Origin of the sequence: Rhodococcus yunnanensis NBRC 103083 (assembly GCF_001895005.1) — a bacterium.
Classification (GTDB): Bacteria; Actinomycetota; Actinomycetes; order Mycobacteriales; family Mycobacteriaceae; genus Rhodococcoides; species Rhodococcoides yunnanense.
This window is the reverse complement of sequence record NZ_BCXH01000001.1, coordinates 1-57,671: the sequence shown is the minus strand read 5'-3', so window position 1 is coordinate 57,671 and position 57,671 is coordinate 1. Positions and strand designations below refer to the sequence as shown.

57 protein-coding genes and 1 tRNA gene (1 of these 58 running past the window's edge) are annotated in these 57,671 nt (G+C 63.4%); 9 read left to right on the top strand and 49 right to left on the bottom strand.

Going from position 1 to position 57,671, the window contains the following annotated elements; translation table 11 throughout:
- A protein-coding gene (locus RY1_RS00295) for an AraC family transcriptional regulator (RefSeq protein WP_072801541.1) crosses the window boundary here: on the top strand, positions 1–831 show its 3' portion. The gene continues 123 nt to the left of window position 1, outside the view; the window shows 831 of its 954 coding nt (coding positions 124–954); its start codon lies beyond the left edge, outside the window; it ends in the stop codon at positions 829–831.
- A 6-nt stretch (positions 832–837) separates the two neighbouring features.
- On the opposite strand, the gene RY1_RS00290 is transcribed toward RY1_RS00295, so the two are convergent.
- The 9 genes from RY1_RS00290 to RY1_RS00250 all read right to left on the bottom strand — a co-directional run bounded on the left by RY1_RS00290 (position 838) and on the right by RY1_RS00250 (position 10,283).
- A complete protein-coding gene (locus RY1_RS00290; protein WP_174565296.1) occupies positions 838–1,827 on the bottom strand; it encodes a MaoC family dehydratase in 990 nt (329 codons plus the stop codon).
- 17 nt (positions 1,828–1,844) lie between these two features.
- Positions 1,845–2,675: an HpcH/HpaI aldolase/citrate lyase family protein gene (locus RY1_RS00285; RefSeq protein WP_072801539.1), complete on the bottom strand. Its 831-nt coding sequence runs from the start codon at positions 2,673–2,675 to the stop codon at positions 1,845–1,847.
- The gene (locus tag RY1_RS00280; protein WP_072801538.1) at positions 2,672–3,859 is read right to left on the bottom strand and encodes a CoA transferase; all 1,188 of its coding nucleotides are present in this window, start codon (positions 3,857–3,859) and stop codon (positions 2,672–2,674) included. Before RY1_RS00280 ends, RY1_RS00285 begins: the two co-directional genes overlap by 4 nt.
- Positions 3,856–5,094, bottom strand: coding sequence for an acetyl-CoA C-acetyltransferase (locus RY1_RS00275; RefSeq protein WP_072801537.1), 1,239 nt, complete (start codon positions 5,092–5,094; stop codon positions 3,856–3,858). Before RY1_RS00275 ends, RY1_RS00280 begins: the two co-directional genes overlap by 4 nt.
- Positions 5,087–6,751, bottom strand: coding sequence for an AMP-binding protein (locus RY1_RS00270; protein WP_072801536.1), 1,665 nt, complete (start codon positions 6,749–6,751; stop codon positions 5,087–5,089). Before RY1_RS00270 ends, RY1_RS00275 begins: the two co-directional genes overlap by 8 nt.
- Entirely contained in the window at positions 6,748–7,596 is an 849-nt protein-coding gene (locus RY1_RS00265) for an alpha/beta fold hydrolase (RefSeq protein WP_072801535.1), read from the bottom strand. The genes RY1_RS00270 and RY1_RS00265 overlap by 4 nt, the downstream gene beginning before the upstream one ends.
- Positions 7,593–8,369, bottom strand: coding sequence for a hypothetical protein (locus RY1_RS00260; protein ID WP_072801534.1), 777 nt, complete (start codon positions 8,367–8,369; stop codon positions 7,593–7,595). The genes RY1_RS00265 and RY1_RS00260 overlap by 4 nt, the downstream gene beginning before the upstream one ends.
- The gene (locus tag RY1_RS00255; protein WP_072801533.1) at positions 8,366–9,559 is read right to left on the bottom strand and encodes an acyl-CoA dehydrogenase family protein; all 1,194 of its coding nucleotides are present in this window, start codon (positions 9,557–9,559) and stop codon (positions 8,366–8,368) included. The genes RY1_RS00260 and RY1_RS00255 overlap by 4 nt, the downstream gene beginning before the upstream one ends.
- 118 nt (positions 9,560–9,677) lie before the next feature.
- Positions 9,678–10,283 (bottom strand): TetR/AcrR family transcriptional regulator, encoded by a 606-nt coding sequence (locus RY1_RS00250; protein WP_072801532.1) that lies wholly within the window; start codon positions 10,281–10,283, stop codon positions 9,678–9,680.
- A gap of 143 nt (positions 10,284–10,426) precedes the next feature.
- Between RY1_RS00250 and RY1_RS00245 the strand changes: the two genes are divergently transcribed.
- The 3 genes from RY1_RS00245 to RY1_RS00235 are packed head-to-tail and all read left to right on the top strand — an operon-like array spanning position 10,427 to position 12,833.
- Entirely contained in the window at positions 10,427–10,906 is a 480-nt protein-coding gene (locus RY1_RS00245) for a nuclear transport factor 2 family protein (protein WP_072801531.1), read from the top strand.
- Entirely contained in the window at positions 10,903–11,244 is a 342-nt protein-coding gene (locus RY1_RS00240; protein WP_072801530.1) for a DUF485 domain-containing protein, read from the top strand. The genes RY1_RS00245 and RY1_RS00240 overlap by 4 nt, the downstream gene beginning before the upstream one ends.
- The gene (locus RY1_RS00235; protein ID WP_072801529.1) at positions 11,241–12,833 is read left to right on the top strand and encodes a solute symporter family protein; all 1,593 of its coding nucleotides are present in this window, start codon (positions 11,241–11,243) and stop codon (positions 12,831–12,833) included. Before RY1_RS00240 ends, RY1_RS00235 begins: the two co-directional genes overlap by 4 nt.
- A 198-nt stretch (positions 12,834–13,031) precedes the next feature.
- On the opposite strand, the gene RY1_RS00230 is transcribed toward RY1_RS00235, so the two are convergent.
- Positions 13,032–13,595, bottom strand: a complete 564-nt coding sequence (locus tag RY1_RS00230; RefSeq protein WP_245819443.1) for a GIY-YIG nuclease family protein — start codon at positions 13,593–13,595, stop codon at positions 13,032–13,034.
- 286 nt (positions 13,596–13,881) lie between these two features.
- Between RY1_RS00230 and RY1_RS00225 the strand changes: the two genes are divergently transcribed.
- Entirely contained in the window at positions 13,882–14,331 is a 450-nt protein-coding gene (locus RY1_RS00225; RefSeq protein ID WP_371829429.1) for an MFS transporter, read from the top strand.
- On the top strand, positions 14,328–14,570 hold the full coding sequence (locus RY1_RS00220; protein ID WP_072801527.1) for a hypothetical protein: 243 nt from the start codon (positions 14,328–14,330) through the stop codon (positions 14,568–14,570). Before RY1_RS00225 ends, RY1_RS00220 begins: the two co-directional genes overlap by 4 nt.
- A 101-nt stretch (positions 14,571–14,671) precedes the next feature.
- Here RY1_RS00220 and RY1_RS00215 read toward each other — a convergent pair whose 3' ends face one another.
- The 21 genes from RY1_RS00215 to RY1_RS00115 form a co-directional block, all read right to left on the bottom strand.
- On the bottom strand, positions 14,672–15,595 hold the full coding sequence (locus RY1_RS00215; protein WP_084727046.1) for a sugar ABC transporter substrate-binding protein: 924 nt from the start codon (positions 15,593–15,595) through the stop codon (positions 14,672–14,674).
- 18 nt (positions 15,596–15,613) lie between these two features.
- Positions 15,614–15,823: a hypothetical protein gene (locus tag RY1_RS00210; RefSeq protein WP_072801525.1), complete on the bottom strand. Its 210-nt coding sequence runs from the start codon at positions 15,821–15,823 to the stop codon at positions 15,614–15,616.
- 32 nt (positions 15,824–15,855) lie between these two features.
- A complete protein-coding gene (locus tag RY1_RS00205; RefSeq protein WP_072801524.1) occupies positions 15,856–16,941 on the bottom strand; it encodes an ABC transporter permease in 1,086 nt (361 codons plus the stop codon).
- On the bottom strand, positions 16,938–18,506 hold the full coding sequence (locus RY1_RS00200; protein WP_072801523.1) for a sugar ABC transporter ATP-binding protein: 1,569 nt from the start codon (positions 18,504–18,506) through the stop codon (positions 16,938–16,940). Before RY1_RS00200 ends, RY1_RS00205 begins: the two co-directional genes overlap by 4 nt.
- Positions 18,499–19,440: a zinc-binding dehydrogenase gene (locus tag RY1_RS00195; protein ID WP_072801522.1), complete on the bottom strand. Its 942-nt coding sequence runs from the start codon at positions 19,438–19,440 to the stop codon at positions 18,499–18,501. Before RY1_RS00195 ends, RY1_RS00200 begins: the two co-directional genes overlap by 8 nt.
- Positions 19,441–19,728: 288 nt before the next feature.
- On the bottom strand, positions 19,729–20,523 hold the full coding sequence (locus tag RY1_RS00190) for an SDR family NAD(P)-dependent oxidoreductase (RefSeq protein WP_084727044.1): 795 nt from the start codon (positions 20,521–20,523) through the stop codon (positions 19,729–19,731).
- A gap of 35 nt (positions 20,524–20,558) precedes the next feature.
- Positions 20,559–21,395, bottom strand: coding sequence for a mycofactocin-coupled SDR family oxidoreductase (locus RY1_RS00185; protein ID WP_072801520.1), 837 nt, complete (start codon positions 21,393–21,395; stop codon positions 20,559–20,561).
- Positions 21,395–23,029, bottom strand: a complete 1,635-nt coding sequence (locus tag RY1_RS00180) for a flavin-containing monooxygenase (RefSeq protein WP_072801519.1) — start codon at positions 23,027–23,029, stop codon at positions 21,395–21,397. Before RY1_RS00180 ends, RY1_RS00185 begins: the two co-directional genes overlap by 1 nt.
- A gap of 81 nt (positions 23,030–23,110) precedes the next feature.
- Complete coding sequence (locus RY1_RS00175; protein ID WP_072802192.1) at positions 23,111–24,304, bottom strand: acetyl-CoA C-acyltransferase; 1,194 nt, start codon at positions 24,302–24,304, stop codon at positions 23,111–23,113.
- Complete coding sequence (locus tag RY1_RS00170; protein ID WP_072801518.1) at positions 24,297–25,181, bottom strand: acyl-CoA dehydrogenase family protein; 885 nt, start codon at positions 25,179–25,181, stop codon at positions 24,297–24,299. The genes RY1_RS00175 and RY1_RS00170 overlap by 8 nt, the downstream gene beginning before the upstream one ends.
- Positions 25,182–25,204: 23 nt before the next feature.
- Entirely contained in the window at positions 25,205–26,347 is a 1,143-nt protein-coding gene (locus tag RY1_RS00165) for an acyl-CoA dehydrogenase family protein (RefSeq protein WP_072801517.1), read from the bottom strand.
- Between the two features lie 62 nt (positions 26,348–26,409).
- Positions 26,410–27,324 (bottom strand): cyclase family protein, encoded by a 915-nt coding sequence (locus tag RY1_RS00160; RefSeq protein ID WP_139279683.1) that lies wholly within the window; start codon positions 27,322–27,324, stop codon positions 26,410–26,412.
- Positions 27,321–28,175, bottom strand: coding sequence for an enoyl-CoA hydratase-related protein (locus RY1_RS00155; protein WP_072801516.1), 855 nt, complete (start codon positions 28,173–28,175; stop codon positions 27,321–27,323). The genes RY1_RS00160 and RY1_RS00155 overlap by 4 nt, the downstream gene beginning before the upstream one ends.
- Positions 28,172–29,635, bottom strand: coding sequence for a hydroxymethylglutaryl-CoA lyase-like TIM-barrel protein (locus RY1_RS00150; RefSeq protein WP_072801515.1), 1,464 nt, complete (start codon positions 29,633–29,635; stop codon positions 28,172–28,174). The genes RY1_RS00155 and RY1_RS00150 overlap by 4 nt, the downstream gene beginning before the upstream one ends.
- 17 nt (positions 29,636–29,652) lie before the next feature.
- Positions 29,653–31,059, bottom strand: a complete 1,407-nt coding sequence (locus tag RY1_RS00145) for an acetyl-CoA carboxylase biotin carboxylase subunit (protein WP_072801514.1) — start codon at positions 31,057–31,059, stop codon at positions 29,653–29,655.
- Positions 31,060–31,061: 2 nt separating this feature from the next.
- A complete protein-coding gene (locus tag RY1_RS00140; protein WP_072801513.1) occupies positions 31,062–31,586 on the bottom strand; it encodes an acetyl-CoA carboxylase biotin carboxyl carrier protein in 525 nt (174 codons plus the stop codon).
- A 72-nt stretch (positions 31,587–31,658) separates the two neighbouring features.
- Positions 31,659–32,525, bottom strand: coding sequence for a cyclase family protein (locus tag RY1_RS00135; protein WP_084727042.1), 867 nt, complete (start codon positions 32,523–32,525; stop codon positions 31,659–31,661).
- A complete protein-coding gene (locus RY1_RS00130; RefSeq protein ID WP_072801512.1) occupies positions 32,522–34,522 on the bottom strand; it encodes a 3-hydroxyacyl-CoA dehydrogenase NAD-binding domain-containing protein in 2,001 nt (666 codons plus the stop codon). The genes RY1_RS00135 and RY1_RS00130 overlap by 4 nt, the downstream gene beginning before the upstream one ends.
- Before the next feature lie 153 nt (positions 34,523–34,675).
- Entirely contained in the window at positions 34,676–35,329 is a 654-nt protein-coding gene (locus tag RY1_RS00125) for a 3-oxoacid CoA-transferase subunit B (protein ID WP_072801511.1), read from the bottom strand.
- On the bottom strand, positions 35,326–36,027 hold the full coding sequence (locus tag RY1_RS00120; RefSeq protein ID WP_072801510.1) for a 3-oxoacid CoA-transferase subunit A: 702 nt from the start codon (positions 36,025–36,027) through the stop codon (positions 35,326–35,328). The genes RY1_RS00125 and RY1_RS00120 overlap by 4 nt, the downstream gene beginning before the upstream one ends.
- A gap of 175 nt (positions 36,028–36,202) precedes the next feature.
- Complete coding sequence (locus RY1_RS00115; RefSeq protein ID WP_169914528.1) at positions 36,203–36,766, bottom strand: TetR/AcrR family transcriptional regulator; 564 nt, start codon at positions 36,764–36,766, stop codon at positions 36,203–36,205.
- Between the two features lie 509 nt (positions 36,767–37,275).
- On the opposite strand from RY1_RS00115, the gene RY1_RS00105 reads away from it, so the two are divergent.
- The 3 genes from RY1_RS00105 (at position 37,276) to RY1_RS00095 (ending at position 39,707) form a co-directional block, all read left to right on the top strand.
- Positions 37,276–38,432 (top strand): IS3 family transposase gene (locus tag RY1_RS00105; protein WP_371829440.1). Its coding sequence is split into 2 segments (ribosomal slippage): positions 37,276–37,543 and positions 37,543–38,432, totalling 1,158 coding nucleotides; the frame shifts between segments, so codons are not numbered across the junction.
- A 325-nt stretch (positions 38,433–38,757) separates the two neighbouring features.
- The gene (locus tag RY1_RS00100) at positions 38,758–39,363 is read left to right on the top strand and encodes a hypothetical protein (RefSeq protein ID WP_072801508.1); all 606 of its coding nucleotides are present in this window, start codon (positions 38,758–38,760) and stop codon (positions 39,361–39,363) included.
- 5 nt (positions 39,364–39,368) lie between these two features.
- On the top strand, positions 39,369–39,707 hold the full coding sequence (locus RY1_RS00095) for an ATP-binding protein (protein WP_072801507.1): 339 nt from the start codon (positions 39,369–39,371) through the stop codon (positions 39,705–39,707).
- A 182-nt stretch (positions 39,708–39,889) separates the two neighbouring features.
- Here the strand turns inward: RY1_RS00095 and RY1_RS00090 are convergent.
- From RY1_RS00090 to RY1_RS00005, 18 genes are all read right to left on the bottom strand, one after another.
- Positions 39,890–39,963, bottom strand: a tRNA-Pro gene (locus RY1_RS00090).
- Positions 39,964–40,048: 85 nt separating this feature from the next.
- A complete protein-coding gene (gene der, locus RY1_RS00085) occupies positions 40,049–41,491 on the bottom strand; it encodes a ribosome biogenesis GTPase Der (protein ID WP_072801506.1) in 1,443 nt (480 codons plus the stop codon).
- A complete protein-coding gene (gene cmk, locus RY1_RS00080; protein WP_072801505.1) occupies positions 41,488–42,186 on the bottom strand; it encodes a (d)CMP kinase in 699 nt (232 codons plus the stop codon). The genes der and cmk overlap by 4 nt, the downstream gene beginning before the upstream one ends.
- A complete protein-coding gene (locus RY1_RS00075; RefSeq protein ID WP_072801504.1) occupies positions 42,186–43,313 on the bottom strand; it encodes a pseudouridine synthase in 1,128 nt (375 codons plus the stop codon). Before RY1_RS00075 ends, cmk begins: the two co-directional genes overlap by 1 nt.
- Positions 43,314–43,324: 11 nt before the next feature.
- On the bottom strand, positions 43,325–44,008 hold the full coding sequence (scpB, locus tag RY1_RS00070) for an SMC-Scp complex subunit ScpB (RefSeq protein WP_139279705.1): 684 nt from the start codon (positions 44,006–44,008) through the stop codon (positions 43,325–43,327).
- Between the two features lie 13 nt (positions 44,009–44,021).
- A complete protein-coding gene (locus RY1_RS00065) occupies positions 44,022–44,855 on the bottom strand; it encodes a segregation and condensation protein A (protein WP_072801502.1) in 834 nt (277 codons plus the stop codon).
- A gap of 3 nt (positions 44,856–44,858) precedes the next feature.
- Positions 44,859–45,758, bottom strand: a complete 900-nt coding sequence (locus RY1_RS00060; RefSeq protein WP_371829439.1) for a ParA family protein — start codon at positions 45,756–45,758, stop codon at positions 44,859–44,861.
- Between the two features lie 278 nt (positions 45,759–46,036).
- Complete coding sequence (gene xerD, locus RY1_RS00055) at positions 46,037–46,936, bottom strand: site-specific tyrosine recombinase XerD (protein WP_072802187.1); 900 nt, start codon at positions 46,934–46,936, stop codon at positions 46,037–46,039.
- 19 nt (positions 46,937–46,955) lie between these two features.
- Positions 46,956–47,594 carry an NUDIX domain-containing protein gene (locus RY1_RS00050; protein ID WP_072801500.1) on the bottom strand — a complete coding sequence of 213 codons (639 nt, stop codon included), beginning with the start codon at positions 47,592–47,594 and terminating at the stop codon, positions 46,956–46,958.
- A complete protein-coding gene (gene pyrG / locus RY1_RS00045; RefSeq protein WP_072801499.1) occupies positions 47,591–49,339 on the bottom strand; it encodes a CTP synthase in 1,749 nt (582 codons plus the stop codon). Before pyrG ends, RY1_RS00050 begins: the two co-directional genes overlap by 4 nt.
- A gap of 188 nt (positions 49,340–49,527) precedes the next feature.
- Positions 49,528–50,472 carry a copper transporter gene (locus RY1_RS00040; RefSeq protein ID WP_139279681.1) on the bottom strand — a complete coding sequence of 315 codons (945 nt, stop codon included), beginning with the start codon at positions 50,470–50,472 and terminating at the stop codon, positions 49,528–49,530.
- Positions 50,469–51,653, bottom strand: coding sequence for a putative cytokinetic ring protein SteA (gene steA / locus RY1_RS00035; protein ID WP_072801497.1), 1,185 nt, complete (start codon positions 51,651–51,653; stop codon positions 50,469–50,471). Before steA ends, RY1_RS00040 begins: the two co-directional genes overlap by 4 nt.
- 99 nt (positions 51,654–51,752) lie before the next feature.
- Complete coding sequence (gene recN / locus RY1_RS00030) at positions 51,753–53,519, bottom strand: DNA repair protein RecN (protein ID WP_174565295.1); 1,767 nt, start codon at positions 53,517–53,519, stop codon at positions 51,753–51,755.
- 2 nt (positions 53,520–53,521) lie between these two features.
- Positions 53,522–54,463 carry an NAD kinase gene (locus tag RY1_RS00025; protein ID WP_072801495.1) on the bottom strand — a complete coding sequence of 314 codons (942 nt, stop codon included), beginning with the start codon at positions 54,461–54,463 and terminating at the stop codon, positions 53,522–53,524.
- 65 nt (positions 54,464–54,528) lie between these two features.
- Positions 54,529–55,356, bottom strand: a complete 828-nt coding sequence (locus tag RY1_RS00020; RefSeq protein ID WP_072801494.1) for a TlyA family RNA methyltransferase — start codon at positions 55,354–55,356, stop codon at positions 54,529–54,531.
- 1 nt (position 55,357) lies between these two features.
- The gene (locus RY1_RS00015) at positions 55,358–55,573 is read right to left on the bottom strand and encodes a hypothetical protein (RefSeq protein WP_072801493.1); all 216 of its coding nucleotides are present in this window, start codon (positions 55,571–55,573) and stop codon (positions 55,358–55,360) included.
- Positions 55,574–55,640: 67 nt separating this feature from the next.
- Positions 55,641–56,630, bottom strand: a complete 990-nt coding sequence (locus RY1_RS00010) for an HAD-IIA family hydrolase (RefSeq protein WP_139279680.1) — start codon at positions 56,628–56,630, stop codon at positions 55,641–55,643.
- Positions 56,627–57,550, bottom strand: coding sequence for a tetratricopeptide repeat protein (locus RY1_RS00005; protein ID WP_072801491.1), 924 nt, complete (start codon positions 57,548–57,550; stop codon positions 56,627–56,629). The genes RY1_RS00010 and RY1_RS00005 overlap by 4 nt, the downstream gene beginning before the upstream one ends.
- Positions 57,551–57,671: the final 121 nt, after the last annotated feature.

Here is a 57,671-nt window from a genome sequence, read left to right as displayed (position 1 = left end):
TCGGTGCTGGAGTCGTCGAGCATGGGTGCTCTTCGGTTCGCCCGTATCGGCTTCGGCGCGGCCGTCTCGATCGAGTCCGACCACCCAGGGGCCTACGGCATCAATATCCCGCTGACCGGCAGCATCGTGTCCGTCACGGACGGCAAGGAGATCACGTCGACGCCCGGGATGGCGACGATCTGCCCGCCGGACACCCCGACCGTCATCACTCAGTGGTCCAGCTCGTGCGAGATCATCGGGTTCAAGGTCGACCGCGACTACCTGCAACGTGAGATGGATCGAATTCTCGGTCGCCCCGGTCAGAGTCTGCCCAGGCAGCTCGACCTGCGCGAAGGCGCTGGCGCGGAGTGGCTCCGACTGGTTCGATCGGTCTCCGACCAGGCATTGAGCGACAGCATTCTGCTGCACAGCGAACACGTGTCACAGCACCTATCGGGCGCTCTCACCACTGCGTTGGTCCTCACCGCGATGCCGGAGGACGACGCGGGTGCGAGTGGGATCAGACCACGCATCGTCAAGCGCGTCATCGATGCGGTCCACGAGGACCCTTCGCGGCCGTGGACTGCGGGCGACATGGCCGAGATCGTCGGCGTCAGCGTCCGACGAATGCAGCAGGGGTTCCGCGAATACGTCGGCATGACGCCCATCGAATACCTGACCGATGTGCGCCTCGCCCGCGTTCATACCGATCTGATCGGCGGTGATACCTCGTCGACGGTGTCCGACGTCGCCGCCCGCTGGGGCCTGATGCACAACGGCCGGTTCGCAGCCGCCTACCGCCGCAAGTACGGGGTCTCCCCGTCGCGCACGCTCCGCCGTGACGAGTACTAGCCGGGGTTACGACATCAGGGCCACGAAGCGCCAGTCGAGAACCTCGACGTCGTCGGCGTCGTCACGCTGCGCACGCACGATCGACCGCAGGTGGACCACGGATCCCCTGGGCCCGCGGTCGACGCTGTCCACCGTCACCTCGCTGACCACGGTATCCCCTTCTCGGACCGGCCCCGTGTGATCACAGGAAATCCAGCCCAGGATCCCGATCATGTCGGGGAATATGCGGTTCGCCTGTGCCAGGGCCAGTCCAATGGTGTGACCACCGTAGACGAGCCGATCTCCTCGTTCCCGCCGATCATGGTGCACTGCAGCGATGTTCATACTGATGCGCGCAAGCTCCGGGGCATTGGAGACCACATCGCCGCTACTCCGGAAGGTGACGCCCGGAACCTCGAACGGTGCACAACCGGTCCTCTCGCGATATGCGTCGAGATCCCAGTCCGACGGTATCTCCCACGCGGAATCCTCCGAGGCTCCGACGGCGGACATGTCGTCGTTGTGCCGCGGCCGATTCGGGTTCGGATCGTCGGACAGTGGCAGCATCGCGCACCGGTGAAAATCGAGCACGAGGTTGCCGTTCTGGTCGATCGTGGTGATCCGCAGTGCCACCAGACCCGTGGGTGCCCGACCCGGTCGCGCCGAGTTCTCCTTCAGCGCCACCACTTCGGTCCTCGTCGTGATGGTGTCACCGATGTGGGGAAATCGATGAAACCGGAGGCCACGGTAGAAGAGGTTGGCAATCACGTGCTGTGTCACAAGCGTCGACTGCCCTATCGCAACATCGCACACCAACGCAGGATGAGCGAGCGGGGTGGACCGTCCGGTCACGAGCGCCGACAGACTTACATCCAGGGGAAGCCGCAACCGGCTCCCGAGAATGGACAGGTGCACTGCGGCCACGCCGTCGGTGAGCGTGACGGCGGGTGCGCGGTCGTAGACGTCGCCGACCGCGAGTTCGTCGAAGTACGGTCCGCCGGTGGATGTGACGTTCACGAGTCCTCCCCTACTGTTCATCGGCGCGACAACACGCGCCGAGCTGCGACTGCGACAGCCTCGTCGAGCATTTTCCCGTCGAGCTGCACCGCTCCGGTCCCATCTGATTCCGCCCTCGATAGTGCATCCAGTACACGACGAGCATGAGCAACCGCGTCGGGCGAGGGTGTGAATGCCGTTGTCACCGAATCGATCTGGCTGGGGTGTATGACCCATTTGCCATCGAAACCGAGATCACCGACATGGCGCGTCCACTCCCGGAAGTCGGAGCTGTCCGCCACGGCCAACCATGGCCCGTCGATGGCCTGGATGCCGGCGATACGAGCCGCAGTCAGGACAGCATCCTGATGAGTCAGCCACAGGCCCGGCCCCGCATCGGGGCTGCGACCCAGCGCCGCCCCCAGATCCGCGTAACCCAACACCAGCGACTCGACGCGGGCACTCGCGCCGGCGATGCTGCGCGCATTGGCTAGGCCCGACGGCGTCTCGATCAGTGCCTGTACGCCGATGTCCGTGGCAACCAACGCCCCACTGATCTCGGCGATCTGCTGAGCGGTTTCGGCTTTCGGCACCACGATGCTGTGCACTCGATTGCCCAGTGTGGCGCAGAGTTCCAGATCCTCGGCTGCCCAGCGTGTGGTCAGCCCGTTGATGCGCACCGACGTCCTACGTCCCGGCTCTGTAGTCAACATTCGGCGCAACACATCACGCGCCGCGGCTTTCGCATCCGGCGCTACCGCATCCTCGAGATCCAGCACCACCTCGTCCGCAGACGAGACGAGCGCTGTCGCCACCATGCGTTCGTTCGACGCAGGCGCAATCAAGACCGATCGCCTACGTCGATTCACGACACGCCGCCGACAATGCCGTCGCGCACCAGCGTCTCGATCCGTTCGGCGTCGAGACCCAAGATGGCGCCGAGGACGTCCGCGGTGTGCTCACCGTGCCGCGGCGCGGATGCGGCGTCGGTGTACTCGCCGTGCCACCGCAACGCCGAACGCGAGGTGAGCATCGAGTTCGCTCCTGGGTGGTCGACGCGTTGGAGTACCGGGCTAGCCTGTGACGCCACCTCTGCGAGATCGCGGTAGACCGACCACAAGACGCGGCTATCCTGAAGCCCGTGCTCGATCTCGGCGAGAGTTCGAGATTCGAACCACGGACGGATGATTGCGGTGATGGCATCCCGGGCTCGATATCGATCGGCGGAGACGGTCAGATCGAGACCACGTTGCTTCTCGAGCGCAGTGAAGATGTCCGAAGTTTCGGTGGCATCGACGAGCGCTCTCCATTGACCGACAGTCAGGCCGACGACCATCACCGATCTTCCGTCCGCCGTCGCGAAATCGGATCCGTAGCTGCCGTACAGAGCATTGCCCTGACGCGGCCGCCCATGTCCGTTCTGCTCGGCTTCGGCCACCCAGCCCATACCTGCGACTGCGGACAATGCGACGTCGGACAATGCCAATTCCATGTACGACCCCACTCCCGTCGTGTCGCGAAGCCGCAGTGCCGAAACGATTCCCAGCGCTGCGTGAACGCCGGAGATCATGTCCCACGCCGGCAGGACATGATTGACCGGCGTCGTGGAATCGACCGGCCCTGTCATGAGAGGCAGGCCCACGCACGCATTGACGGTGTAGTCGATTGCCGGAGTACCGTCCGGATTTCCCTGAATGTGCAGGTGCACGAGATCCGCACGGCGTTCGGTCAATACGTCGTTGGCCAACCATGGTGCGTGCGCGAGATTCTCCACCAACACGCCTGCCTCGGTGACGAGGTCCGCGACGAGCTCGCGGCCTGCGTCGCTCCGAAGATCGACGGCAACGGACTTCTTCGCCTGGTTGAGGCCGGCCCAGTACAGGCTCGTGTCGGACTCGTTCACCGGCCAACGATCGGCATCGATGGCACCGCGCAGCGGATCGATGCGGATGACCTCGGCGCCGAGCTCGGCGAGCATACGTCCCGCGGTCGGACCCGCGACGAACGTGCACATGTCGATCACGCGTACTCCGTCGAGCGGCCTGGAGGTCACGATGTTCGCTCGAAGATTGCGGTGAGTCCCTGTCCCCCACCGATACACATCGTTTCGAGACCGTATCGGGAGCCTCGACGGTCCATCTCCCGCAGCAGTGTCGTGAGGATTCGGACGCCGGTCGCGCCGACGGGGTGGCCCAGCGAGATCCCGGAGCCGTTGACGTTGGTGCGTTCGAAGTCCGCATCCGTGAACTTCCATTCACGGGTAACGGCGAGCGCCTGCGCAGCGAACGCTTCGTTCAGCTCGATCAGGTCGATGTCCGCCAAGGTGAGTCCGGCGCGTTGGAGTGCCTGCTCGGTCGACGGGACCGGACCGATTCCCATGAGCGACGGCTCGACCCCTGCCACAGCCCACGTCACCAATCGCGCGGACGGCCGTAGGCCCAGACTCTCCGCACCTGTCCGAGTGGTGACGAGACATGCTGCGGCGCCGTCGTTCTGACCGCTGGCATTGCCTGCCGTGACCGTCGAATCCGGGTCGGCGTCGATCATTATCGGCCGTAGTCTGCTCAGCGACTCTCGCGTCGTGTCGGCACGCGGATGCTCGTCGCGGTCCACCACCAGAGGCGCACGTCCGCGAACGGGTATGTCGACGGGAACGATCTCCTCGGCGAAGATCCCGGAATCGATGGCAGCGACCGCTCGACGGTGCGACTCGACGGCCAACGCGTCCTGTTCCTCACGGCCGATTCCGTAAGTGCGACGCAGGTTCTCGGCCGTCTCGAGCATGCCTCCGGGTACAGGGTAGTTCCGGCCACCTGCGGTGACGCGCCCGCGGCCGAGGCGATCGTGCATGGTCGACGGTTTCCCCCGGGCACCCCACCGCATGTCGGTGCTGTAGTACTCCGCCTGGCTCATCGACTCGGCGCCGCCGGCGATGACAACCTCGGCAATCCCGGTCTGGATACGCATCGCCGCGTCCAGGACGGCCTGCAGGCCGGAGCCGCAGCGTCGATCGATCTGCTGGCCGGGGACGGTGACGGGCAAGCCTGCATCGAGAGCGACGACGCGACCGATGGCAGGCGCTTCCCCGTTGGGATAACACTGGCCGAAGATGACGTCGTCGATCACCTCCGGAGCGATTCCGGTGCGCGCGAGGAGTTCGGAGACCACCCTGGCACCGAGATCCGTCGCCGCGACGTCTTTGAACTGGCCGCCGTATCGGCCGACGGGGGTGCGAAGCGGCTCGCACACGACGATGTCGTCGGCATGCGCAGGCTGGAAATCAGGCACGGAAATCCCTTTCGTAGTCGGTCCACTGCCGAGCCCACTCACGGAGCTCGACTGCCCGGATCTTGGTGCCGTTGCCACCGACGGTGGTAGGCATGGAATCGATGAAATGCACGGCCGACGGCACCTTGAACGACGCCAGCGCCGAAGCGCACCAGTCCTTCAGACTTAGAGCGTCCACCTCGGAACCCTCGATCGGCACCACGAACGCAACGGCTCGCGTGTATCCGCCGTCGCCGGTGATGCCGACGACCTTCGACAGGGCCACCGCAGGATGCTCCGCAAGCCGCTGTTCGATCTCCGCAGGGTCGACGAGAAAGCCGCGCAGTCTCAGCACGTCGCCCATCCTGCAGACGTAGGAGAATCCGCCGTCGCCGGTCGCCGTACCCAGATCCCCACTGCGGAACCACCCGTCCGTCGTGAATGCAGCGGCTGCGGCCTCTGCGTTGCCGAGATAGGCGTCGACGACATTCGGTCCGCGAACCTGGATCTCGCCCTGCTGACCATCTCGAAGGACCGAGTCGTCGAACGGGTCCGCGATGCGTACCTCGATCGCCGTGGCAACCGGTCGGCCACCACCTGTCCACCGCAACTTCTCGCTGTCGTCCGAGTGCCACAGCAGCATCAAGGAGAATACTTCCGATGATCCGAAGACACCGGTAGTCACTGCACCGAACTCATCACGAGCCCATGTTGCGATTTCGGTTGTGCGGCCGAGGAAGTCGGCGATTCCGAGCAGCTTCAACGAGGACAGGTCACCTCCCGATGTCTGCCACTGGTCGTGCAATCGACCGTAGAGGTCGTCGCCGCCGACGATGTGCGTGACACGCAACGTCTCCATCCGCGCCAGGGTCGCGAATGCGTCGAACACCGGTTCCATGAACAGCGTCGCTCCCCCTGCCAACCCTGCCATCGCGGTGTTGAAGCCGAACACACCCGATACCGGCAGGACGCACAGCACGACGTCTCCGTCCGTGATGTTCGTCGCGGACGCGTCGGCCAGCGCGTGTGCGACGACCGCGCCCTCGCGGTGCGCGGCGAGCTTGGGTGTGCCGGTCGATCCCGAGGTGGTGAATGCCACGGTCAGCGGGTCGCCGCGGTCATGTGCCATCCCGGCGACGGTCAAGGCTGCCATGTCCGGAGTGACCGGAACCCGAACGGAACCCGTATTGCCGCTTTCCGCGTTCCAGGCTCCCCCACCCAGATCGAACTGCACCGGATCGGGGTCGGTCGTCGTGGCGTCAGGACCGCCGACCACTGCCACTGCCGGCGCAGGCCCGGTCAGCGCGGCGGACAATGTCGCGAACAGGTCGAGACCGTGAAACCGCTCGGCCACGGCCACGACGCTCGGAGCAGCGGAGTCCAGGATATGAGCGACCTCGCGTGTGTTGTAGCGGGTGTTGACACCGATGACGTGGGCTCCGAGGGACGCTGCCGCGAACTGCCAGACGATGGTGTCGGACCAGTTGGGCAGCATCACCGCGATGCAGTCGCCTTCGGTGACCCCCACAGTCTTCAATTCCGCGGAAAGCGCGGCAACTCGGTCCGCCAGCTCCCTTCTCGAGGTAGTCACGAGCCGGTCGTCGACGACGTCTACCGTCGCGGCTGCATCCGGATCCGCCTCGACGACGCTGGCCAAGAACTGCGCGAGTGTGGTCATGACGCTGCCCCCACCGATGCGAGATCGAGCAACCAGCCCGTCGCGAGAGCCGCGAAGTCGTCGATCTCCTCCATCGGGTAGTGACCGATTCCCTTCAATACGGTGCACCGAGCGAGTCCTGGATGCACGGTGTTGATCGCGTCGGCGGCCGCCTGCACTGCGGAGACCTCAATCCACGGATCCTCGTCTCCTGCGACCAGGTGGATCGGGCACGTCACGTCTCGCAGCCGATCCCGGACGTCGTGGGTTCCCCACCCGATCAGATCCGTCGACGAGATCTGCGGGTCCTCCCGCTTGTGCATCGCCGCGATGAGGTGCGCGCGTTCGAATCCAACGTCGGTGCCGATCGATGCGAGCGTGCCGAGATACGTCCTGTCAGAGCGGCTGGGTCCGGCGACGTCCTCGAGTTCCCGGCGCAGGCCGTGAACGTTGACGCGGCCAGGGGCCGCCTCGGCTTCCATCGCGACAGCGCCGGCGAGCGGACGGCCAGGTCGGGTTGCGAGTTCGAGCGTCAGTTTTCCGCCGATCGAGCAGCCGATGACGAAGGGCGTGGTGACCTCCAGGAGATCGAGTAGAGTCCCGAGCCAATCCGCGTACCGGACCAGGTCGTCGACGGGCCCACCGGGTGCGGGTTCGGAGCGGCCGTGTCCTGGTAGATCGGGCACGACGACGCGGTAGCCCTGCTCGGCCAACTCTCTGGCGACGTGGCGCCACTGAACCCCACTCTGGCCGGCTGTGTGCAGACACAACACTGTGGGCAGCGCTGTCGTGCTCGGCTTGTCAGGAGTCACGATCTCTACGAAACCGAGTGGTCCATCGATGGACAGATACTTCGCTTCGATCATGCGCGTGTGCCTTTCGCGATGGTCCGGGCGTGCTCGACGATGATGCCGAGCGGCTTGGTCAGCCTCAGATACTCGTAACCGTCTCCGCTGGAATCGAATTCGCCGCGGATCGCCCGCCGCATGAAATCGTTTCGCTCGGCCGTCACCAGGTCGATCCATGCGCGGGCACTCGCGGTGAAGACGAACGTTGCCCCGTGCGGCGTTCGGCGGGTGACGTCGATGATCCGGCCGCGGTATATGCGCAGGTGAATCTCACGCGAGCGAGACGAACCGTCAGTGCACCTCAGCCCGATCGTTCCATCCCAGGTGGACAGTGAATCCGCAAATTCGCTTTCCCGAGCGAGGGATTCGACCAGGGCGTCGGCCCACGGTCCGGTGCAGAAGTCGGTACCTGCATCGACGCGAATCGCTGTGGTGGTCGGTACCGACCACGTCTCGGTGCCTTCTTCTCGAATGTTGCCGAGCGAGTCGACGACTCGTACGTGTCGGTCGAGTTCGGTTCCACGGTCGAGTACCGCAACACGTGTCACCACGGTGTATACGCGCGCGCTGTCGCCAGGCTCCACCGCATCGATGCGTTTCCACTCCATCCCGGTTCGCTCACCGCCCGAGACAGGTGTACTCGACAGCCCCGCGAACACCAGCCCAGCAGTTCCGATCGTTTGCGAGACAACAGGATCGACACCGCTGCGCAACAGGAGATCACCGACTCGAAGGCTTCCCGACGCGGACCTGTCGCCGACATGGACAGCAGTATGGGTCTGCGTGGTCATGACGAGGCCCGTCCGAGAAGTTCGTCCGAGATGATCCGCATCTGGATCTCGCTCGTTCCCTCGAAGATCTTGGTCAATCGTGCATCACGCCAATGTCTTTCGACCTGAAAATCGGTCGTGTAGCCCGCACCGCCGTGTATCTGGACGGCGTCACTGGTGACGCGTTCGGCCATCTCGGTCGCGACGAGCTTGCACATCGACGCTTCGAGGCTGCACCGACGACCCGTATCGATATCGGTGGCGACCGAGTACATGAGCTGACGGGCCGCCTCGATGTCCGCAGCCATCGAAGCGATCTTGAAACGCAGGTGCTGGAAATCCGCGATCGGATGACCGAACTGCCGCCGGGTGTGCATGTAGGCGATGGAATCTTCGAGGGCGGCGCGCGCCAATCCGATGGCACGGGCGGCGGTGTGAGCGCGACCGACCTCGAGTCCACTGACCGCGAGGTAGAAGCCCTTGCCTTCCTCGCCGAGCATGTTCGCCGCCGGTACCCGGAAGTTGTCGAATGCCAGTTCCCATGTGCTCCAACCGAAATAACCGATCTTGCGCACCTTGGTTCCACTGATTCCCTCGGGAAGGACTCCACGCTCCTTGTCGATCAGAAATGCACTGATGCCGCGGTGCGGTTTTGCGGGGTCCTTCTGTGGATCTGTCCGTGCGAAGAGAACGAGGTAGTCGGCTTCGTCGGCGTAGGTGCACCACATCTTGGTTCCGTTGACAACCCATTCGTCACCGCTGCGTGTCGCACGGCAGGAGATGTTGGCGACGTCGGAGCCCGCCTCGGCCTCGGACAGTGCGTACGCGCCGAGGTAGTCGCCGCTGGCAACCCTGGGGAGCAGCGCGGCCTCCTGCTCGGGAGTGAATCCGCCTCCCATTCCGTTGCCTCGGGCGAGCAGTCCGGACACGCTCATCCATGCCCGTGACAGCTCCTCGGCGACCAGGCAGTATTCGAACACTCCGAGGCCGAGTCCGCCGTGCTCCTCGGGAATCATGATGCCGAAGAAGCCGACTTCGGACATCGCCTTCTTCAACGAATCCGGGATGGTGCCCTGCACAGGGTCGAGCTCGTTCGCGACAGGGAGAACCTGCTTCATCGCGAAGTCGCGTGCCAGGTCGCGGATGGCAATCCGGTCGGCGGTGAGATACCGCGGGGAATCGGTGCGCGGCTGGGACGGCCGGTGAGTCATGGGTACTCCTGAAGGGTGGTGCGTCGGCATTGAATGCCACGTCACATTAACGGCTGTTCACCCAGTAGAGCACGTACGCCACCGGACCGTCAACGTCCCACCGTCAACCGACATGGCCTCACGACGGCCTGTATCCGACCAGATTCAGGCCGTATCGGCCGTACGATTCGGCCACCTCCTGCGCCGACAGCGGACCGTCACCTCGGAACCAGAGGGCGATTCCCGAACACATCGTCAGCACCGCCGTCACCGCCTGATGCACGAGGGCGATATCGAAGTCTCCACTGGCCACACCCGCTTCTGCGATGGCGACGAATTGGTGCTCCTGCGCGTCCCGCGAACCGACCACACGCTTGCGATCCACCTCGTCGAGGTAGCGCAGTTCGGTGTTCGCCACCAGACACGCCTGAACGTTGTTCGCTGTGTACAGCGCATGTGCAGCCACGGCCGCCGCCCACTGCGACGGCGGCGTGGGGTCCGCTTTGCGAATTGCATTGCGAGTCGCCGTGAACTGCTCGTCACTGGCCGATCTGAGCAGCTCGACCAGGATCTCGTCCTTGTTCTCGAAGTGGTTGTACACGTTTGCAGCGCTACAGCCTGCACTTTTGGCAATGTTGCGCAGCGTGGCGGCATGAAAGCCGTAGTCGTAGAACTCCTGCACCGAGGTGTCGAGAATCCGCTGCCGGACGGTTCGAGCGTCGCCGACTGTCGATCGTGTGTTCATGAGAAGAACACTAAAGCGGGCCGTAAAGACAGTGCAAGCGCGGTCAAGCCTCTGTTGACGGGACACGGATCAATCGTTTATGGTCCACATCACATGAACGATCGTTAATTAAATGCCGTGGATTCATACAGGAGGAACACACGTTGAGCTCTCTCGACCAGAGAATTGCGCGACTGGAGGACATCGAGGCAATCCGGCACCTGGATGCGCGGTACTGCCGCTACCTCGACGACGGAGGCTGGGATGATCTGATGTCCCTGTTCAGCGAAGACGGCGTATTCGACGGACTCTCTCGCGCCGAGGGCAAGTCCGAGTTGAAGACGTTCTTCGCCGGGCTCGCCGACACCGGGCTGACTGCGTTCTGGCATTTCATCACCAACATGGAGATCGACGTCGACGGCGACAACGCCACCGTCCGATCGTTCTTGTGGCAACCGTGTGTTCTGGACGGCATCCCGTCGATCGCCGCGGGTCGCTACACCGACACGCTGGTCAAAGTCGACGGCCGATGGCTCTACACGGTGAAGCAGGTGCGATTTCACTTCTTCGGCCCGCTCGAGAACGGGTGGGCGGAGAACCAGTTCTCACTGCCCTCCGCCGAGCGTGCGGCGGTGCACGCATGACCACTCGAGCATGGCTGCCCATCCTCGATCTCCCCGAGTTCGTCGAGCTACGCAGGCGTAGGCGCAGGGTCACCACAGTTCTCGGGACGGTCGCGGTCGCACTGTTCGCGAGTTTCCTCATCGCATTCGCCTACTTTCCGGCCGTGCTCGGTGATACCGAAATCGTGGGGATCCCACTCTCGCTGTGGGTTGTGTTCTCGCAGTTCGTCGGGACCTGGGTCTTGGTTTATGCCTATCTCCGCCTTTCCCGCACGTACATCGCCCCGGCCGTCTCCGCCGCAGTGCACGCCATAGATCAGCACGCCCCAGATCAACACGCCGAGGAGTCCGTCTCGTGACCACCGAACCCAATTTCCTGGCGATAGGCGTATGCATCGCCGTCATTTCCCTGACTCTGTGGGTGACGTTCGCAGTGTCCCGTCGCAGCCGGAGCGCCGAGGGATTCTTCGCCGCAGGTCGCTCCATCACCGGATGGCAGAACGGGTTCGCCATCGCCGGCGAATTCATCTCCGCCGGAAGCTTTCTAGGAACAACCGGCCTGATCTTCTACAAGGGTGTCGACGGAGCAGTCATCCTGTGCACGTCCGTCGTCTCGTTCCTTCCCGTGCTGTTCCTGTTGGCCGAGAAGATGCGCAACGTCGGAAAGTTCACGCTCGCCGATGTTCTCGTGTTTCGGACCGGTGCCAGACGCGTGCGCATCGTCGTCGCGTCCAGCACCATCGTCACCGGGGTCTTCGTTCTTCTGGCCCAACTCGTCGCCGCCGGCGTCCTGCTCCAATCGGTATCCGGCATTCCTTTCGGGCTCTCGGTCGTGGTCGCTGGAACGCTCATGGGTGTCTATGTCTTCGTCGGCGGAATGTTGGCCACGACGTGGGTCCAGGTCATCAAGTCGACGATCCTGGCCACCCTCGCCATCGTCGTGGCACTGGGGATTCTGGCCAAATTCGGCTTCAGCCTTCCCGGCATGTTGGCCGGTGCCACATCGAACGCATCTGCGGGCGAGAAGATCTTGTCTCCCGGACTGATCTTCGGTGAGACCAGCGCCCTCAACCTCGTCTCCTATTCGCTCGCATTCGCGCTCGGCACCGCAGGCATGGCGCACATACTCATCCGCTTCTTCACCGTTCCGGAAGCGGGCACCGCGAGAAGGTCCATCGGCTGGACGGTCGCATTGTGCAGCATGTTCTACCTGATCGTCATCGTGATGGGATTCGGTGCGGCAGCGCTCCTCGGGCCGGACGGCGCACAACGCGTCGGCGCCGGCGGCAATCTGGCCGCACCGACTCTGGTCACCGAGCTCGGCGGTGGCACCCGGACCCTCGGTGGATCCGTTGCGCTGGCTCTTGTCGCGGCCGTTGCCTTTGCCAGCATCGTCGCAGTCGTTGCGGGCGTCGTCATCTCCGCCGCGGGAACCTTCGCCCGCGACGTGTGGCCCTCCCTGACGCGGAGCACTGACCGCGACGACGACGCCCGGGACGCCAGGATCGCGCGCTACGCCACCGTCGGGTTCAGCGTCTTCGCGATTGCATTGACCATGCTCATCGGCGACTCGACCAACATCACCTATTTCATGGGCATGGCCTTCATGGTTGCCGGCAGCGCGCACCTACCGAGCCTGCTGCTGTGCCTGAACTGGCGGCGATTCAACAGCACCGGAGCGGTATGGGGTATTTCCGTGGGGCTGGTGTCGACGGTGGTCAGCTTGATGTTCACCGAAGCGCTATGGCTCGGCAGCGGACCTGCACCACTGACACTTCAATTGCCGGTCGTCATCACGATGCCGCTCGGCACAGCTGCGGCCATCATCGGATCTCTGTGGGCCGAACGCCGTGACGGACGCTCCACGGATCGCGACGAGAAGTTCGCCGAGATGCTCGTGCGCGCCGAAACCGGAATCGGCTCCGAGCTGGCCGAGGCCAGGCACTGAGCATGCATCCTCGGGTCCGCCGCAAGCGATTGCCCGTCGCTCCATGATGCAGAGGACCACCATGGCCGAGAAGTCACGAGACCTCCTACTGCCTCCGCCTACCGCCGAGGCATGGGACTGGCAATTGAGAGCGCAGTGCCGCACCATGCCGATGCTTCCCCGACTCTGAAAGTACTGCGTCGCCTCAGGTTCCTCGGTCTACTCCATGAGGTTCCCGACCTGCTGCGCGAGCACGATCCGTACCTGTGACGGTGTCGCGAAGAAGAACTCTCGTCGCAGATTCGCATGGTTGAGGCGACGCTCGGTGAACGCCGCATGCAACGCGGCTTCGAGCGCGACAGCATCGTCGGAGAAATACAGGGCGTGCACATCGAAGGGGAACGGCACCGATGCGCTGCTGAGCTCCTTCACCCGATCCATGGGATCGAGGCGGCGCGTCATCCCGATCTTGACCACGTCCGGACCGAACGCGCCCTGATTGCTGATGACGTAGACGTAACCGGCTCGGATGTTCGCGCGTCGATAGTCGTTCTGCTCGATCGCGGACTCCAACTCGGCCAGCTTGTCCCGGATCCGCCGCGCCTCGTCGTCGACCCGGTCGCCGAGCGAGTCGAGCACGTTCTGATAGTGCGAACTCCCTACTTCCTGCAGCACGATCCTGTCGTCGGTCTCGACAACACCGTCGACCGAGTCCGATTTCACTGCAATGTGATTCGGTCGTACCGATGCCGCACGCACTGCCTCGTCGCGTTCGCTGCTCATCGGCGAGACGATCGCAGCCGTTGTCCACCGGCACCAGATCATGTGGGTTCTTCGACACACCAGCACTCGGATAGTCCAGTGTATCCCGGGCGACGACATTGATGCCGAGGAGCGCCCAGTGTTCCAGATCGGAACAGGTGTGAGCTGGGACATACTCCCAACTTTGACCTACAGCGGCTATGACGGCCGACACCTTCGTTCGATTAAGAGCAGCGCCCTACCCCTATCGATCAGACGTGAACTCGCTGCGTCCGAGAGCCGTTCGTACACAACCGGATGGACCGACATGACACGACCCACATCGCCTCACCCCGCGATGACTCCTCGCCGGGCGGCCATCGCCGCACTGCTCGGCAGCGCTCTCGAGTACTACGACTTCTTCATCTACGGTGCCGCTGCAGCATTGGTGTTCAACGTGCTGTCCTTCCCTACGGGCGATCCGACCGTGGCATTGATCGCCTCGCTCGCTACCTTTGCGGTCGGGTATGTCGCACGCCCGATCGGCGCAGTTGTCATGGGCCACTTCGGAGACCGAGTCGGCCGCAAGCGCGTCATGCTGATCACCGTCGTCATGATGGGTGCCGCATCCTTCGCGATCGGTTGCCTGCCCACCGTGGTTTTCCTTCCAGTTGCGCTACTGCCGGAGGACGTGCTCTACAGCTGGGGCTGGCGAGAATCTGGGCGCTCTCCGCCAGCGGAGACATCACGTCCGACGCCGACATCGGACGCATCATGACCGAACTGAGTGGTTCTCTCGGTGACCCGGACATAGTCGTGGGAACGCTGCCTGACGCAGAACTACTGATGAAACGCGTGGCACGTGAGATGCAGACTGTGGGCGGCGGCGTGGTTGTGGGCTTGGGTGCCTCGAGGAACTTCACGCAGAAATACGACGACGTCGAATTCCGATCGGTACTGGGCGACCCAACCGACTCGGAGAATATCGCAGCTGCGGTCGTCCGCTCCTGCTACTGACGTGCCTGCTCGCGGATATAGCCACAACTCCGTGACAACGCAGAGGGAAGGCTTCCCCAGCATTGTCACGGAGCCGAATTATGGCTGCCTCACAACGAGATTCAGTTGTTCGACGGCCACGCGGCTTCGTAGGCCGACTTGAAGTCGATCGGCGTCGTGTAGCCGTTGCCCGGCTGCTCCGGGAGGTTGTGCGTGGAGTCGACGACGCGGAATCCGACACCCTGTGGGACTGTCGGCTGGCCGCTGAGGGCGCGGTTGACATTGTCGATCGCTGCCCATCCGAGCCACTCTGCGGAGTGCGAGCCGGTGATGGCCGTCACCAAGCCGTCGCGCACCATGTCGATTGCCGTCGACTGTCCCGAGCCACCTGCGGTCACGAGGTTGAGCCCACTCTCGCGGACAGCTTGCGCGCCACCGGCCGACGCAATCTGAACGTCGAACGGGAAGAAGACAGCCGTGGTGGATGGGTTCTTCGCCAGAGTCGCCCTGAACTGCTGGATCCAGGAACCCTCGGGGGCAAGGTCTGGTGTTGTGTAGTCGACGGTGTCGATGATCTCGCAGCCGCTGCATTCCCCGATGGTCTCGACGAAGGAGTCGTTCAGGATCTGCTGCAACGGGTCGGCTCCGACGTTGTTGACCACCTGCGCCTTCCCGTCGGTCGCGGCGATGATGTACTCGGCACTCAGACGCCCCCAGGTTCGGAAGTAGTCGGCACTCGTCGGAGCAGTGTCCGCATAGTTCATCTCGAAGTCGAACAGGTCGTCTCCCCCGGTATCCGAGCAGTCGAGCGCCTCGACGCCCATCACGTGAACTCCCGCCTCGCGTGCCTCGCGAATGGGAGCCTCGACCTCACTGCAGGAGATGCCGTGAATGATGATGGCAGTCGGCTGCGCGGCGAGAGCCGTGCGAACTGCCGCTTCGTTTCCTCCGCCGACGCCCTGCTTGCCGTCGGCTATCGAGAAACGAATTCCGAGCTTCTCCGCAGCCTCTTTTGCAGCGTTCGCGGGAACCGCGCAGTCCGGAATGGCTTGCCCGCACGAAACCTACCACACGTTGGCGCCTGCTGTTGCTGCGGGCGACTCGGACGGCGGCTGGTGTTCGGTGCCCTCATAGAGCGCCGTCAGTGATTCGGTGTCACCTACCGGCCCGGACTGAGCGGTCGATCCCGAGTCCGAACACGCAGTCAGCGCCCCGAATACGAGGAGTGCAGCGGCGGCAGTCACCGAGCTGCGAACGATAGTTGTCGTTTTCATTTTATCTCCAGTCGAGCGGTTCGGTCTGCGATTCATCGACGGGAATCGATGGGCGCGGTATCGGATGTCTGCGTTTCAGTGGCGTGCGAGTTGGTTTCTTGCAGAACTGCTTTCATCTTGTTCTCGTTTCGTCGGCCGACGAGTGTCGAGATAGCCACGGCAGCAACGAGCGCGCCGCCGTTGAACACGTTGTTCACCCAGGCTTCCGCGCCGAGGAACGTGAAGCCGTTGACCGCGACGGAGACGAGGAAGACACCGAACACCGTGCCCCACACGTTGTATCGGCCGGGTCGAATCGCCGTCGCACCCAAGAACACTGCGGCAAGAGCGGGGAACAGGTACGACGAACCACCCGTGGGATTGGCGCCGCCGGTGCGGACCGTCAACAGCACCCCGGCGATACTCGCCAGCGTCGCCGACAGCATGAACGCGATCGCGACCGTGCGCTCGACGCGGATTCCCACGAGTTTGGCTGCTGCCTCGTTGGATCCCAACGCCTCGAAGATGCGTCCGAGCGGTGTGTGCGCCAACAGATACCAGGCCAGGACCGCGACGACCATCAGCAACCAGAACGGGCGTGGGAGTCCGAGGAAGTTCTGAGTTCCCCACGCGCTCAATGCACGAGGGATCCCGTTGGTGATCGTCTGGCCGTTGGTGTACCACTGCAGCGCCCCGCCGAGCAACGTGAACGTACCCAGTGTGGCGATGAATCCGTTCAGTTTCAGACCGGCCACGAGAAATGCGTTGATCGCTCCCGCAACGAGACCGCACAGTAGCCCGGCGAGAATGCCGACCCAGATCGGCTGGCCGTGCGTGCCGATCACGGTGGCCGTGGCGACGTTCGCCAGCCCTGCGACGGCGGCGACGGACAGGTCGAAGTAACCGCACACCAGCGGGATCACCATGGCGAGCGCGATGATTCCCGTCACGGACTGGTTCGCGAGGATGTTGGTGATGTTCGCCGTCGAACGGAAGGCGACGCTGGAGTCCGAGTCGAGACTGAACCACAGCACCAACAGGAGCAGAGCGATGGGCAACCCGGCGTACTCGAGAATACGACCGATCGGGAATCCCACTTTGTTTCGGCCCGCCGCTGCGGAGCCATTGGTGTTAGTCACGACCGGACATTCCCTTCTGACATGCTGAGTTCGGTAAGCGTGTGTGCCGTGATGCGATCCCCGGCGAGTTCGGCGATGATGCGGCCACGCCGCATCACGAGCACTCGGTCGGCGACCTGCGCCAATTCTTCGAAATCGGATGCGACGACGATCGCCGCGGCGCCGTTCGCGGTCGCATCCCGCACCAGTGCGTAGATGTCGGCCCGCGCACCAGCGTCGACTCCCTGGGTGGGCTCGTCGAGAAGAAGCAACGACGGCGTGCGCTGCATCCAGCGCGCCATGATCACCTTTTGCTGGTTGCCGCCGGACAGCGATGTCATCGGAGCACGCACCGACGTCGTCTTGACCTTGAAGGCATCGCTCAACTCGGTTGCTGCCGTGCGCGCTGCTGGGGTTGCCATCCGAAGTCGACGGAAGTACCGACCCATGACGGTGACCGTCATGTTCTCCTCGATGGACAAGCCGGGGAAGTTGGCATCGGAAATTCGGTTCTCCGGCACCATCGCGATGCCCTGCGCCATCGCCTGACTCGGCCGAGAGAACTTGACCGGCTTTCCGCTGATGTGAATTTCACCGGAGTCGGGCCGTTCGAGCCCGAACAGCGTGCGGAGCAGCCGTGACCGGCCCGACCCGTTCAATCCTGCTACCCCGACGATCTCACCGGGATAGACACTGAGATCGAGATCGGTGAGTGGGCCACAGTTCAAGCCGGAGATTCGAACGACGGCGTCCGTTCCGACCGCATGGGACTCGCGCGGAAGCGCAGCCTCGATCGACCGGCCCAACATCGCCTCGACCAACGTCGACTCCGTGTAGTCGGCCGCTGCTCTCGTCTCGACGAGGGCTCCGTCTCGCAGGACACTGATGGAGTCACTCAACGCCAAAACTTCGTCGAGCCTGTGGCTCACGTAGAGAATCGCCTGGCCGGCTGCCGCGAGTCGACGCAAGCTGGCGAGCAGTTGCTTCACCTCACGGATCGGCAAGGCTGCGGTCGGCTCGTCGAGAATCAGGAGCCTGGGCTTTCCTTCACCGGCACGGAGCGCTCGCGCGATGGCAACCTGAGCCCGCTGAGCGAGAGTGAGCTTTCGCAGGAGAGTGTTCGGCGAGGCGTCGATCTCGAACTCGCTGATGAGCTCTTGCGCGAGCGCCCGCTGCTTGCGCCAGGCAATCCGGCCGAACCGGGCCGTCTGGAACCCGACACCGAACCCGAAGTTCTCGGCGACGGTGAGGTCTGGAAACACCGCCAGATCCTGGTGGACGGTGCGAACACCCAGCTCGGTAGCCGACAACGGAGTCATCTCGTGCGCCGGAACCGTCTTCTCGCCGACCGAGATCGTTCCACCCTCGTCTGCCTGATAGACGCCGGAGAGAATCTTGATCAACGTGGACTTGCCGGAACCGTTTCCACCACAGAGAGCGTGAATCTCACCGGGGCGGATATCGAGGTCGACACCATTGAGGGCCTGCGTGCCGGCGAAGGTCTTGACCACACCCCGCAATCGAATGTGCTGCGGCACCTCATCGGGTTGCCCGACGGGCAAGTCGTCGGCCGCGCTGCTACTCATACGACGCCACCAGTCGACCGCGGACTTCGCCGCGGTGCAACCGCTCGATGCCCTCTGCCAACTCCTCGAAGGGAATGGACGTCGCCAGAATCTCCAGGGTGCCGTTCGCCATCAGTTCGTAGACAGCTGCCGTGTCCTCCTTCTTGCCGCCGAGTGATCCGATGAGGGTGAGCTGCTTCGACACGAAAGTCTGTGTCGGCAGCGTCATCTGATCACGCGCCATACCGACCTGAACGATGCGTCCGTGTGGCGCGATGGCCTCGATGGCGGCCGCCGTGGTGACTCCTACACCTGCGAAGTCCACGATGGTGTCCAGCTCGTACTGAGCGAGGTCACGGGTGTCCTCGACTACCTCGAGCACTCCGGCGGCTCGGGCGAGGTCGTGAACGCCTTCGTCGATCTCGGCAGCGTAGACATCCGCGCCCAGTCCGACGGCGATCTTGGCGCCCGTCAATCCGAGCCCGCCGAGTCCAATGATTCCCAACCGGCTTCCCGGTCCGACGCCACCCGCCACCTTGACTGCGTGATACGAGGTCATTCCGGCGTCCGTACCGGCTGCCGCCTGGCCGAACGACACGCTGTCGGGGATGGGCACCAGTTGAACCACCTTGCCGATGCACCGCTCACCGAATCCGCCGTCGAGGACGATTCCCGGGGCATCCAGGCCGTCGCCGGCCACACCCACCCGGTCGCCGACTGCAAATCCTTCGACATCGGGACCGATCGCCGATACGACGCCCGCCACCTCGTGTCCGAGGACGATCGGCATCTGCTCCAGCATCCATGCCATGGATCCGTCCAGGAAGCCGACATCGCTGTGGCACAACCCAGCTGCCTTGACGTCGATGACCACCTGCCCGGGCCCCGGTTCGGGATCCGGGAGCTCCACCAATTTCAACGGCTCCCCGGCCGCGATCATTTGCCACGCACGCACTACGCACCTCACTAGGGATTGGACATCAGTTAGCGACGTCTCGAACCGACGTCGCTGTGTCTGACGTCATACTCAGGAACTGTATTTTTCAAACAACCGTTTGGCAAGAGAGAATTGGCATCAATTTGAATTCCCCCCCGACAACGCAAGAAATTGCGCTGCAATGACTTTCATTCGTCCGGACAGCACAAAGCTCGGATAGCTCCATCCCCTACTGGTGATGGAGCTATCCGAGCACACTGACATTGTCCGGCGCGATGCCCTCACGCACGGCGCCGTCCCTCGTCGTCAGCCCAACGCACGCCTGTCGGCCACGATGGGTGACGCGGAGGCGATTCCGCCGTCCACGGGGATCACATGTCCTGTCATGTAGCGCGATTCGTCGCTCGCGAGAAACGCAACAACACCGGCGATGTCCTGCGGATCGCCCACGTAGGGCGTCAGACTGTTCCTGAGGTAGATGTCCTTGAACTCCGGCGGCATCCACTCGGTGGTATTCCGGGTCATCACGAGCGCGGGAGCAATCGCGTTGCACCGAACACCCGACTTGCCGTACTGCACGGCAACGTCCCGAGTCAGTTGTATGACACCGGCTTTCGAAATCCCGTACGCGGTGAGCGAGGTCTCGCCGAGCATCCCCGACACCGACGCCATGTTCACGATCGAACCACGCCCCGCGTGCACCATGTGCGGTAACACATACTTGCAGCACAGAAACGGACCGACGAGATTTGCACGCAACGTTTCGAGCAGAATGCTCGACTCCAGGGCCATCACGTCCGGATCGTTCGCGGTGAGTTCCAAAGCTGCGGCGTTGTTGTCGAGAAAGTCGATGCGGCCTTCGGTGGCGATCACCTGATCCACCAGATCGCGAACAGCAGGCTCGTCGGTGACATCGACTTGGGCGAAACGAGCACTGCCGCCGCTCTTCTCGATGTCGCCGGCCACTGTAGGCCCTCGTTCACCATCTTTGTCCGCGACGATCACATGCGCGCCTCGCGACGCAAGAGTGATGGCAACGCGTTCGCCCATCCCGTTCGCCGCACCCGTGACGATCGCGACCTGTCCTTCGAGAGCAGTCACTACGATCTACCTACTTTCCTTTCGAACTGATCGAGTCAGTACGACGTCTTGATCGATCCGCCCGCATCCACGGGAAGGCTTGTCCCGGTGATGTATCGCGCGTCGTCGGACGCCAGGAACAACACTGCGTGCGAGACGTCGACCGGTTCCACCCACGGCACGGGTATGGTGTGCAGCCGTTGCGAGACACCGACGATGTCGTCCTTGGTCGGCTTCTCCAGGTCGGGGCGGAACAGACCGAAAAGGCTGTCGTGCATGATCATCGGAGTGTCGACCTGGCTCGGATGCACACTGTTGACACGAATTCCCTCGGGACTCAATTCGTTCGACGCCGAACGCATGAGCCCAACCAACCCATGCTTCGCCGCAGCATAGTGCGCCAGATTGTTCGGCCCACTGAGTCCGGCACCGGAGTTGACGATGACGATGCTGCCACTCTTGCGCTCGAGCATCGCAGGGACGACGGCTTTGATGGTCCGCCAGGTACCGGTGAGGTTGATGTCGATCATTTCGGTCCACTGTGCATCCGAGATCTCGTGGACCGGTGCCCAGCTCACGATGCCGGCGTTGGCCACCGCGATATCGACAGAGCCGAATCGCGACAACCCCGCCGCAACTGCCGAATCGAGATCGGTCTGCACCCTGGTGTCCCCCACCTTCGTGAGGATTCGTCCGCCTTCGGCTTCCACCGCACGCGCAGTTTCGGCGAGATCCTCTTCGGTTCCCAGTGCGTAGTCGGTTGTCGACACATCGCGACACAGGTCAACCGCGACGATGGCGGCGCCTTCCGCGGCCAAGCGCACGGCATGGCTACGGCCCTGGCCGCGCGCCGCGCCAGTCACCAACGCGACCTTGCCGTCGAAACGACCCATCAGCCGACTCGCTCGGCGGTCCGGGCGCGCACGAAGTTCGTGTATCCCGCCGCGGCTTCCTCGTCGCAGCGGTCTGCGTACGCCTTGAAACCGGCGTAGTAGACGTTGTAGACACGAGGCTTGCCCTCGATGTTGGCACCGACCGCCCACGAGTTGGCATCCTTGCCGTAGGCCGTCAGGCCGCCGAGAGCGATCTCCTGGACGTGGTCGTTCCACGCCTCCTGCGCTTCCTGCGCCGGGTGGAACGCCTCGATTCCTTCACTCTCGAAGTGCTTCAGCGCGTTCGTGATCCATTCACCTGCGGCCTGAGCGCCAGGAGGCAGGTTGGAGAACGGACTCTGCGGACCCGCAACCATGAGCATGTTGGGGAACCCGTGTACTCCAAGCCCGAGGAAGGTCTTGGGGCCTTCGGCGTTCCACCGATCCGCCAGACTTTCATCGCCGAGTCCGCGGATGTCCATGCGAGTGAACGCGCCGGTAACGGCGTCGAATCCGGTCGCCAGTACGACGATGTCGAAGTCGAAGCTTTCTTCCGTGGTATCGATTCCGCTTTCCGAGTACCGAGCGATCGGCGTACGGCGCACGTCTACCAGGCGAACGTTCTCGCGGTTGAACATCTCGAGGTATCCGTCGGACGCGGGCGGGCGCTTGGCCCCGTAGGGATGATCCGGGATGAGACTCTCGGCCACTGCCGGATCCTGGACGATCGCCCGGACCTTGCGAGCGGCGAAGTCGCACAGCAGATCATTGGCTTCCTTGACGACATTGACGTCGTCGAACGTCTCGAAAAGCATCGAGAATCCGCCGCGGGTCCAGCATTCCTCGAAGATTCGTTCACGTTCGTCAGGATCCGCGTCGAGCACGTTTCGGCCCGTCGGATTCCACGGCCACCCAGCTGGGTGTTGCCGTACGCGTGACCACAGCCCGTCGAAGTCTTCGACGATGGACACGTGCTCGTCGTCCGACACCGGCCGATGACCGGTCGGGGGGCACCAGTTCGGTGTCCTCTGGAACACAGTCAACTCGGCGACATCGTCGACGATCGCGGGCGCTACCTGCACACCACTCGAGCCGGTTCCGATGACCGCAACCTTCTTACCGACGAAGTCGATTCCCTCCGCCGGCCACCGTGACGTGTGCACGACTCGGCCCGTGAACTTCTCGAAGCCCGGAGTGTTGAGAAACAGCGGGGCCGATACCAACCCGAGACCGGTGACGAAGTACTTGGCGCGCGCCGTTTCACCGGTGTCGGTGGTGAAATTCCAGCGGCCGGCGTCTGCGTCGAAGGCGGCCTGCTCGACCCGCGTATCGAACGAGTACAGGTCACGAAGCGAGAAATGATCGGCGAACGTGTTCAAGTAGTCGAGTACTTCGGGTTGCGTGGGGTGGATGTCGGAGTACCTCCACGAGCTCGCGAAATCGCGGTCGAACGAGAACTGGTACGTCTCGTGGAGCGAATCCGTACGTGCACCCGGGTAGTTGTTCCACGTCCACACTCCGCCGACGCCGTCGGCTGCCTCGAACGCATGCACGGAGTAACCTGCCTGCGCGAGTCGATAAGTGGCATACAAACCGGAGAAACCGGCGCCGATCACAACGACGTCGTATTCGGGTGTTTCCGTAGGTCGGGTCATCTCGGTCCTTTTTCAGTCAAACGTTCGTTTGATATAACAATAAGTGAGGCGCACCACATATGCAACCCGCCAGCTGAGAGGTCACTCGAGCAGCTCGACGACCATCGCCATTCCCTGACCGCCGGCCACACACATCGTCTGCAACCCGTAACGCGCTCCTCTGGAACGCATTCCCCGCAGGAGCGTTCCGGTGATGCGTGCACCGGACATCCCGAACGAGTGTCCGAGAGCCAGAGCTCCGCCGAAGGGATTGACCTTCTCCAGCGGGACACCCAGTTCGCGGTAGGTAGGCACCACCATCGCAGCGAACGCCTCATTGATCTCGACGACGCCGATGTCGTCGATCGACAGCTGCGCGCGGTGCAACGCTCGCCGCGCGGCTCCGACCGTCGCGATACCCATGATCTCGGGCGAGAGAGCATGAACGGCAGTACTGACGATCCGCGCCTTCAACGGAGAGTCGATCTCGGACGCGACCGTCTCGTCGACGATCACGAGGCCAGCGGCACCGTCGTTGAGCGGGCACGAGTTTCCGGCAGTCACACGGCCGTTCTCCCGAAAAGCAGGCTTCAGACCAGCCAGAGCTTCGATCGACGATCCAGCTCTCGGGCCCTCATCCCTGTCGAACGTCGACCCATCGGCTCGCTCGACGGGAACGATCTCGTCGTCCCAGAACCCCGAGTCTCGGGCCGCTATCGCAAGTTCGTGGCTGCGGACGGCGAACTCGTCCATTTCGAGACGGCTTACGGAGTGGAGATCAGCAACGTTCTCCGCGGTCAACCCCATCCCTACGAAGACGTCGGGAACAGCACCGTGCGTGCGCGGGTCGCTCCAGGGCGACGAGGGCACCAGACCACGGAACATCGGGTGACGCTCGTCCTCCACCGGATCCGGCCCACGCGAACCGATTCGACTGACGGCCTCGAGCCCCATCGAGAGATAGACGGCTCCGTCCCCGTTCCTGATCGCGTGGTGCGCCGAGCGGGTGGTCTGCATGCTGGAGGCGCAATACCGGTTGACCGTCGAACCGGGCACACCGTCGAGCCCGAGCATCACCGGAACCACCCTGCCCAGGTTTCCGCCCTGCTCGCCGGATGCAAGGCTGCACCCCAACAGGAACTCGTCGATCCGAGTCGGATCCAGATCGGGAATCGAGCCCAGGAGTGCGCGTGTGACGTCGGCCAACATGTCGTCGGGCCGCGTCGCTACGAGCGAACCCTTGTACGCGCGGCCGATCGCGGTACGACGGCTTCCGAGAATGATCGCCTCAGCCATGATCGTGCTCCAACGACGCGGCGACACGGTGCGCCGAGAGGAGCTTTCGAAACGGGAAGTGCAGACCCGCTTCCCATGTGAATCCGAGGCCACCGTGCACCTGCACGGCGATCTCTGCGGCATCCACGCATCGGTCGGTCGCGAACACCGATGCTCGGAATGCGTTCTCCTGCCGCTGAGACCCCCAGATCAGGGCGGTCTCGGCGGCCTCGACGGCGATGGCCGCGTCGGCGATCTTGTGCTTGACGGCCTGGAACGACCCCACGGGACGTCCGAATTGCGTTCGCTGCTTTGCGAACTCGATCGAATCAGAGAGCAGCCGCTCCGCTCCACCGAGCGCTTCGGCCGCGAACACCAGAGCGACCTCTCGTGCCGCGAGGGTGGTCAACGTGGTGGTCTGCGACGCGGTCGAACGAAGCCCACGTGCGATCAAGTCGAGACCGTCGGGCTCGCCCTCCGATACCGGATGCAGTTCACCGCCGTCGGTTCCCAACTCGGTGACGACGGAGATCGCCTCGATCTGCCCGAACGGCACCAGCGACTTCTCACCCATCGAAAGAGCGAACGTCACAGGTCCGGCCGCCGATCGTGCGACGCGGGACAACCGCTTCGCGAGCAACGTCGGCAGCAGCGGTTGAGGAATGCAACCATATCCCCATTCACGCGCGATCTCGACGAGGTCTCTCGTGGTTGCTCCGTCGCCGTCCTCGACGATTCCTGCCTCGTCCCACCCGGCGTCGGCGATAGCGCTCCACGACACCGGCGGAATGCCCTCCTCGGCGTATGCGGCGATTGGTGCGCGAGAAGTAGCTCGCTGCACGAGATCCCGGATTCCGTCGGCGCCGGTCGAACCGAACTCGGTCGGCAGGGTGGACATTGCGTACTGTGTGCTTGCAGTGCTCATCGAGGTAGGCCCAACACTCGTTCGGACAGGATGTTTCGCTGAATTTCGCTGGAACCGCCGTAGATCGTGACCGCGCGGGACTCCAGGTACTGATACGCCCAATGTTGCTCTTGTCGGCCGGGCGGCACTTCGAGAACGCCGAGGCGGGCGATGTCCTGCCACAGCTCACTCCACATGAGCTTCATGACGCCACCCGCACGCGCGAACCTCTTCTCGTCGCCTGCGGCCTCCAGATCTGCGATCTTCGCCAACTGCCATCGCACCACTTCGGTTCGAATGTCGAGATCACGAATTCGGTCGGCGTACCGGGGGTTGTCGCCGAGGGCTGCTACGAGCGCATCGACATCGGATCGGATCTCGACGTAGCGTGCTGCTGTCTCGATTCCCCCGCGCTCGTCGCCGAGTACGCGCATCGCAACGCCCCATCCGTCCCCGTCGTCGCCGACCCGATCGTCGTCGGAGACGAACACGTTCTCGAACCGCGTTTCGGCGAAGTGGACCGCACCCGATATCTGCCTGATATCACTGATCGACACTCCGGGAGATTTCATGTCCACCAACAGCATCGACAGATTTCGGTATCTACCGGCGTCGGGCTGCGTCTGCGCGAGCACGAAACAACGACGCGCATGCTGCGCGAACGACGTCCATGTCTTCGTGCCGTTGAGCAGGTACCCACCGTCCACGCGACGTGCACGCATCTGAATGTTGGCCATGTCCGAACCTGCTTCCGGCTCCGAGAATCCCTGGCACCAGACGTCCGTGCCGTTCATGATCGACGGGATGTACGCCGCCCTCTGCTGCTCGCTCCCGCTCTTGATCAGCATGGGGGTGACAAGGGACTTTCCGACGCGCGCCAGACCATCGGGAGCCTGCGCGCCACCGGCGAGCACGTGGAAGATGATCTCTTCGGCCAGACCGAGTCCCTGACCGCCGTACTCCTTGGCGATCGACAATCCCGAGTAGCCCCCTTCCCACAGGATGAAATCCCATTCGCGACGTAGTTCGTCCATGTCGTGACCGCTCAGCGAGCCCCGGTTGTTCTTCCACCGCTCGGGAACGGCACCGGCGAGCCACTTTTCGGCCTGGGCCGCGAACTGCTCGATGTCGCGCCCGGTATGAAGTATCTGTGCAGTCATTTTAATTTCACCAAACGTCCGGTTGAATAATGTGGGTACGGCTCGACCCCGCCTATGAGCAACTACAGGATTGCGAGAGCGTTCGCCGGCGAACTGACGCCACCGTGAAGCGGCAGCGGTGCCGCGGTGAACAGGAAGCTCCAGCGTTCGTGATCACTACACGCACTCGCTAGATCGTCGAGATTCAACAACTCCATCAACGACAAACCGAGTGCAGGAAGCAAGCGTCGATGCAGTGATCCTGCCTCACGAGAACCGGGCGAATCCTCGACCGCCGGGTTGTCCGCTCCGAGTAGCGAAACCCCGCGATTCCACAGATACCTCGCTGTATCTTCTCCCGCGTGAAGACCGTTCCAGGTGCGCACCGGCTCAGCCGGTCGCTGGCGAAACGCACTCAGCCAGCCGGTCCGAACGAGGAGAATGTCGCCGCGCTCGACGACCACACCCTGTTCGTTGGCCACCGTATCGAGTTCCGTCGGGGTGATGGGCGTGCCTGCCGTCGGATCGTCGTCGACACCCCGTGCGAGCCTGGACCGGTGAACGTCGAGCAACACGCCTCGTCCGACGATGGCACGCGTGGCCCAGTGATGCATACCGAGTTCTTCCCTCGCTTCTGCAGCGTCGACATGCCCTCCGTAGAAACCGAATTCGCGGGCACGCACATGTGCAAGGCCATCGATCTGTGAGTAGGCCTGCGGATTGAAACTGTCGAGAACATCCTCGAGTTCATTTCGACCAGCCTCGATCACTCTGTGCGACAGAGCATCTCGACCGAACAGAGGATTGCCGAACGTGGTCATCGGCTCGCTGAGCGAGAACGCCGTTCCAAGTGTCACCGATTCAGAGGCGAGCCGCACCTGTTTCGGGCCGATCCGCTCCAGCGTGCCGGTGTGGTGAGGTAGCAACCCCCACGAGTGCCGAACCCCCAGATCACCGAGTTCGGGAAGCTCGTCGTACGTGGGCAGGTCGACGGTCACCTGGCACCCCGAACACTGCCGAACTGCGCCTCGAAATCGGCGTTGAACTCGGCGATAGCGGCCTTGAGCCCGATGTCCTTGATGCGCGATTGCGTGTGCTTGACCTCGGGGGTCATATGCAGCAACGCATCGGTTTCCGCGCCTATCCTCGCGTAGGTGAGCAGCCCGTCCAGCTCCACCGCGCGATTGACCGCCTCCTTCTTGAGTCTCAGGAGCGAGCCTGCCGTTCGCGCGATCGAGTGCGCCGTACGACGGACGTAGTCGTGCAGCTCTGCCGCTGGGACCGCATCGGCGGCCCACCCCCACTCGGCCGCCGTCGAACCGGTGATGCGTCGTCCGGCATCCATCGACATGAGTTTGGCGCGCTGACCGCCGACCCTGTGCACCCAGAGCGGCGAGAGGTATCCTCCGCCGAGTGCGAGAGCGGGCGAAGTCATGATGTTCGCATCCTCGGCCACGATCGTGATGTCGCACAGCGAGGCCAGCTGCGCGCCACCGGCGACGCAGTGCCCGTGCACCGATGCGATGACCGGTTGCGGGTGTCGCCATATTCGCGTGAACAGTTCGATGTTGCCGAGCAACCTGTCCCTGTCCTCGACCGGTGAGCGCTCTGCCGCATAGCCGACCTCGGACGAATCCGGTGCGATGTCGTATCCCGCACAGAAGGCACGACCAGCGCCCCGAATGACGACCACTCGCGCGTCCGTCTTCGCGCTGTCGTCCAGCCTGTCACCCAGTTCGTTCAGAAGCCTGTCGTCGAGTGCGTTCAAACGTTCGGGCCTGTTCAGCGTCAACCAGGTCACCGGACCATCCACCTCGACCTCGACGGCGTTGCCGAGCTCGGACATCATGCACCTCTCGATGTGGCGATGCTGAACTCGGGAGTCGACACCGAGAACGACTTGCTGCCCCGGGAATCGCCGAGCAGCTCGACGACCGACTCGACGACTTTGTTCGTGCTGCGGCGTCGATCCGTCCGCAGTGGGCCTTTTGCCAGCATGGCGTCTACCTCCTCGTCCGACATCATGAAGCGGATGAGCAGTTCCTCGTCGGAGATTCCCGGCGAGAACTGCGCTCGGATCTCGTCGAGCGTCGGTTCCGGCCTGGTCCAATCCTGCAGTTGTTTGGCCCGAGGACTCGACAGGATCTTGTCGAGCACATCGGGTGCGACGGGCGCGGGGACCGGTCCGTAGTGGCCGAGAACGTAGTGCACCACTTCGTCGGACACCATCGAATAGGGATCACCGGTGATGATGTTCAGCACTGCCTGAACACCGACGAACTGCGAGAACGGCGTCGCCATGATCGGCGACCCGAGTTCGACTCGAACCTTCGGGATCGCCTCGAGCACCGCGGGGAACCGATGCCCCAATCCATGGCGCTCGAGCTGATTGATCAGCGTTCCCGTCATTCCACCGGGCAACTGGTGGTCGTACATCCGAGGGTCGTACTCGGCTGGAACGCCCGTCGAGCGGCCGGCGTCGCGTGCAACCTGCTCGAAGTGCGCGGCGACGGGTTCGAAGGTCGACGTGTCGATCGAGTGTGTGAAACCCATATGTTCGATCGCCGTAACCATCGCCTCGGTCGAAGGCAACGATGGTCCGTTGGCCATGGGCCTCGAGGCAGTGTGCAACCGGGTGAAGCCACTCTCCACTCCGACGATGTAGTTGTGCTGCGCAAGATTCGTCGTGTTGTGGCAATGGAGTTCGAGGGGGATGGTTCCGGTCGCCTCACGGATGGCTGGGAGCAACGTCCGCGCGCGCTCCGGCTTCAGCACTCCAGCAGCATCTTCGAAGTAGATCGATTCGACTCCGGTCCACGACGCCATCTCCCGGGCGCGATCGGCGAAGTAGACGTCGTCGTGAACGTCGGTGAGGCCGTACATGATTGCTGGAACGGCCTGGCCACCCGCCTGCGTGACGACGTCGACCATGTGCTTCATCAACGGCATGTCGTACAGGCAGTCGTACAGCCAGAAGCTCGTGACGCCATGCTTGATGAGCGTCTGGATCCACAGGTCCATGATCACCTGCGGCGTCGGGGCGAAGCCGACACAGCTGAGCGTCCGCAGACCCGATCGCAACTCGTTGCCCTTCAAACCTGCAACGAGGAAATCCAGTGTTGCCCATGGGTCGTCGGCGTACTCACGGAGCAACACCGTGAACATGCCCGCGCCGGTGAGGTCGATCGTGCGGTAGCCGGCGTCCTTCAGGTACGGCAGCGCGCCTGCCGCCTCGTAGGCGCGCAAACGCATGCCCCACAGGCTCTGCTGACCGTCGCGAAGACTCTGTTCGACGAAATCGATGTGCATGATTTTCCTTCGATGATCTAGGACGCTGTGCGCCCGGAAGCGGGCAGCGTGGCTGTGTCGGCGTCCCATTCGGGAAGGAAGACGTCCTCCAGCCACTTGGTCGTCACCGGACCTTTCGCGAAGTCCGGGTGGGCGAGGATGGCATCGTGGATCGGTGCAGTCGTCGCTACGCCGCCCACGCGAGTCCTGGCGAGCACAGCTCGCATACGTTCGATCGCTTGATCACGAGTGGCCGCGTGCACGATGATCTTCGCGATCAGCGAGTCGTACCACGGCGAGATGACGGCTCCGGCGTGCACGAAGGTGTCCACGCGGATCCCCTCGCCGCCGGGGACCGTCCACTCGGTGATCGTTCCGGGCGTGGGCGCGAAATTTCGTGTGCTGTCCTCGGCATTGAGGCGGCACTCGATCGCGTGTCCCGTGGTGTGGACGTCGCTCTGCTGGAACGACAAAGGGCGTCCGCTGGCGATACGCAGCTGCTCACGAACGATGTCGATCCCGGTGATCGCCTCGGAGATCGGATGCTCGACCTGCACGCGAGCGTTGACCTCGAGGAACACGAATCGGTTCCGGTCCGCGTCCACGAGAAACTCGACCGTGCCTGCTCCCACGTAGTCGAGCGCCGCGCACAATTTCACTGCCGCAGCACGAATGTCGCCGATGAGGCTGTCCGGCAAACCGACGGCCGGGGCTTCCTCGATGACCTTCTGGTAGCGGCGTTGAGTCGAGCAATCACGCTCACCCAGGTGGCACACGTTTCCGTACGTGTCGGCGAGAATCTGCACCTCGACGTGCCTGGCGCGCTCGACGTAGGGTTCGACGTACACCGTCCCGTCGCCGAATGCCCTCTCTGCTTCCAGGCTCGAACGGACGTAGCCGTCCTTCACCTCGTCCTCGGTCCGCAGAATCGTCATACCCCGGCCGCCTCCGCCCGCAGATGCCTTGAGCAACAGCGGAAATCCCAGGCGTCGAGCCGCCTCGACGGCGTCTTCCACGCTCGCGAGTCCGCCGGAGCCTGCACCGGTGGGAATACCGACCTCGTCGGCAACAGCACGCGCGCCCAGCTTGGAACCCGACCGCCGCATGATGTCGGCAGGCGGTCCGATGTAGACGATGCCGTTCTCCTGGCAGGCGTCGACGAGTTCGGGTCGCTCGGACAGGAATCCGTAACCGGGGTGCAGGGCGTCGCACCCGGTCGCGATCGCGGCTTGTACGACACGCGGAATGTCGAGGTAGCTCTCTGCCGCTGCGGCGGGTCCGATGACGACCACCTTGTCCGCCAACCGGGCGGCAAGTGTTTCGGTATCCGCCGCCGAGCAGGCGAGCACGCTTTCGATGCCCTCGTCGAAGCACGCACGGATGATGCGAACCGCGATCTCACCCCGGTTGGCGACGAGGACTCGGTCTATTGTTCGGCCGTCCACGGCTATGCCTTCGGCTCGATGGTGACCAGCGGGGTTCCGAACTCGACGGCGACAGCGTTCTCGGTATGAATCGCCGTGACGACACCGTCGACTCCGGCTGCGATGTTCGTCATCAACTTCATGACCTCGACGATGCCCACGGTGTCGTCCGCCGCCACCGTCTGCCCGATCTCGACGAACGACGCGGCGCCGGGCGCTGAGGCGCGCCAGAAGACTCCGACGCTGGGTGACTCGACGACGTGCGCGTTCTCGGCGGCCGCAACACCGGTCGCCGGTGACGCTGTCGCAAGCGAAGCGGGCTGTGCAGGCGCAGCGGCGACAACCGCTGCAGGCTGTTCATGCTGCTCGGCGACCACGGCGCGAACGGGTTCCGCCACCGCTGCCACCGGTGCCGCGGCACCGGCCAGCTGCAGTCCGTTGCGTGCGACCGAGATGCGCACGTCGCCGATCACGACCTCGGCCTGGTCGAATTCCGAATCCTGCAGGGTATCGAGAATCAGCTTGATGTCGTTGGGTAAAACGCTCATTTACCGCTCCTTCAAACGTTCGTTTGGTTGAAATAATCGTATGTATGTCCGGGGTCACACGCAACCGGCAACTCAGCTGACGAAAGCCAGCGGACGCAGCGGTGAACCGGTACCACCCTTGATTCGCAGGGCGGCAGCGACGAAATGGAACCCGTCGTATATCCGGTCTTGTGCCAACAGCTCCAATTGCACGGACTCCATGATCGGCGTGCCGTGCTCGACCAGCAGATGAACATGTACGTCGAGAGCCGGAACTGTCCACTCCGGTTTGTGTTCGAAGCTAGCGGTATCCGCACCGACGGCGAGAACGCCTCGATCGGTCAACCACTTCGCACCGGACAGGCTGACTCCTGGAACCCCGACTCCCGTGCCGAGGTAGCGCTCCGAGTCGTCCCAGTGCTTCATCAACCCGGTCCGGAAGAGCACCACGGAACCGCGTTCCGGTGCAGGCCTGTCGGCGAACCATCGATCGAGTTCATCCGCTCCGAATCCGTCGCGGTGCGTCATTTCACGACCGAAGAGAACTTCGCCGTCGACGAGATGTCCGGGACCGACGAGGGGTGGCAATTCTTCGACCGAACCGACATCGACTCCGTCGGTCCAGGTCTGGTGGTCGTCGACGCCGACTCCCCCGAACACCAAGCCATCCTTGGAGATGTGCGCGGGAGCATCCACGTGTGTGCCTCCGTGACCCGGAATCGTCACCAGTTCCATGGCCGACGAGATCCCACCCGGATAGTTGTGGCTTCCGTGCTTCTTCACCAATGTGTAGGAGTACGGAGGGTGCGCGACGTGGTGTGTCATCCCGTGCTCGAGGCGAACTGCCAAGTCGTACACGCGATTCGACATAGTCGGCCAGGTGAAGTCGCCCTCCCAGGTACCGCCGCCCCAATTCTTTCCAGCATTCACGCCGCTGAGCCCTTCCTCGGTGGTTGTCATCGTGTGGCCTCGTCCAGAAGTCGGCGGACGGCCGACGGCACAACACCGTCACCGGACTCCGCCAAGATCGGGTAGCCGTGTGGGTCCGAGGAATGCACTGCCGCCAGCGCTCGGACCTGCTCGGACTCGTTCAGTCGGGAGAACGCCTTGACGGGACCGCCGCGGTGCCTCGGGAATGCGAAACCTTCGGTGAGTGCAACGTCGACATCGGAGGCCCTACGAGCCACACCGCTGGCGAGCACCGCGGCCGCGCCTGCCACCATCGCGCCCAGGATGCGCATCCGTATTTCGTCTGCGTCGATCGCGCGGGGCGTCGATCCTGCTGCGGCACGACATTCATCGATGATCGCGTTCACTGCGGGATCATCGATGCCCCGACCTGCGCCGTCCGGGTACGCATACCAGCCGGCGCCCACCTTCTTGCCCAAACGACCTGCTTCGCACAGCCTGTCCGCGATATGCACATAACGACAATCGGGATCTCGATCAGGGGCAAGTCGCTTGCGCCGCGACCACGCGATGTCGAGGCCCGACATATCTGCGACGGCGAACGGTCCGACGGCCATTCCGAATTCTCCCATGGCCTGATCGACCTGGGCCGGAGTCGCTCCGTCCTCGACCAGAATTTCGGCCTGCGCCCGATAGTCGGCATAGACGCGATTGCCGACGAATCCATCGCCGACGCCGCTGACGATCGCTACCTTGCCCATTGCCGATGCTAGTGAACCGAGAGCGGACCGAGTCCGTTCGTCGGTCTTCGCTGCAGGAATCACTTCGACCAGCGGATTTCGGCGTGCAGGATTGAAGAAGTGCAATCCCGCGAACCGGTTCGGATGCAGCATTCTCTCGGCCATCTCGTCGAGGTCGAGATACGAGGTGTTCGACGCGAGAACAGCGTCGTCGCGGACGGTCTTCTCCAAGTTCTGCAACAGATCCTGCTTGACGGCCATGTCCTCGAACACCGCCTCGATCACCAGGTCGCACTCGGCACAGGCGTCGAGCAAGGTGGATGTCGTAATCGAATCTTCGGTGATTCGTGCCAGAGCATCGGTGTTGCCGTCGACGACGACGACACGATATCCGTGCTCGGCGAACAACGCGGCCAGGCCTGCACCCATCGTGCCTGCGCCGATGACTCCGACTCGTTCGAGGCGGGAGGGACCGGACGAGCCCCTCAGATCCTTCGCCGCAGCCTGGCGAGCGAAGAACAAGTAACGAAGGCTGTTCGATTCGTCGGTGATCCGCAGGTCGTCGAAAGTCTTTCGCTCGACTGCGAGCGCGTCGGTTGCCGACAGCTCGATGCCGTCGACGACCAATTCAGCGGCGATACGCACGTTCGGTCGGTGGCGGCGCGGCAGACCTGCTGTCACCCCGGCACGGTCGGCGAACGGTGCCGACGATGGAACATCGACGAGTCGTCGCCGACTACGCAGGCCCGCGGCCCACGCGACTGCTCGTTCGAGTAGCTCCGAATCGGGCACAACGGCATCGACGAGACCGATCTTCTCCGCTTCAGCTGCGCCGATTCGGCGGCCTGTCGTGACGAGATCCGCCGCCGACTCGACACCGATCAGCCGTGCCGACCGAACGGTGCCGCCGGCGCCGGGAACGATTCCGAATCCGACCTCGGGAAATCCGAGTTCGGTTGTCGGGGTCGAGATTCGCGCGTCGCAACCCAGCGCGAGTTCGAGCCCCCCGCCGAGAACGAGCCCTCGAACAGCCGCGACGACGGGAATCGTCAAGCCATCGAGCGCCGAGATCACTGCCGGAAGTTGAGGTTCGGACAGCGGAAGATCGAATTCACGCAGATCGGAACCGGCGTAGAAGTGTCTACCTGCCGTGGTGATCACGATCGCGGACACGTCGGTTCGGGCGCCGAGAACGGCAATGGCATCGAACAACGCGCTCCGCTGCGCCGAGTTACCGGCATTGACCGGAGGGTTGTCGATGGACAACACCGCGACGTCGCCGACCGTCTCGACCGTCACCAAACTCATGAATTCTCCTCAGAAATGCGGCGCATGCTCACTGCGCCGTGCGGCCGCGGCTGGGCGGCCGCGGCTGGGCGGCGGAATGTGTATCGATTGCGAACGACGAATCCTGCGTGCCACGCGACCTATCCGAAAGGTCTGCAGCACAGTGAATGTCGTCTATGCGTGGACACCGCTGGGGGCGTCGAGACGAACAGAGCAGCGCTCTCGCAGTTCCTCGAGGGTCGCCGCACCGCTGAGTTCGACTACTGCGAACCCGCCATCCTTCGGCTCGAAGATGCCGTAGTCAGTGTAGACACGGTTCACGCATCCACGCCCGGTGAGCGGGTACGCGCAATCCGTGACGAGTTTCGACTCACCGCTCTTGGTGAACAGGTCCATACACACGAAGACGTTCTGGGCACCCGCCGCGAGATCCATGGCGCCGCCGACACCCGGAATCACCTCAGGGGAATTCGTTCGCCAGTTCGCGAGGTCGCCGTCGACAGCGACCTGATAGGCGCCGATAACGCAGTATTCGATGTGGCCACCTCTGATCATCGCGAAAGAGTCTGCGTGATGAAAGTAGGACGAGCCCGATGTCTCTGTTACGTAGAGCTTTCCGGCGTTGATCAAATCCTCGTCGATCTGGTCGCCGACAGCCGCAGGACCCATTCCCAGCATCCCGTTCTCGGTGTGGAACACGAGTTCGCGACCGGCTGGTACATGGTCTGCCACCATCGTCGGCATGCCGATTCCCAAGTTGACGTAGGAACCGTCCGGGATGTCGGCGGCAACACGGGCGGCCAACTCGTCGCGGGTCCACCGACTCATCGAGACTCCTCCTCGGTAGACGTGCTCGAACGCTCGTCGAGCACGAACAGTCGGTCTACGTAGATTCCAGGCGTAACAGTCGTCTCCGGATCCATCACTTCGGGACGGACCAGACGAGACACTTCGGCGACTGTCACATCTGCCGCGGCCGCCATGAGCGGACCGAAGTTTCGGCCCGTCTTGCGATAGGTGAGGTTGCCGTACCGATCTCCGACCTCGGCCCGCACCAGTGCGAAATCGGCGCGAAGGGGCAGTTCGAGGACACAATCGACACCGCCGAACACACGAGTCTCCTTGCCTGCAGCCAATTCCGTTCCGTGCGCGGTCGGCGTGTAGAAGCCCATGATTCCGGCCCCGCCTGCGCGGATTCGCTCGGCCAGGGTTCCCTGCGGCACCAGCTCGAGTTCGATCTCACCCGCGCGATAGAGGTCGTCGAACACGGTCGATCCGATGGCTTTCGGGAACGAACACACGACCTTGCGCACCCGCTTGGCTGCGAAGAGCTCCGAGATCGCACGCCCTCCGGCCCCTGCATTGTTGTTGATTATCGTGAGATTGCTTGCACCGCTGTCGAGTACGGCATCGATGAGCGCTGACGGCTGACCCGGTGGCCCGAAACCGCTGACCATCAACGTTGCCCCATCCGAGATGCCGGCGACCGCATCGTCGAGAGACCCGACGACCTTGTTCACTGCCATTGTGACGCCTTCCGATTTTCCATCAACCGATTGGTAGAATATCGGAGAATGTGATCCGCGTCTAGTGGGCTATTCCAGGGGCGATGACGTCACACACGATCCAAGCCGAGATCCACGAGAAAAGCCCACGCCGTGGAACAGGCGTGGGCTCCGGACAACAAGCAAGATCCCTCCGCTACAGCGCTGGCGCACCGTTCAGCACCACACGTGTCGCGTAATCCACATAGCGTGTTGCAACCTGGGCGGCCGTGAGTGAACCCGTCGAGTGAAACCAGTCCGGCACCGACGACACTGCTGACATGATGAAGTTGCTCATCATCGGAGCGTCGACAGAGGAACCAAGGTCATAGTCCTCCGCCAATTCGACTATCAGCACGCGCAGCGTGTGATCGTAGTAGCGACGCTGCTCGACCATCACAGCGCGCAAGTCGTCTCCGGCGTGCCTCCATTCACGCGCGAAGAGGCTCGCACGGGGAATGTTGTCGAGATACCAGAGCGTGTATTCGTTCAAGAACCCACTGAAGCGGTCCATCGCGGGCGCATCGGACTGCTTGTATTTCTCGGCGATCACCTGGACTTGGTCATGCGAACTCTCGAAGATCCTACGGAGCAGGGTCTCCTTCGTGTCGATGTAGTAGTAAAGGCTGCCCTTCAGCAATCCCAACTCGTCCGCGATGTCCTGCATCGACGTCGAGGCGTAGCCCTTGCTGTAGAAAAGGCGAACTGCTGCAGCGACCACTTCCTTGTCTCGCGACCGTGCTCCGTCGAGGTCCTTTTTCTTGGTCTTGTCACTCGCCGGCGGTCGCCCCCTCCCACGCTTGCCGTCGTTGGTTTTCGTCAACCTTCTCGTACTCCTCCCCATCTCGTCATCCATGGGATCTGCCCGTCGGTTCGATTCGACCCTATTGCACTACACGTCGGCACTAATTCCAAACGACCGTTTGAAATGCGCAGGTCGTTGCAACATGGAGGTCAGCTGTCCAGATCGTCACCACGACCCAAGTCACAACACGAACGTCGCTAGTTACCTTGGCCAGGCATAGTGCAGCCTCACAGCAATTCCAACGACCATCGTGGAACCCCGGAATCCTCGTGAGGTAGGCAGCCTCTATCAAGAGCGCTCGTCACTACAGAATCTAGACACCTAGGTGAACACCGAGATAGCGACTGGCGTGTTCCCGGTGAACGAGGCCATCTTGTTTTAGAGTCTTGTTGCCCGTGAACTGGGCAGACAGGACGATGGAGAATATGGCTGGACGGAAGCGGAATTCCGCGGAGGACATCGTCCGCAAGCTGCGGCGTGCAGACGAGCTCACTGCGATGGGCAAGACTCAGGACGAGGTCGCCGCTGAGCTCGAGGTGTCGTCGGCGACGCTGTACAACGGGCGCCGCCAATACAGCGGGATGGACACGGACGCGGCGAAAGAGCTCAAGGAACTGCGCGAGCAGAACAGCAAACTCAAGCGGTTGCTCGCCGAAGCCGAGCTGGAGAAGGATGCGTTGCGGGAGGTGGCGAAGGGAAAATTTTAGGCCCAGCCGCCAAACGCGCTGCTGTGGACATGCTCGTCACGACGATGAACATGTCGAAACGGCTCGCGTGCAAAGCAGTTGGGCTTGCCCGCTCAACCTACTCCCGCATCCCTATCGCGCAGACCCCTGCCGACCCGGACGCGGCCCTGAGAACGCTTCTGCGTGAGTACGCACGTATGAACCCGCTGCACGGCTTCCGGCGGGCCTGGGCGCACATGAGGCATGACAAAGGCATGCAGGTGAACAAGAAGAAAATCCACCGCCTCTGGAAAGAGGAAGGCCTACAGGTGCGGATCTACCACCCACGCAAACGCGCGGGAATCAGTTCCTGCCCGCAGGTCGAAGCTGATGCTCCGAAGGTGGTGTGGGCTATGGATTTTCAGTTCGACTCCACGATCGACGGGAATGCGATCAAGATCGCGTCGGTGATCGACGAGCACACTCGTGAGTCGCTGCTGAACATCGTCGAGAGGTCGATCACTGCGCAACGGTTGACCGACGAGCTGGATAAGGTGTTCGCGTTGTGGGGTGGACCGCCGTTGGTGTTGCGGATGGACAACGGTCCGGAGTTCATTTCGCATGTGCTGCAACAGTTTTGCCGTGACCGAGTTGGTATTTCGTACATCCCGCCGGGGACGCCGTGGAACAACGGGCACATCGAGTCTGGGGGCACCTCCCTCTGGGGGATCAACAACCGTCTTCGGAAGAAGTGCCTGAACCGCAACTATTGGACGAGCTTGCTCGAAGCTCGGGTTGTGATCGAGGACTTCAAGGACGACCACAACAACCGGCATCGCCACTCTTCGCTCGGCTACCTCACGCCGGCCGAGTACGCTGCCCAGTGCACCCACAACCACCAGCCGGTCGAGGGCTAGATCGACTGAAGATCAAACCGAAGCGGTTCTAAAACGCGGTGGTCCGACTATCGGGGACCTGCCAGTTGAATTTGCCGGCGAACACTGTCAACACATGAGAATTGTATGGCGCGGCGGCCGTGGAGCCTTGACGGTAACGTTGGATGCCTTGACATCGATTGTCTCAACCGTGCCGCGATTCAGTTGTTGCTCGGATTCAATCTGGCCAACTTGCTGGCTGATCGCGAAGTGTGTCGGTACCACCAAGTATTTTCGCCGTATGCGACGACATTGGTCAGGATCTGCACGCGGGCGATACTTCAGAGGTGATAGTTGTCCTGCATGCGTGGGCGACCAGCCGCGGTCCTCACGTCTGGAAACGCAGATTTTCGACTTGCTGAATTTTGTTCTCGGAGGCGGCGAGCAAGATTTGAAGCTGCCGAGCGACGGGAGAATGCACTTGGATATGCGTTTCCGCACGGCGGGCGGTGACACGATCGGATTGGAGTACGACGGAGCGTACTGGCACGCAGGCAACGAAGCCGCAGACCAAAGAAAGGCCCACAGAGTCGTCGCAGACGGGATCGCGGATCTGGTCGTGCGTATACGCGAAGACCCGCTTGCCGCACTGTCTCCCTACGATATCGTGATTCGGCACAAAGAATCGGCACCGACAGTTGTCAACGCTACACTTCTGCACCTAGTTCACATGGCTGTGGTGGACGCGCAGACCGCGGACCGTATCTCTGCAATATTGGTGGCGTCTAGTACGGCACCGTCCATCGAGAGCATTACGTGTGACGAGTGCTGGCTGCTCGATGGTTCGATCCGGCATGCCGAGTACGAGTATCGTTGGAATGAAATTAAGCGGCGACGCCGCGCAGCTCGTCGACCTGCCGGGAAAACAGTCCACCGAGCAAGCCAACGGCACCAAGGGTTTGACAAAGATTGACGGTCATGGGAGACGACGCTGTTCTATGCCGGCCCGACACGGGGGGTATCGACGAACTCGGGTATTTACCGTTGCCGGGTGAAGCGGCGTCAGCGTTGTTTCAGGTTGTCTCTCGGGCGGTATATGAAGACATCGATCGTGATTGCCAGCAATCGTGGTGTGGTGTTGGTTCGTGGGGAACGGTTCTCGGCGACGATACCGTCGCAGCAGCGATGCTCGACAGGCTCTTGCATCGATCGGTGGTGCTCGATATGTCCGATGATTCCTACCGCCTCCGCGACCACAACGCACGCTCGGAGAAACTCCGCAAAGCCGTCACCGGGACCCGTCAACCGCTACAGTGATCACCGCTACCGGGTGAGCACTTTCGCTGAGCGAAGTTGAGCATTTTCGATGAGCGCCGTCATGCCCAGTGATGTCCGCTTTCTGGAATGTAAGAAACGAGTAGTGACACGCTCACGGTACGCAAACGAAAAAAGCGGCCTCGGAACTCTCCGAGACCGCCTCTGAACTGCGTAAATGAGTGTCGGGCTGACAGGATTTGAACCTGCGACCACTTGACCCCCAGTCAAGTGCGCTACCAAGCTGCGCCACAGCCCGCCGCGCCGGTTAAGGCGCTCGATGAGATTACCCCAGTCCTACCCCTGAGAGGAAATCGCCTGCTCAGAGGTAGGACGCGGAACAATTAGCGGTTTTTTCCCTTGCCCGGCCGTTCGCGCTTTTCGCGGATGCGGACCGACACGCGGATCGGGCTGCCGTCGAAGTTGAACTCCTCACGCAGACGACGCTCGATGAACCGGCGGTAGCCGGCCTCGAGGAAGCCCGTGGTGAAGAGGACGAACGTCGGCGGACGGGTCGAGGCCTGCGTCGCGAACATGATCCTCGGCAGACGGCCACCGCGCATCGGCGGCGGAGTGGCAGCCACAACTTCCTTCAGCCAGGTGTTGAGCCTGCCTGTCGGGACGCGCTTGTCCCATGACTCCAGAGCCGTCTCGAGGGCCGGAACGAGCTTCTGAACGGCCCTGCCGGTCTGTGCGGAGATGTTGACGCGCTGCGCCCACGGAACCCGAGCAAGATCGCGGTCGATCTCCTTCTCCAACTGCAGCCTGCGGTCCTCGTCGACGAGGTCCCACTTGTTGAACGCGAGCACTAGTGCGCGGCCTGCGTCGGCGACCATGGACAGCACCCGCAGGTCCTGCTCCGAGATCACCTCGGACGAGTCGAGCAGCAGAATGGCGACCTCGGCGGCCTCGATGGCCGACTTGGTGCGCAGTGACGCGTAGAACTCGGCACCACTGGCATGGCTGACCCGCTTGCGCAGACCAGCGGTGTCGACGAATCTCCATGTCTTACCGCCCAACTCGACGAGCGAGTCGACGGGGTCGACGGTGGTTCCTGCAACGTCGTGCACCACCGAACGCTCGTCACCGGACAGCTTGTTCAGTAGTGATGACTTGCCGACATTGGGCTTGCCCACCAACGCGACTCGGCGCGGCCCGCCGCCGGGAATTCCCTCGCGAGGCGTTTCCGGCAGTGCTTCGAGGACGCGGTCGAGCATGTCGCCGGTTCCGCGGCCGTGCGTTGCGGACACCGCGAGCGGCTCGCCGAGACCGAGGGACCACAGTGCAGCGACCTCCGACTCGGTGCGGCCGTCGTCGACCTTGTTGGCGATCAACAACACCGGTGTCTTCGAACGGCGAAGCACCCGTGCCACTGCTTCATCGGTGGTCGTGGATCCGACGCGAGCATCGACGACGAGGAGTATCGCATCCGCTGTCTTCATGGCCAGCTCTGCCTGGCGCGCAACGGACTGCTGCAGTCCCTTGGCGTCGGGTTCCCAACCACCGGTGTCCTGCACCAGGAATCGGCGCCCTGACCAATTGGCCTCGTACGAGACACGGTCACGCGTCACACCGGGTACATCCTCGACCACCGCTTCACGACGGCCGATGATGCGGTTGACGAGAGTCGACTTGCCCACGTTGGGCCGTCCGACGACTGCGAGAGTCGGAACTGCAACGGCGGCTTCGGCATCGTCACCGTCGACGTAGTCGAGAAGGTCCCACTCCCCCTCTTCGCTCCACGTTCCGTCGCCTGCGACCTCGCCTGCGTAGAATTCTTCGGTCACTGCTTCACTCCAGTTCTGTCGTGCACAACCTGGAGCAACGCGGCGATGACGCCGTCCATGCCCAGATCGCTGGTGTCCACGATCACGGAGTCCTCGGCAGGCCGCAGCGGAGACACGGCGCGAGTGGAGTCCGCGTGATCGCGGCGTTGGACGTCGGCGAGAACGGCGTCGTAATCGTCGCCGCGTCCTTCGTCGATGTTCTGCTTGTTCCGGCGGCCTGCTCGTGCCTCGGGAGATGCCGTCAGGAAGACCTTGACGTCGGCCTCGGGCAACACGACAGTGCCGATGTCTCTGCCTTCCACCACGATTCGCGGCGATGCTGCGACCAGATCGCGCTGCATCTGCACCAGCAGCTCTCGCACCCGCGGGACTGCCGACACAGCGGAGACGGCCTTGGTGACGGCGCCTCCCCGAATCTCTGCGGACACGTCCTCACCGCCCATCGTGACGGCTTCGGCAGCTGGATCGGTACCGATGTCGAGCGGGAGGGTCGCGACGATGTCGGCGACCTTCTCGGAGTCCGTCGGATCGATTCCCGCCCGCAACACCCACACCGTTGCCACCCGGTACATGGCACCGGTGTCGAGGTAGCGAGCGTCGAGCGCGATGGCGACCTTGCGCGAGACCGTCGATTTGCCGGTTCCGGACGGCCCGTCCATGGCGATCACAAGACCGGCGGTGTCGAGCCCTGCCATCACAGACCGACCGACTCGTACAGCTTGCCGATCTCGCCGCGTCCCAGGACGCGCAGAGTGCCGGGGCGCTGATCACCGAGTGCGACATTGCCTACGTCGGTGCGCACGAGACGTCCGACCGGGAAACCGACCTGATCGAACAATCGACGGACGATGTGCTTGCGGCCTTCGTGCAGGGTGATCTTGACCAACGAGAGACCGTTGGAGATGTCGAGCAGCGAGAAGCCGTCGACCTTGACCGGGCCGTCGTCGAGGGTGACTCCGTCGCGCAACTTCTTGCCTAGATCGCGCGGGATCGCGCCGAACAGTGTCGCCAGATAGGTCTTCGAGACCTCGTACGACGGATGCATCAGGCGGTGAGCAAGATCACCGTCGTTGGTGAACAGCAACAGGCCTTCGGTGTCGGCATCGAGACGACCGACGTGGAACAGACGCTGGCCGGACTGAACCCGTTCGGAGACGATATCGCCCACACACGGTCGTCCCAGATCGTCGGACATGGTGCACTGCCATCCACGCGGCTTGTTCATCGCGAGGTGGACGAGCTCTTCCTTGACGACGACACGAGTGCCGTCGACACGCACGACCGCGACATCGGGATCGATGCGGATTCCCTGTTCGGTGACGATGCGACCGTCGACCTCGACACGGCCGTCGGCGATCAGCTCCTCGGCTGCGCGACGCGACGCCACACCTGCCTGAGCGAGCACTTTCTGCAACCGCACGCCTTCACCGCGCGGCACGTGGCGCCGCTTGGTGTCGGGCTCGATGTACTGGTGCTTCGCAGGCTTCGCGTTGCTGATGGTGGTGGTGGGAGTCTGCTTCTTCTGCGGCTTCGGCGGCTTGGGCCGAGACGGCTTCTTGCGAGAGACCGCGTCGTTGCTGCGGTCGTTGACGCCACTGTCGACCGGCTTGTCCTCGAAGGGTTTGCGCTGGTCGGCGCCCGTCCGTGGGGCTGCCGAGCGGCGTCCTCCACGGGGGCTCTCGGCTCGTGCTCCGCGGGGCGCGTCGCCTCCGCGGCGGTTCTCGCGCGGATCTTCCGACCTACCACCTGTGGTCGGCTTCCTGCGCGGAGCCTGTCTTTTGTTCCTGTCCGGTGTGCCATCACGGCGAGCGGGCTTGTTCACTTTTGTACCTATCAGTCGTCCGAGTCGAGCTCGGATACCGGATCGGGTTTCGATCCGCGGTTCTTGGTGGAGCGGGTCACTCTCGGATCGGTGTCCATGCTGTCACTGATCTCGTCGATCAGGTCCACACCCGGCAACAGCGGGGCCAGTGCAGGCAGGTCCGTGAGCGATGCCAGTCCGAGCCGTTCGAGGAACAACTCGGTCGTGGAGTACATGGTGCCGTTCGATTCCGGATCGACTCCAGCCTCCGAAATCAGACCGCGAGCGAGCAACGTGCGCATCACTCCGTCTACGTTGACTCCTCGCACGGCGCTGACTCGCGCGCGGGTCAACGGTTGACGATAGGCGATAACGGCGAGAGTCTCCAATGCCGCACGTGTGAGCTTCGACCGAGCGCCGTCGAGAAGCAGCCTCTCCACGTACGGCGCGTAGGCGGTGCGGGTGTAGAAACGCCATCCGTCACCGGCGTACCGCAGGTCTATTCCGCTGCGGCGTTCGGTGAACTGCGCAGCCATTCGCGCCAGCACCGGCTTGATCCGTCGGACATCGCTGCCGACCGCGGACGCCAACTGCTCGTTCGACGCGGGCGAATCCACGACGAGCAACACTGCCTCGAGTGCTGCTTCCAACGTGGCGTCGTCGAGTTCGGACTCGTCCTCGGCACTCTCGATCTCCGGGACGTTCGGCTCGGCCATCTGCTGTTCCTGCTCATCCATAGTCCACCGCCGCGACGAGTATCTCGTCCGACTTCGCCGTGCCCGTCCAACTGACCAACAGTTCGCCGAGTGGCTCGGGTTGATCGAAGGCAAGGACCTTCTCGCGGAACAACTCGAGCAGCGCCAGGAACCGCGCCACGATCTCGACGGTGTGCTCGCACCCCTCGGTGAGTTCGCCGAACGGAGTCCACGCTCCCTCACCCTTGGCTTCGAGGAGGCCGATGATCCAGGTTGCCTGCTCCGGAACGGACACCGAATGTTGATGGATGTGATCGAGTCCGACCTCGGGCACCGGCTTCGGCCGAAATGCCGTCGCAGCGATATCGGCGAACCGCGCGGCATCGACTCCGAGCAACACTTCCGGTATCAGATCCGCGAAGCGGTCCTCGACCGACACCGATCGCGGATATCGGCGCAGCGCAGCAGCTTCCAGCTCGCCGAACAACTGCGCGACCTGCTTGTAGGCGCGGTACTGCAGCAATCGCGCGAACAGTAGGTCCCGCACTTCGAGCAAGGCCAGATCCTCGGCGTCCTCGACATCACCCGAGGGCAGCAGCCGCGCGGCCTTGAGGTCCAACAGAGTCGCTGCGACGACGAGAAACTCGGTCGTCTGATCGAGGCCCATCTCTTTGCCGAGGCTCTTGGTGAACGCGATGAAATCGTCGGTGACGGTGTGCAGCGCTACTTCGGTGACATCGAGACGATGCTGACTGATGAGTGTGAGCAGCAGATCGAACGGACCTTCGAAGTTGAGCAGGCGCACCCGAAATCGAGATGGATCCTCGTTCTCGGGTGCCTCGATCGCAGCATCTGCGGTCTGCGTCATGGCTTACGGGCCGGACCGGTAGATCACCTCTCGGGCCAACGCCCGATAGGCCTGTGCACCGGAGGATTTCGGTGCCCACGTCGTGATCGGCTCGCCTGCGACGGATGTCTCGGGGAAACGCACCGTTCGGGTGATGACGGTGTCGTAGACGACATCACCGAACACCTCGACGACCCGGGTCATGACCTCGCGCGAATGCAGCGTACGAGCGTCGAACATCGTCACCACGATGCCCGCGAGCTTGAGCCGAGGATTGAGTCGGTCGCGCACCTTCTCCACTGTGTCGTTGAGCAACGCCAGCCCGCGCAGGCTGAAGTACTCGCACTCCATCGGTATCAGAACCTCGTCGGCGCAGGTCAATGCATTGACGGTGAGCAGGCCCAGCGATGGCTGGCAGTCGATCAGGACGTAGTCGTATCGATCGAGAATAGGGTGCAGAACGCGCCCGAGTGTCTGCTCACGCCCCACCTCGGTGACCAGCTGAATTTCGGCTGCGGACAGATCGATGTTGCTGGGAAGAAGATCGAGGTTGTCCACGCGCGTGCGCATGATGACGTCGTCGGCAGAAATCTTCGGCTCGACCAGCAGGTTGTAGACCGTCAGATCGAGCTCGTGATGCGCGACGCCCAGGCCTGCGGAGAGTGCACCCTGTGGGTCCAGATCGACCAGAAGCACCCGACGACCGTAGGCCGCGAGGGAGGCTCCGAGGTTGATGGTCGACGTCGTCTTGCCGACGCCACCCTTCTGGTTGCACATCGCGATGATCTTGGCCGGACCATGGCTGGGCAGCGGTGTCGGATCGGGAACTTCTCGGGTCTTACGACCCGTAGGACCTAGTTCGTTGGCCGCAGGAATGATATCTCTCGTCTCACGGCTGGTTTCGGGTTGGCGCGTATGGAACAGCGCGCCGTCATGGTGGGGATGGACGGTGGGTAGGCCGTCCGGTTGGACCGCGGGCGAGGCATGTGGAATGTCGGCCGACGGCGGACTCACCGGCGTCGAGTCAGCCAGAATCGATCCTGAGCCTGACTCCGCCGCTGGCGGCTGCGGTGTCGACACTTCTCCTACGCTCCCCTGTCCGTTGTTCTCGGCCCATTCGATCGCGAGACGACCGTCCTCTGAACGCTACCGTGTAGCCCGTGCGCTACATCGCGGGACACGCGCAAAACCCCCGCGAGCAGTCACCGAGCACGCGGATGCGCCTCGGCCCACACTTCACGCAGCGTGGTGACGGTGACGAGTGTGTAGATCTGAGTCGTCGTCACCGACGCATGACCGAGCAATTCCTGCACGACGCGTACGTCCGCGCCGCCATCGAGCAGGTGCGTCGCGAACGAGTGCCGCAGGGTGTGCGGTGACACGGGGGTGGTGATGCCCGCACGTTCGGCCGCCGAGTGCAGAACCTGCCAGGCACTCTGCCTGGACAGCCGTCCGCCGCGCACGTTCAGAAACAACGCAGGCGTCGATCTCTTGATCAGCGCCGGTCGCCCACGCACCAGATAGGCATCCAACGCTTCGATCGCTGGCCTCCCGACCGGCACGAGGCGCTGCTTGTCGCCCTTACCGTGAAGAATGACCGACCGGGTCTCGGTGTCGATGTCATCCACGTCGAGCCCTACCGCTTCCGAGATTCGAGCCCCGGTGGAATACAACAATTCGAGAATGGCCTTGTCGCGGAGGCCACGCGGCGCGTCTCCCCCATCGGTGGACGCGGAATCCAGGATGGCGACAACCTGGTCGAGAGGCAGAGACTTCGGGAGTCTCCGACTGGGCGTCGGCGGCTTCACCGCACTCGCGACATCGTGCTGCACCAGGCCCTCGGCTGCCGCGAATCGGTGGAACCCACGGACCGCGATGAGCGTACGGGCAGCCGAACTCGCTGCAAGAGGTGAAAACTCCTCACTCCCGCGCCGAAGGTCGATCACGAACTCGGAGACGTCCGCCTCGGTCACTTTCGCCAGATCCTCGATGCCGTGACCACCGAGGAAAGCCTCGTACCGCCGCAGGTCGCGGCGATACGAGGACAGAGTGTTCTGCGGTGAGCCCCGCTCGACCTCCAGGTGATCGAGGTAGGTCGACATCTGCTCGCCCAGCACGTGGCTACCGTCCGGCCTTCTTCCGACGCTCGAAGGTAGTCGGCAGATCCGGCCACGGAGCGTCGGCAGGTCGAAGGCTCGTCGAACCTGTCCTGGACGCGACAAGAGCGAGAATCCCGGATACGGCGGAAGCGTTGACGAACTCGCCCGACAGTGCGCGTGTGACTGCCTCGTCGAGCGGAACGAACGTCAGCACGATGTCGGCTTCTTCGTCCCGCGCCTCGGGGCGATCGACCGTGGTGAGCCCTTCGGCGAGAAACACCCGCACGCACTCGTCGGTGAACCCTGGCGACGCCATGACATCGACGAGCACCGACCACCGCCTCGCTGCAAGTCCGGTCTCCTCGGCGAGTTCACGCTTGGCGGCCTCGACGGGCTGCTCGTCGATCTCGTCGAGCAAGCCTGCAGGCAGTTCCCACAGCCGACGCCCGATCGGGTGACGATACTGCTCGATCATCGCCACGCGACCCTCGTCGTCGAGTGCAACGACAGCTACCGCGCCGTGATGCTCGACGACTTCACGCTCGGCCTGGCGTCCGCCCGGCATCCGCACCTGATCGAGACGAAGCGCGAGGATTGCGCCTTCGTAGACGGTCTTCGACCCGACGGTCTCGAACTCGAAACGATCAGCCTGCTCGGTCATCCGATGCTTTCCGCCGTTGCACCCGAGACCGGGAATTCCGAATCCTTCGATGCAGCGTCGTCGCCGTGGACGTCGACCGGAAGTCGCTCGGCCGCTTTGTATTTCAACGCAGCGTTGACCAGGGCCGCGAACAGCGGATGCGGACGAGTCGGCCGGCTCTTGAGCTCCGGGTGCGCCTGTGTGCCGACGAAGAACGGATGGGTCGACGCAGGCAACTCGACGAACTCGACCAGGTGCCCGTCGGGCGATGTTCCGCTGAAGACCAAGCCGCTCTTGGAGATTCGATCACGGTAGGTGTTGTTGACCTCGTAGCGGTGACGGTGGCGCTCGGACACATCGGTGGTTCCGTACGCACCGGCCACGACTGACCCCTTGATCAAGGTGGCCGGGTAAGCGCCGAGGCGCATGGTGCCACCGAGATCTGCCTCACCGGCAACGGCATCCTCTTGATCTGCCATCGTCGAGATGACCGCATGCTCTGTCTCGGGCTCGAACTCGGCCGAGTTGGCGTCGGTGAGGCCGACCGAGCGCGCTGCTTCGATGACCATGCACTGCAATCCGAGGCACAATCCCAACAGCGGCACCTTGCGAGTCCTGGCGAACTCGATGGCACCGAGCTTTCCTTCGATACCTCGAATACCGAAACCGCCCGGAATCAGGACGGCGTCGACGTCGCCGAGAGCTGCCTGTGCACCTGCAGGCGTCGCACATTCATCGGAGGGGACCCACTTGATCTCGACCTTCGAACGATGCGCGAACCCACCCGCCCGAAGCGCCTCGGTGACCGACAGGTACGCGTCGGGAAGGTCGACGTACTTGCCGACGAGTCCGACCCGCACGGTCTCCCGCGGCTCGTGGACACGCTCGAGCAGGCCGCCCCACACCGTCCAGTCGACGTCGCGGAACGGAAGTCCGAGCTTGCGCACGACGTACGCGTCGAGGCCCTCCTTGTGCAGGACCTTCGGGATGTCGTAGATCGACGGCGCATCGGGCGTCGAGATGCAGCCATCGACGTCGACGTCGCACATCAGCGCGATCTTGTTCTTCAGTCCCGGCGGGACATCGCGGTCGCACCGCAGGATGAGCGCGTCGGGCTGGATGCCGATGCTGCGCAGAGCGGCGACGGAGTGCTGCGTCGGCTTGGTCTTGAGCTCGCCCGACGGTGCCAGGAACGGCACGAGCGAGACATGCAGGAAGAAGACGTTCTCGCGGCCGACGTCGTGGCGGACCTGGCGCGCTGCTTCGAGGAACGGCTGCGACTCGATGTCACCGACAGTGCCACCGATCTCGGTGATGACGACGTCGGGCTGATGTCCTTGCAGGTCCGGGCCGTTCATCGCGAGGATGCGACTCTTGATTTCGTCGGTGATGTGCGGGATCACCTGCACCGTGTCACCGAGATACTCACCTCGGCGTTCCTTGGCGATGACGGCCGAGTAGACCTGGCCGGTCGTGACGTTCGCGAATCCGGAGAGATCGCGATCGAGGAACCGCTCGTAATGGCCCACGTCCAGATCGGTCTCGGCACCGTCTTCGGTGACGAACACTTCCCCGTGTTGGAACGGATTCATGGTGCCAGGATCGACGTTCAGATAGGGATCGAGCTTCTGCATGGTGACGCGGAGACCGCGTGCTGTCAGCAGCTGCCCGAGGCTCGACGCCGTGAGGCCCTTGCCGAGCGACGAGGCGACGCCCCCGCTGACGAAGATGTGCTTGGTGTCAGATCGCGACTGAAGGCGTGACAATGATGCTCCCGTGACCAATCTGCAGGGCTTGCTCCTACCAGAGAGCTGGCAAGAGAGGTATTACGTACAAAATGGGCCTGCTACCCACGGGTCTTCACGGTAACACCAATGGCACGTCCACCGCGAACGACGCGCCACCGATGTACCCGATGTCACCGTGGAATGCTTTTGTTCCCTGGAGTGCACTGTCACCGCGCGGGTGCGCCCACGGTGATGGCCGTGGAGTTCGGCCCAGTGCCGTAACGACCGGCAGCGCCGTCCAACTGCTCCTGCAACGCCAGTGTCGTCGTGATGCGTCCCGCCTCACGATCGACGTTGTCGACGGTGCTGACGCCCGACGACAGCGCCGCATCTGCGCGAACCACGGCCACCGCGCCGTTACCGTCCGCGGCTCCGGTCCGACCGGCAAGCACCGTGCCTGCACCGCGCGAATCGAGGCCTCCCGCGAAGCGCGCAACGATGGCGCCGCGGTTTCCGTCCTCGGAGGCCGAACCTCCACCGGTGACGACTACCGCCAACTGCGCCGGAGCGACAGCGCCGTTGTCGTACGCGATGAAACCACCACTGCGCAGCGTTTCGAGCGCGAGAGACAATTCCTCGGGAGTGGACTGCGGCTCCGCTGTCTGCGCGTTCAGCAACAACACCGAACCCAGTAGGTCACCGGCCATGCTGCCCTGATCCACCGCACCCGTGCGCAGCTGCGTTCCGGCCGGCACGACGTTGGTCAGCCGCGTGCGCAAGTCGTCCCCACTCGCAGCCGAGACGAACGAGTCCGTCAACGACACCCGGCCCGTCACCACTGCGCCCGACGCCTGAATGGACCTGGTGACGCCATCGACGTCGCCCGGGTCTGCATCCGGCGTCGTGATGACGACTACGCTTCTTTCGGCCAGCGCATCTCGCACGACGCGCGGAGAGACAGCAGCGTCGAATCCGTCCGCGGAGTTGAGCTGTTCACCGAGCTGATTGTTGGTGCTCTGCAACGAATCGACCTGACCTTCGAGCCCCGACTTGTCGTCGCGTAGACCAGATACGAGGCCACTGGACAGAAGACCGGATCCAAGCACCACCCCGATCGCGAGCGCTATGAAGATCGCGGCGATCGATATGGCATGTTGACGCATCGAAATCACTCGAGCAACCCCTGGACCCACAAAGCGAAGCGGTTCCACAGGTCGACGGCCCAGTCGAGGACCTCGCTACCCATGTTGGACACCACGAGCGCGACGATGACCGCGACGAGCCCCGCCAGCACGAGCAACGCGATCGCACCCCCGGACACGCGGCTACGATACAGCGTCGCAACAGCTTTCGCGTCGACCAGCTTGGCGCCGACCTTCAGTCGTGTCATGAACGCTGCCGGGTTGGTGTTGCGTCGTCCTCGATCGAAGAACTCGTCGAGACTTGCCGGGCTTCCCACCGTGACGATCAGTGAAGCACCGTGGTGATCGGCCAACAGCAGCGCCAGGTCGGCTGGGGCACCGGTTGCCGGGAACGTCATCGCACCGATACCCAGGTCCTGGATGCGCTCCAGCCCGTTGGCATGGCCGTCCGAGTCGGCCGGAAGTACCACTTCTGCACCACATTTGAGGGTCTGAGCAGTGATTTCCTCGGGATCGCCCACGATGAGGTCGGGGCGGTACCCGGCTTTCATCGCGGTGTCCGCGCCTGCTCCGACCCCGATGATGATCGGCGAATATTCCTTGATGAACGGTTTGAGCGCCTTGAGGTCCTCGGCATGCCCCGGACCGTCCGCGACGACGACGACGTGGCGATCCTGGAGCACGATGTCGATGTCCGGTACACCGACGCCATCGATCAGCAGCGGACTTTCGGTCCTGATGAACTCGATCGTGTTCCCGGAGAACGCTTCGAGGTGATCGACGAGGCCGGTCTTGGCTTCGATCATCCGATCCGAGATTTCCGCTTCGCTCTGCTCCTCGCCCTTCGCGAGTCTGCGGTCACCCGTGTAGACGCCGCCCTCGTTCAGGCGAATCTTGGTGCCGTCCTTGATCTTCTTGAAGACGTCGGCGCCGGTCGAATCGATCAGCGTGATGCCGTTCGCGACGATCACCTCGGGCCCCAGGTTCGGGTAACGCCCGGAGATGGACGGCGACGCGTTCACGACGGCGAGAACGCCCGCCGCAACCAGCGCATCTGCGGTCAGACGGTCCAGGTCCAACTCGTCGAGTACGACGATGTCACCGGGTCCGACCCGTTTGAGCAGTTTGGCGGTGTTTCGATCGACCCGGGCGATACCACTGATTCCGGGTAGCGAATCCTGACTTCGTGATAGCAGAGCGGGCATCTTCATGGCTCCCATGATGGGGCCGACGACACGCCCGACGACGGAGGCGCGCCGAAACAATTACCACACCGGTCACATCAGTACCAACCGCCGAGGCGGCCCGCGTCAGCTCTCGCGGTCCGCCCGCGCCGTCGCCAACAGCTCTTCCGCGTGCGCTCGGCCGGTCTCGGTGTCGTCGAGGCCTGCCAGCATGCGGGCCAGTTCGACGACACGTTCCGCGGACGAGAGCGACTTCACTCCGCTGTTGGCTGCGCCTCTCTTCGTATCCGCCTTGTCGACGACCAAGTGTGTGTTCGCGAACGCGGCCACCTGAGGAAGGTGCGTCACGACGATGACCTGATGAGTCCGAGCCAGGCGTGCGAGCCGTCTGCCGACCTCCACTGCTGCCCGGCCGCCGACACCGGCGTCGACCTCGTCGAACACCATCGTCGCGCCTTTGTCCGACCCGGCCAGTACCACTTCGAGCGCCAGCATCACACGCGAGAGTTCACCTCCGGACGCACTCTTGCTGATGGGCAGTGCCTGTGCGCCGTCGTGTGCCGACAGCTTGAATTCGACCTCGTCGACCCCGCTCTGCCCGGCGTGCAGCTCGGTTCCGCCGATGGTCAGCGGTGCGCCGTCGTTCGCGCCGGCGGGAACGGTACGCAGGTCCAGCTGAAGCTTCGCCTTGCCCATCGCCAATCCGGCCAGTTCGACGCTCACTGCCTTGGCCAGTTTCACCGCCGCCTTGGTCCGCGCGGCGGTCAATCTGCTTGCCGCCGAGACCACGTCGGCTGCGGATTCCTCGACACGCGTCGACAGCTCCGCGAGGGCATCAGCGGAGACGTCGATCTTCGACAATCGCACGCGTGCGTCGTCGGCCCAGGCGATCACGCCGTCCACGTCGGCCGCGTACTTGCGCGTCAGGCCCTTCAGCTCGGCCTGCCGCGTGAGCAGCGTCTCCAGTGCACTCGGATCCGACGGCAGATCGGACAGGTACGAGGTGATGTCGGCGCCGATGTCGGTCACCACGGCCAGCGCTTCGTTGAGCCGAGGCAGAAGATCCGTCAGAATCGCGTCGTCCACACTTTCCAGACGCGTGCGTGCCTCACCCAGAAGGCGCAGAGCCGACAGTGCTTCTCCGGTGTCGTCGACGCCTCCTACCAGCGCCGCACCCGCGCCTTCGGCCGATTCACGCAGGGAGTCGAGATCGCCCAGTCTTCGCACGTCACCCGCGATGGTGACGTCCTCCTGCGGCTCCGGCGCGACCGCGTCGATCTCCTGAAGGCCGTATTGCAGTCGATCTGCCTCCTGAGCGAGCTCACGACTGCGCTCGGTTCGGTCGATCAGCTCGTTGCGAGCGGTCAACCACTGCGTACGTGCGGCCCTGTACTTCTTCAGCGGAGCCGCAACCGAGTCGCCTGCGAAGCGATCCAACGCGTCGAGCTGCCGATCTGCTCGGAGCAGCCGCAGCTGGTCGTTCTGGCCGTGCACGGTCAGCAGTGAGTCGGTGAACCCGGACAACACCGCCGCCGGGACACTGCGGCCACCGAGGTGAGCCCGTGATCGCCCGTCGGCGTTGACCGTGCGCAGGGCGATGATCGACGCGTCCTCGTCGCGCTGAGCACCCGCCGATTCCAGCACCTTCTCGACCTCGTCCACGACCTGCGCAGACGCCGTCTCCGTGCTGAATCGGCCTTCGACGACGGCACGGTCGGCGCCGAGGCGCACCCGGCCTGCGTCGGCCCGAGCACCCGACAGCAGGTGCAGGCTCGTCACCACCATCGTCTTGCCCGCGCCTGTCTCACCGGTCAGAACTGTGAGACCTTCGTGGAACTGGGCGCTTGCCGAAGAAATGACACCGAGACTGTCGATCCGAATCTCTTCGAGCATGACTACCTCGCTCTCCCCCGCCATCCGGTGACCGGCAGTGCGAATTTCTTGACCATTCGATCCGCGAACGGTGCGGAGTCGAGTTTGACCCATTTGATCGGCGAAGAACCGCGGACTACTTCTACCCGCCCGCCCGCCGGGAGTTTCATCGTTCGACGTCCATCACAGAACACCACCGCATCGTGTCCACCCGCATCGGTTTCGACGGCGATGAACGACTCGGGACTGGTGACGAGCGGACGGGCGAACAACGCATGTGCGTTGCTCGGAATGACGAGAATCGCTTCGAGCTCCGGCCACACGACCGGGCCTCCTGCAGAGAACGCATATGCGGTCGAGCCGGTCGGCGTCGAGATGAGCACTCCGTCGCATCCGAAAGCCGACACGGGCCGATCGTCGACCTCGAGTACGACTTCGAGGACACCCAACCGAGATCCGTTCTCGATGCTGGCCTCGTTCAACGCCCATCCGCGTTCGATGATGCGGTCGCCGACTCGGATCGAGATGTCGAGTGTCATGCGTTCTTCGATTCGGTAATCGACGCTGATGACCCGCGCAAGCGACTCCTCCAGGTGCTCGGCTTCTGCTTCGGCGAGGAAGCCGATTCGACCGAGGTTGATACCCAGCACCGGAATGCCCGCGCCCTTGGCCAACTCGGCTGCCCGGAGGAACGTGCCGTCGCCACCGAGGACGAGAACCAGCTCGCAGCCGACCGCCGCGTTCGGCCCGAACTCCACAACCTGGAGCTCGAGATCCGAGCTCAGCGCTCGATCCGTATCGTCCGAGCCCGATGCCTCGATTCGGGTCGAGTTCGCCTCGTCCAGAAGGACGCGAAGGCGGATCCCCGACTCACCGAGGACCTTCCCGACGCGGCGAGCCGTGTCCGCGATATCGGGACGGCCGGGATGGGCGACGAGAAGTATCTCTCGTACCGGGGTTGTCACTGAGGACCCTCCTCGGTTGTCACTGAGGACCCTCCTCGGTTGTCACTGAGGACCTTCCTCGGTTGTCACTGTGGACCCTCCTCGACGGCATGCTGCACCAGAGCGGCGGTATCGCGCTCGGCTTCGTCATCTCGCTCGACGGACTGCGATCGTAGCCACAAAAAGTACTCGACGTTGCCCGAGGGGCCGGGAAGCGGACTGGCCGTTACACCGCGCAGGGACAATCCGAGTCCACGGGCGGACTCGGCCACGTCGACGACGGTCTCTGCCCGGAGTACCGGGTCGCGGACGACCCCGCCCGAGCCGACGCGATCCTTTCCCACCTCGAACTGCGGCTTGACCATGAGAGCAAGCTCCGCACCAGGCGCGACGCACGCAACGAACGCAGGCAGAACCAACTTCAGGGAAATAAACGACAGATCTGCGACCACGATCTGGACGGTGCCGCCGATCGCCTCGGCATCGATCGACCGGACGTTGGTTCGATCGATCACACGGACCCGGTCGTCCGACTGAAGCCGCCACACGAGTTGTCCGTATCCGACGTCCACGGCAACGACCTCGGCGGCATCCTTACTGAGCAGCACATCGGTGAATCCGCCGGTGGATGCTCCCGCATCCAGGCACCGCTTACCGGCAACGGAGAACCCATCGCGTTCGAAGACCTCGAGTGCGCCGAGAAGCTTGTGTGCGCCTCGCGACGCCCAGTTGATCTCGTTGTCCTCTTCGGTGACCACGAGCGGAGTCCCGGCCTCGACCGCCGTCGCGGGCTTGGTGGCCACTGTTCCGGAGATCTTCACCCTCCCCGAATCGATCAGCTGCACAGCATGTTCGCGTGACCTGGCCAGCCCACGACGGACGAGCTCGGCGTCGACGCGTGCGCGTCGTGCCACGTCAGCTCTTGTCCACGGAGGACAGAGCATCGACGAGCACGTCATGCGCGCGTTCGAGGATCTGGGCCTGCACGTTCAGTTCCATCGGCGGGGCATCTCGGCCCGGAAGTCGCTCCAGCAATCGGTCGACCTCGGCCACGACTGAGCTGGGCTCGACCGCGGGGGTACTCGCATCGTGCGGACGATGCTGGCCTGGGAGTGGAATGGACGCGCTCATCGGTGCCAACGCTATCGGATCGACCCGACAGATGTCCGAGCGCAGTACCGCGTGGCGTGAGGAACGCTCACGCCTGCAGCAGCTGCCGCACGCGCTCGACGTCCGAACCGTCCACCTCGACCGTGTCCCACCCCGTCGACTCCCAGGCCACCGACGCGGCCGTCAGGAGGCCGTCCAGGGGATCGACAACCGTGGAACCGTCGTGCGTCACCCTTAGAACTCCAGCCTCGACCGATGCGCGCCACCCGGGCTTGACACCGACGAGCGACGCCTCCGGGGCTTGATTCAGGACGTCGAGCGAGAACCCGATATATGTCGGACGCTCCGATTCCACCGCCCGAACGGCGTCGAGCGCACTACTCACTCCAGACAACACGAGCAGCGAAGGAATGCCCGTTGCATTTGCGCCTGCGATGTCGGTATCGAGCCGGTCTCCGACGACAAGAGGCTTCTCGGCCGAGCTGAGACGAATCGCATCCCGCATGATGGGAGCAGCGGGCTTGCCTGCGACTTCGGGTTCCACACCCGTCGCAGTCCTCACCGCAGCAACCATCGAACCGTTGCCGGGGGCGAGACCGCGCTCGGTGGGAAGGGTCGCATCGATGTTGGTCGCAACCCACAGTGCACCTGCACGAATCGCGAACGCCGCCTCGGCCAGAGCGCCCCAGCCGGTCTCGACGTTGTGCCCCTGAACAACAGCGGAAGGCGATCCGTCCGCGGATCTGACCGGAGTCAGACCGACGTTGGAAATCTCGTCCGACAAAGCGTCGGTACCGACGACGACGACCGATGCCCCCGGCGTCAACTTCTCCGCCAACATCCTGGCCGCAACCTGAGCGCTCGTGACGACGTAGTCCTCCGAGGTCTCGAAACCGAGGCCGCGGAGATGGTCGGCGACGTGCTTCGGAGATCGACTCGCATTGTTGGTGACGAAGTACTGCTTCTCCGAGCCTGCGCTCAACGCCTCGACAGCACCGGCGATGGGTTGTTCACCCTGGTACACCGTGCCATCGAGGTCGAGAAGGAGAACGTCGTGCTGTGAGCGAAGGACCGTCACAATCCGTCACCAGAGAGCTCTTCGACGCGTTCCTCGGCGTCGGTTTCGCCGTCGACGTCGGCTGCGGCAGAGTTGAGGAACCACTTCACACCCTCTTCTACGCGGCCGGCCGCAACCAGGGCATCGGCGTAGACGTAGAACAGGCGGGCCGCCGCGGTACCCGAACGTGACGCGTCGAGATCCGGTGTCTGGAGGGTGACGACAGCCTGGTCGTACTGACTCAGATCCATACGTGCACCGGCGACGACGATCCGAAGCTCCGACGCTTCGTCACCGGTCAGTTCCCGGGCCTCGTCGCTTCGACCGAGTTCGATGGCACGCTCCGGCCTACCGAGTCCGCGCTCGCAATCGGCCATGACCGCAAGGTGCCCTGGACCGCCGGCCATACGCCGGGCAGCGCGCAACTCGGACAGAGCCTCGGCCCATTCACCTGCGTGGTACGCGGACAGTCCTGCCGTCTCGCGGACAACGGCAATACGGCCGGCGCGTTGGCGCGCAGCTCGTGCATGCAGTAGCGCAAGTTGAGGATCGTCGTCGACGAGCCGGCTCGCCATCACCAGATGACGTGCGACGGCAGTGGCGTTGTTCTTGTCGAGACTCAACAGGTCACGTCGGACAGCCGGCTCGAGCTGACCCGCTTCGACGTCATCGGGAAGGTCTGGCTCGTCCGGACGGGCCGGACGCCGATCTGCGGGTCCGCTGCCGGTTCGCCGGTCACCAGAGAATCCGCCTTCTCCCCCGCGACGACGGGGAGGTCCGTCGGATCTACCGGCGTCGGATCTACCGGCGCTGTCGGGCCGACGTGCGTTGCCGGAGCGACCTTCACCGCCGGGGCGACCACCGGATCGCCCCCGAGGATCGTTCGAGCGAGGGGTGCCGTCACCCCGGAAGGAGCGGCGGTCGTTGCTGTCTTCCGGCACAACGTTTCCTTTCGATCATGCGTTGGAGCTTGGTGTCATCCAAACAGAAGAAGCGTCCAAACAGAAAAAATGGCTGCGAACGCAAAAAGGGGACCCACACAGTGGGTCCCCTTTTCGAAGA

Bases quoted from the DNA above. Each gene is read 5' to 3' on its own strand.
- RY1_RS00175 (WP_072802192.1), bottom strand. From the start codon at position 24,304: ATGGCTGAGGCGATCATTCTCGGAAGCCGTCGTACCGCGATCGGCCGC.
- steA (WP_072801497.1), bottom strand. From the start codon at position 51,653: ATGAAGATGCCCGCTCTGCTATCACGAAGTCAGGATTCGCTACCCGGA.
- xerD (WP_072802187.1), bottom strand. From the start codon at position 46,936: ATGTCGACCTACCTCGATCACCTGGAGGTCGAGCGGGGCTCACCGCAG.
- RY1_RS00185 (WP_072801520.1), bottom strand. From the start codon at position 21,395: ATGGGTCGTTTCGACGGCAAGGTCGCGTTGGTGACTGGCGCGGCGCGC.
- RY1_RS00065 (WP_072801502.1), bottom strand. From the start codon at position 44,855: ATGACGCAGACCGCAGATGCTGCGATCGAGGCACCCGAGAACGAGGAT.
- RY1_RS00270 (WP_072801536.1), bottom strand. From the start codon at position 6,751: ATGACCACACTCGCGCAGTTCTTGGCCAGCGTCGTCGAGGCGGATCCG.
- RY1_RS00165 (WP_072801517.1), bottom strand. From the start codon at position 26,347: ATGACTGCACAGATACTTCATACCGGGCGCGACATCGAGCAGTTCGCG.
- RY1_RS00155 (WP_072801516.1), bottom strand. From the start codon at position 28,175: ATGATGTCCGAGCTCGGCAACGCCGTCGAGGTCGAGGTGGATGGTCCG.
- recN (WP_174565295.1), bottom strand. From the start codon at position 53,519: ATGCTCGAAGAGATTCGGATCGACAGTCTCGGTGTCATTTCTTCGGCA.
- RY1_RS00150 (WP_072801515.1), bottom strand. From the start codon at position 29,635: ATGCACATCGATTTCGTCGAACAGAGTCTTCGCGACGGTCAGCAGAGC.
- RY1_RS00240 (WP_072801530.1), top strand. From the start codon at position 10,903: ATGACCACTCGAGCATGGCTGCCCATCCTCGATCTCCCCGAGTTCGTC.
- RY1_RS00250 (WP_072801532.1), bottom strand. From the start codon at position 10,283: ATGAACACACGATCGACAGTCGGCGACGCTCGAACCGTCCGGCAGCGG.
- RY1_RS00130 (WP_072801512.1), bottom strand. From the start codon at position 34,522: ATGAGTTTGGTGACGGTCGAGACGGTCGGCGACGTCGCGGTGTTGTCC.
- RY1_RS00220 (WP_072801527.1), top strand. From the start codon at position 14,328: ATGACCGAACTGAGTGGTTCTCTCGGTGACCCGGACATAGTCGTGGGA.
- RY1_RS00050 (WP_072801500.1), bottom strand. From the start codon at position 47,594: ATGACCGAGCAGGCTGATCGTTTCGAGTTCGAGACCGTCGGGTCGAAG.
- RY1_RS00265 (WP_072801535.1), bottom strand. From the start codon at position 7,596: ATGATCGAAGCGAAGTATCTGTCCATCGATGGACCACTCGGTTTCGTA.
- RY1_RS00125 (WP_072801511.1), bottom strand. From the start codon at position 35,329: ATGAGTCGGTGGACCCGCGACGAGTTGGCCGCCCGTGTTGCCGCCGAC.
- RY1_RS00210 (WP_072801525.1), bottom strand. From the start codon at position 15,823: ATGAAAACGACAACTATCGTTCGCAGCTCGGTGACTGCCGCCGCTGCA.
- RY1_RS00140 (WP_072801513.1), bottom strand. From the start codon at position 31,586: ATGAGCGTTTTACCCAACGACATCAAGCTGATTCTCGATACCCTGCAG.
- scpB (WP_139279705.1), bottom strand. From the start codon at position 44,008: ATGGCCGAGCCGAACGTCCCGGAGATCGAGAGTGCCGAGGACGAGTCC.
- RY1_RS00225 (WP_371829429.1), top strand. From the start codon at position 13,882: ATGACACGACCCACATCGCCTCACCCCGCGATGACTCCTCGCCGGGCG.
- RY1_RS00255 (WP_072801533.1), bottom strand. From the start codon at position 9,559: ATGACTCACCGGCCGTCCCAGCCGCGCACCGATTCCCCGCGGTATCTC.
- RY1_RS00180 (WP_072801519.1), bottom strand. From the start codon at position 23,029: ATGACCCGACCTACGGAAACACCCGAATACGACGTCGTTGTGATCGGC.
- RY1_RS00120 (WP_072801510.1), bottom strand. From the start codon at position 36,027: ATGGCAGTGAACAAGGTCGTCGGGTCTCTCGACGATGCGGTCGCCGGC.
- RY1_RS00230 (WP_245819443.1), bottom strand. From the start codon at position 13,595: ATGAGCAGCGAACGCGACGAGGCAGTGCGTGCGGCATCGGTACGACCG.
- cmk (WP_072801505.1), bottom strand. From the start codon at position 42,186: ATGGCAGGGCTCGACACCGCCGGTCTTGTGATCGCCATGGACGGGCCG.
- RY1_RS00200 (WP_072801523.1), bottom strand. From the start codon at position 18,506: ATGAGTAGCAGCGCGGCCGACGACTTGCCCGTCGGGCAACCCGATGAG.
- RY1_RS00015 (WP_072801493.1), bottom strand. From the start codon at position 55,573: ATGAGCGCGTCCATTCCACTCCCAGGCCAGCATCGTCCGCACGATGCG.
- RY1_RS00170 (WP_072801518.1), bottom strand. From the start codon at position 25,181: ATGTCCACCCTGCCGACCGAGTTCGGTTCGACCGGCGCCGACGGAATC.
- RY1_RS00260 (WP_072801534.1), bottom strand. From the start codon at position 8,369: ATGACCACGCAGACCCATACTGCTGTCCATGTCGGCGACAGGTCCGCG.
- RY1_RS00135 (WP_084727042.1), bottom strand. From the start codon at position 32,525: ATGACAACCACCGAGGAAGGGCTCAGCGGCGTGAATGCTGGAAAGAAT.
- RY1_RS00095 (WP_072801507.1), top strand. From the start codon at position 39,369: ATGGGAGACGACGCTGTTCTATGCCGGCCCGACACGGGGGGTATCGAC.